General features: G+C 74.4%; 47 protein-coding genes and 2 pseudogenes (1 of these 49 cut by a window edge). 24 read left to right on the top strand and 25 right to left on the bottom strand.

The features are described 5' to 3' along the window. A protein-coding gene (locus tag AVW11_RS06965; protein ID WP_076043523.1) for an alpha/beta fold hydrolase crosses the window boundary here: on the bottom strand, positions 1–2,623 show its 5' portion. Its footprint begins 203 nt before the window's first position; the window shows 2,623 of its 2,826 coding nt (coding positions 1–2,623); its start codon is at positions 2,621–2,623; its stop codon lies beyond the left edge, outside the window. Positions 2,624–2,797: 174 nt separating this feature from the next. Here AVW11_RS06965 and AVW11_RS06960 point away from each other — a divergent pair, with 174 nt between their 5' ends. The 6 genes from AVW11_RS06960 to AVW11_RS06940 all read left to right on the top strand — a co-directional run bounded on the left by AVW11_RS06960 (position 2,798) and on the right by AVW11_RS06940 (position 7,792). Further along, the gene (locus AVW11_RS06960; protein WP_060178392.1) at positions 2,798–4,333 is read left to right on the top strand and encodes an ATP-dependent DNA ligase; all 1,536 of its coding nucleotides are present in this window, start codon (positions 2,798–2,800) and stop codon (positions 4,331–4,333) included. A gap of 383 nt (positions 4,334–4,716) precedes the next feature. Further along, positions 4,717–5,280, top strand: a complete 564-nt coding sequence (locus tag AVW11_RS06955; RefSeq protein WP_234362233.1) for an HPP family protein — start codon at positions 4,717–4,719, stop codon at positions 5,278–5,280. Between the two features lie 67 nt (positions 5,281–5,347). Further along, entirely contained in the window at positions 5,348–5,983 is a 636-nt protein-coding gene (locus AVW11_RS06950) for a helix-turn-helix domain-containing protein (RefSeq protein ID WP_076043522.1), read from the top strand. A gap of 15 nt (positions 5,984–5,998) precedes the next feature. Continuing rightward, positions 5,999–6,163: a DUF6126 family protein gene (locus AVW11_RS37660; protein ID WP_167389213.1), complete on the top strand. Its 165-nt coding sequence runs from the start codon at positions 5,999–6,001 to the stop codon at positions 6,161–6,163. Positions 6,164–6,233: 70 nt separating this feature from the next. After that, the gene (locus AVW11_RS06945) at positions 6,234–7,316 is read left to right on the top strand and encodes an NAD(P)H-dependent amine dehydrogenase family protein (RefSeq protein WP_076043521.1); all 1,083 of its coding nucleotides are present in this window, start codon (positions 6,234–6,236) and stop codon (positions 7,314–7,316) included. Beyond that, positions 7,313–7,792 (top strand): carboxymuconolactone decarboxylase family protein, encoded by a 480-nt coding sequence (locus AVW11_RS06940; RefSeq protein WP_030664537.1) that lies wholly within the window; start codon positions 7,313–7,315, stop codon positions 7,790–7,792. Before AVW11_RS06945 ends, AVW11_RS06940 begins: the two co-directional genes overlap by 4 nt. A gap of 84 nt (positions 7,793–7,876) precedes the next feature. Here AVW11_RS06940 and AVW11_RS06935 read toward each other — a convergent pair whose 3' ends face one another. The 3 genes from AVW11_RS06935 to AVW11_RS06925 all read right to left on the bottom strand — a co-directional run bounded on the left by AVW11_RS06935 (position 7,877) and on the right by AVW11_RS06925 (position 11,761). Beyond that, positions 7,877–9,529 (bottom strand): GMC oxidoreductase, encoded by a 1,653-nt coding sequence (locus tag AVW11_RS06935; protein ID WP_060178389.1) that lies wholly within the window; start codon positions 9,527–9,529, stop codon positions 7,877–7,879. A 91-nt stretch (positions 9,530–9,620) separates the two neighbouring features. After that, complete coding sequence (locus AVW11_RS06930) at positions 9,621–10,247, bottom strand: DUF6629 family protein (protein ID WP_060178388.1); 627 nt, start codon at positions 10,245–10,247, stop codon at positions 9,621–9,623. Positions 10,248–10,252: 5 nt separating this feature from the next. After that, positions 10,253–11,761, bottom strand: coding sequence for an MFS transporter (locus AVW11_RS06925; protein WP_030843154.1), 1,509 nt, complete (start codon positions 11,759–11,761; stop codon positions 10,253–10,255). Between the two features lie 199 nt (positions 11,762–11,960). Between AVW11_RS06925 and AVW11_RS06920 the strand changes: the two genes are divergently transcribed. The 4 genes from AVW11_RS06920 to AVW11_RS06905 all read left to right on the top strand — a co-directional run bounded on the left by AVW11_RS06920 (position 11,961) and on the right by AVW11_RS06905 (position 19,311). Continuing rightward, positions 11,961–15,566 carry a S8 family serine peptidase gene (locus AVW11_RS06920; RefSeq protein WP_240528138.1) on the top strand — a complete coding sequence of 1,202 codons (3,606 nt, stop codon included), beginning with the start codon at positions 11,961–11,963 and terminating at the stop codon, positions 15,564–15,566. Positions 15,567–15,721: 155 nt separating this feature from the next. Then, positions 15,722–16,534: a serine hydrolase domain-containing protein gene (locus tag AVW11_RS06915; protein ID WP_060178387.1), complete on the top strand. Its 813-nt coding sequence runs from the start codon at positions 15,722–15,724 to the stop codon at positions 16,532–16,534. 88 nt (positions 16,535–16,622) lie between these two features. Then, positions 16,623–18,233, top strand: coding sequence for a cytochrome P450 (locus tag AVW11_RS06910; RefSeq protein ID WP_076043520.1), 1,611 nt, complete (start codon positions 16,623–16,625; stop codon positions 18,231–18,233). An 82-nt stretch (positions 18,234–18,315) separates the two neighbouring features. Beyond that, on the top strand, positions 18,316–19,311 hold the full coding sequence (locus AVW11_RS06905) for a hypothetical protein (RefSeq protein WP_051699764.1): 996 nt from the start codon (positions 18,316–18,318) through the stop codon (positions 19,309–19,311). A 33-nt stretch (positions 19,312–19,344) separates the two neighbouring features. Here the strand turns inward: AVW11_RS06905 and AVW11_RS06900 are convergent, their stop codons facing one another. Then, positions 19,345–19,836, bottom strand: coding sequence for a gluconokinase (locus AVW11_RS06900; protein WP_381783858.1), 492 nt, complete (start codon positions 19,834–19,836; stop codon positions 19,345–19,347). Between the two features lie 187 nt (positions 19,837–20,023). Between AVW11_RS06900 and AVW11_RS06895 the strand changes: the two genes are divergently transcribed. After that, on the top strand, positions 20,024–20,371 hold the full coding sequence (locus tag AVW11_RS06895; protein ID WP_076043519.1) for a hypothetical protein: 348 nt from the start codon (positions 20,024–20,026) through the stop codon (positions 20,369–20,371). Positions 20,372–20,451: 80 nt separating this feature from the next. On the opposite strand, the gene AVW11_RS06890 is transcribed toward AVW11_RS06895, so the two are convergent. Further along, the gene (locus AVW11_RS06890) at positions 20,452–20,838 is read right to left on the bottom strand and encodes a VOC family protein (RefSeq protein ID WP_030843135.1); all 387 of its coding nucleotides are present in this window, start codon (positions 20,836–20,838) and stop codon (positions 20,452–20,454) included. A 7-nt stretch (positions 20,839–20,845) separates the two neighbouring features. Continuing rightward, positions 20,846–22,759, bottom strand: coding sequence for an ABC transporter ATP-binding protein (locus AVW11_RS06885; protein WP_030843132.1), 1,914 nt, complete (start codon positions 22,757–22,759; stop codon positions 20,846–20,848). A gap of 135 nt (positions 22,760–22,894) precedes the next feature. Between AVW11_RS06885 and AVW11_RS06880 the strand changes: the two genes are divergently transcribed. Then, positions 22,895–24,964, top strand: a complete 2,070-nt coding sequence (locus AVW11_RS06880) for an AMP-binding protein (RefSeq protein ID WP_076043518.1) — start codon at positions 22,895–22,897, stop codon at positions 24,962–24,964. Positions 24,965–24,986: 22 nt separating this feature from the next. Here the strand turns inward: AVW11_RS06880 and AVW11_RS38000 are convergent, their stop codons facing one another. Next, positions 24,987–26,837, bottom strand: a complete 1,851-nt coding sequence (locus AVW11_RS38000) for a GNAT family N-acetyltransferase (RefSeq protein WP_076043517.1) — start codon at positions 26,835–26,837, stop codon at positions 24,987–24,989. A gap of 94 nt (positions 26,838–26,931) precedes the next feature. Here AVW11_RS38000 and AVW11_RS06870 point away from each other — a divergent pair, with 94 nt between their 5' ends. After that, entirely contained in the window at positions 26,932–27,354 is a 423-nt protein-coding gene (locus AVW11_RS06870) for a DUF350 domain-containing protein (RefSeq protein WP_030843124.1), read from the top strand. Between the two features lie 118 nt (positions 27,355–27,472). On the opposite strand, the gene AVW11_RS06865 is transcribed toward AVW11_RS06870, so the two are convergent. The 4 genes from AVW11_RS06865 to AVW11_RS06850 all read right to left on the bottom strand — a co-directional run bounded on the left by AVW11_RS06865 (position 27,473) and on the right by AVW11_RS06850 (position 32,197). Continuing rightward, positions 27,473–28,690, bottom strand: coding sequence for an acyltransferase family protein (locus AVW11_RS06865; RefSeq protein WP_060178461.1), 1,218 nt, complete (start codon positions 28,688–28,690; stop codon positions 27,473–27,475). Between the two features lie 8 nt (positions 28,691–28,698). Next, a complete protein-coding gene (locus AVW11_RS06860; RefSeq protein WP_076043516.1) occupies positions 28,699–29,793 on the bottom strand; it encodes an alpha/beta hydrolase in 1,095 nt (364 codons plus the stop codon). Positions 29,794–29,999: 206 nt separating this feature from the next. After that, positions 30,000–30,680 (bottom strand): response regulator, encoded by a 681-nt coding sequence (locus tag AVW11_RS06855; protein WP_076043515.1) that lies wholly within the window; start codon positions 30,678–30,680, stop codon positions 30,000–30,002. Next, positions 30,677–32,197, bottom strand: a complete 1,521-nt coding sequence (locus AVW11_RS06850) for a sensor histidine kinase (RefSeq protein WP_079250534.1) — start codon at positions 32,195–32,197, stop codon at positions 30,677–30,679. Before AVW11_RS06850 ends, AVW11_RS06855 begins: the two co-directional genes overlap by 4 nt. An 87-nt stretch (positions 32,198–32,284) precedes the next feature. Here AVW11_RS06850 and AVW11_RS06845 point away from each other — a divergent pair, with 87 nt between their 5' ends. Both AVW11_RS06845 and AVW11_RS06840 read left to right on the top strand, forming a co-directional pair. Further along, the gene (locus AVW11_RS06845; RefSeq protein WP_076043514.1) at positions 32,285–33,232 is read left to right on the top strand and encodes an AEC family transporter; all 948 of its coding nucleotides are present in this window, start codon (positions 32,285–32,287) and stop codon (positions 33,230–33,232) included. Positions 33,233–33,299: 67 nt separating this feature from the next. Next, positions 33,300–33,692 carry a hypothetical protein gene (locus AVW11_RS06840; RefSeq protein WP_060178381.1) on the top strand — a complete coding sequence of 131 codons (393 nt, stop codon included), beginning with the start codon at positions 33,300–33,302 and terminating at the stop codon, positions 33,690–33,692. On the opposite strand, the gene AVW11_RS06835 is transcribed toward AVW11_RS06840, so the two are convergent. Next, complete coding sequence (locus AVW11_RS06835; protein ID WP_143568816.1) at positions 33,646–34,809, bottom strand: trypsin-like peptidase domain-containing protein; 1,164 nt, start codon at positions 34,807–34,809, stop codon at positions 33,646–33,648. The genes AVW11_RS06840 and AVW11_RS06835 overlap by 47 nt on opposite strands. A gap of 12 nt (positions 34,810–34,821) precedes the next feature. After that, the gene (locus AVW11_RS06830; RefSeq protein WP_079250533.1) at positions 34,822–36,414 is read right to left on the bottom strand and encodes an FAD-binding oxidoreductase; all 1,593 of its coding nucleotides are present in this window, start codon (positions 36,412–36,414) and stop codon (positions 34,822–34,824) included. A gap of 182 nt (positions 36,415–36,596) precedes the next feature. Here AVW11_RS06830 and AVW11_RS06825 point away from each other — a divergent pair, with 182 nt between their 5' ends. Then, positions 36,597–37,796 (top strand): cytochrome P450 family protein, encoded by a 1,200-nt coding sequence (locus AVW11_RS06825; RefSeq protein WP_076043553.1) that lies wholly within the window; start codon positions 36,597–36,599, stop codon positions 37,794–37,796. 169 nt (positions 37,797–37,965) lie between these two features. Here AVW11_RS06825 and AVW11_RS06820 read toward each other — a convergent pair whose 3' ends face one another. Further along, entirely contained in the window at positions 37,966–38,364 is a 399-nt protein-coding gene (locus AVW11_RS06820) for a VOC family protein (RefSeq protein WP_076043512.1), read from the bottom strand. 38 nt (positions 38,365–38,402) lie between these two features. Between AVW11_RS06820 and AVW11_RS38245 the strand changes: the two are divergent. Then, positions 38,403–38,811: pseudogene (locus AVW11_RS38245) on the top strand (transposase); the annotation flags it as partial. A 9-nt stretch (positions 38,812–38,820) separates the two neighbouring features. Here the strand turns inward: AVW11_RS38245 and AVW11_RS39205 are convergent. The 6 genes and pseudogenes from AVW11_RS39205 to AVW11_RS06790 form a co-directional block, all read right to left on the bottom strand. Further along, complete coding sequence (locus AVW11_RS39205; RefSeq protein WP_076043511.1) at positions 38,821–39,342, bottom strand: hypothetical protein; 522 nt, start codon at positions 39,340–39,342, stop codon at positions 38,821–38,823. Between the two features lie 9 nt (positions 39,343–39,351). After that, positions 39,352–40,029, bottom strand: a pseudogene (locus AVW11_RS39200) (IS630 family transposase); the annotation flags it as partial. Positions 40,030–40,101: 72 nt separating this feature from the next. Then, entirely contained in the window at positions 40,102–40,527 is a 426-nt protein-coding gene (locus AVW11_RS06800; protein WP_076043509.1) for a hypothetical protein, read from the bottom strand. Positions 40,528–40,852: 325 nt separating this feature from the next. Further along, positions 40,853–40,978: a hypothetical protein gene (locus tag AVW11_RS38915; protein WP_276209052.1), complete on the bottom strand. Its 126-nt coding sequence runs from the start codon at positions 40,976–40,978 to the stop codon at positions 40,853–40,855. Positions 40,979–41,132: 154 nt separating this feature from the next. Next, entirely contained in the window at positions 41,133–41,786 is a 654-nt protein-coding gene (locus AVW11_RS06795; protein ID WP_060178374.1) for a class I SAM-dependent DNA methyltransferase, read from the bottom strand. Positions 41,787–41,819: 33 nt separating this feature from the next. Next, positions 41,820–43,334: an IucA/IucC family protein gene (locus tag AVW11_RS06790; protein ID WP_076043508.1), complete on the bottom strand. Its 1,515-nt coding sequence runs from the start codon at positions 43,332–43,334 to the stop codon at positions 41,820–41,822. Between the two features lie 130 nt (positions 43,335–43,464). Between AVW11_RS06790 and AVW11_RS06785 the strand changes: the two genes are divergently transcribed. Then, entirely contained in the window at positions 43,465–45,060 is a 1,596-nt protein-coding gene (locus AVW11_RS06785; protein ID WP_076043507.1) for an IucA/IucC family protein, read from the top strand. Positions 45,061–45,322: 262 nt separating this feature from the next. Further along, positions 45,323–46,108 (top strand): GntR family transcriptional regulator, encoded by a 786-nt coding sequence (locus AVW11_RS06780; RefSeq protein ID WP_051699757.1) that lies wholly within the window; start codon positions 45,323–45,325, stop codon positions 46,106–46,108. A 188-nt stretch (positions 46,109–46,296) separates the two neighbouring features. Here AVW11_RS06780 and AVW11_RS06775 read toward each other — a convergent pair whose 3' ends face one another. Continuing rightward, positions 46,297–48,498 (bottom strand): MMPL family transporter, encoded by a 2,202-nt coding sequence (locus AVW11_RS06775; RefSeq protein WP_060178371.1) that lies wholly within the window; start codon positions 48,496–48,498, stop codon positions 46,297–46,299. A gap of 272 nt (positions 48,499–48,770) precedes the next feature. Here AVW11_RS06775 and AVW11_RS06770 point away from each other — a divergent pair, with 272 nt between their 5' ends. From AVW11_RS06770 to AVW11_RS06760, 3 genes are all read left to right on the top strand, one after another. Further along, positions 48,771–49,940, top strand: coding sequence for a sensor histidine kinase (locus AVW11_RS06770; RefSeq protein WP_060178370.1), 1,170 nt, complete (start codon positions 48,771–48,773; stop codon positions 49,938–49,940). Then, positions 49,937–50,614, top strand: a complete 678-nt coding sequence (locus AVW11_RS06765) for a response regulator transcription factor (RefSeq protein ID WP_076043506.1) — start codon at positions 49,937–49,939, stop codon at positions 50,612–50,614. Before AVW11_RS06770 ends, AVW11_RS06765 begins: the two co-directional genes overlap by 4 nt. Before the next feature lie 143 nt (positions 50,615–50,757). Next, positions 50,758–50,994, top strand: coding sequence for a hypothetical protein (locus tag AVW11_RS06760; RefSeq protein WP_030843066.1), 237 nt, complete (start codon positions 50,758–50,760; stop codon positions 50,992–50,994). Positions 50,995–51,014: 20 nt separating this feature from the next. On the opposite strand, the gene AVW11_RS06755 is transcribed toward AVW11_RS06760, so the two are convergent. Beyond that, the gene (locus tag AVW11_RS06755) at positions 51,015–51,512 is read right to left on the bottom strand and encodes a CAP domain-containing protein (protein ID WP_076043505.1); all 498 of its coding nucleotides are present in this window, start codon (positions 51,510–51,512) and stop codon (positions 51,015–51,017) included. Between the two features lie 386 nt (positions 51,513–51,898). Between AVW11_RS06755 and AVW11_RS06750 the strand changes: the two genes are divergently transcribed. After that, positions 51,899–52,594, top strand: a complete 696-nt coding sequence (locus tag AVW11_RS06750) for an SAM-dependent methyltransferase (protein WP_225885044.1) — start codon at positions 51,899–51,901, stop codon at positions 52,592–52,594. 53 nt (positions 52,595–52,647) lie between these two features. Here AVW11_RS06750 and AVW11_RS06745 read toward each other — a convergent pair whose 3' ends face one another. After that, complete coding sequence (locus AVW11_RS06745; RefSeq protein WP_030843060.1) at positions 52,648–52,962, bottom strand: hypothetical protein; 315 nt, start codon at positions 52,960–52,962, stop codon at positions 52,648–52,650. A 71-nt stretch (positions 52,963–53,033) separates the two neighbouring features. On the opposite strand from AVW11_RS06745, the gene AVW11_RS06740 reads away from it, so the two are divergent. Then, a complete protein-coding gene (locus tag AVW11_RS06740) occupies positions 53,034–55,325 on the top strand; it encodes an NACHT domain-containing protein (RefSeq protein ID WP_078857516.1) in 2,292 nt (763 codons plus the stop codon). Positions 55,326–55,463: 138 nt separating this feature from the next. Here the strand turns inward: AVW11_RS06740 and helR are convergent. Then, the coding region (helR, locus tag AVW11_RS06735; protein ID WP_076043504.1) for an RNA polymerase recycling motor ATPase HelR at positions 55,464–57,223 on the bottom strand (1,760 nt) is incomplete at its 5' end.

The following is a 57,223-nucleotide window of genomic DNA, read 5'->3' as shown; positions in this document are numbered from 1 at the left end:
CGTCCACCGGCTCGGCCAGGGTCACCAGCAGGGTGTCCCCGCCGCCGGTGATCTCGGCGACCTCGCCCGCCGCCACCCGCTGCCCGCGGTCCATGACCACCAGGTGCGTGCAGGACTGCTCGACCTCCGACAGAAGGTGGCTGGAGACGATGACCGTCCGCCCGCCGGCCGCGTAGCGGATCATCACGTCCCGCATCTCGCGGATCTGCGGCGGGTCCAGACCGTTCGTCGGCTCGTCCAGGATCAGCAGGTCCGGCATCCCGAGCATCGCCTGAGCGATCGCGAGGCGCTGCCGCATGCCCTGCGAGTACGTGCGCACCGCCCGCTCCAGCGCGTCGCCGAGCCCCGCGATCTCCAGGGCCTCCGCCATGTGCGAGTCCTCTGCCGGGCGGCCGGTGGCCTGCCAGTACAGCTCCAGATTGGCGCGGCCGGTCAGGTGCGGCAGGAAGCCCGCGCCCTCCACGAAGGCCCCGACCCGCGACAGGACCGGCGCCCCGGCCCGCACCGCGTGCCCGAACACCCGGATCTCCCCGGCGTCCGGCGAGATCAGCCCCATCAGCATGCGCAGCGTGGTGGTCTTCCCGGCCCCGTTGGGCCCGAGCAGCCCCAGCACCTGCCCCTTCTCCACCCGGAACGACAGGTCCCGTACCGCGTACCGGTCCTGCGCCTTCGCGTACCGCTTCGCCAGGCCCGTGATCTGCAGCGGTACGTCGGCCAGCGCCGGGTCCGGCTGCGGTACGCCCGCCCGTGCCCCGCCCGCGCCGCCGCCGCCGGTCCGGCGGAATCCGAGCAGTGCCGCGGCCAGCGCCAGCGCACCCAGCGGCAGCCCCCAGGTCCACGCGGGCATTCCCGCGGCGGCGGTCCGCACCCCGGGGGCCGCCGGCACGGCCAGGGGGCCCTCCACCGAGACCGTGTAGGCGGCCGTCGCGGCGGGGGTCGCGTAGCCGAGGTCCGTGGCGGCGACCACCAGCCGCAGCCGGTGTCCGGCCGCGACGGAGTGGTCGATCGCGGGCAGCCTCAGCCGTACGGTCGCACCCTGCTGCGCGTTCTCCACCCGCAGCGGGGCGACCAGCTGGGAGGGCAGCACCTGCTGCCGTCCGTCGGGCCCCACGTCGTACACCTTGCCGAACAGCACGGCCGAACCGTCCGCGGCCGTCGACCTCACCTTCAGGGTGACGGTCGGGGTTCCGGTGATCTGCAGGTCCGCGTCCATCGGCGCCGACTCGAAGCGGGCGTTCTGCCCGGGGAAGTCCAGCGACAGACCGGCCCCGAAGGAGGCGAGCTGTCCGCCGATGCCGGGCAGGGAGGACAGCGCGGGGGGCGCGCCGCCCGCCGGGTTGGTGAAGGTCTGCTCCCGTCCGGTCAGGGCGAAGTCCCGCGGGCCGGAAGCCAGCCCCGGGTAGCGGTCGCCGCTCGCGCCGCGCAGTATCACCTCGCCGTCGGTGGAGTCGATACCGCCGGAGCGCGAGACCCGGAACGCCGGGCCGGTGTCCGCGCTCCCGTCGCCCTTGAGGTGGCGGTCGAACCAGGCGGCCACGCGGGCCTGCACCCGGTCCGCCTCGCGCATTCCGCCGTCGTGTCCGCCGGCCGCCCAGTCCACCGCCACGGGTGCGCCGTTCGCCGCGATGGCCGCGGCCATGGCGTCGGCCTGGTCCAGCGGGAAGAGGGAGTCGTCCTGGCCCTGCACGATCAGGGCCGGCACCTTGATCCGGTCGGCGACCGCCGACGGACTGCGCCGTTCCAGCAGGGCGCGGGCCTCGGCGTCGGGCTTCCCGGCCACGGCGACGCGTTCGTACATCGCGCACAGCTCGGGGGTGAACCTCCCGCAGCCGGGACCGGCCGGGGCGCCGTCCTGCGGACCGGAACCGGGCGCGGACCCGGTCGCGGTCCCGGTCCCGTTCGCGCCCGCACCGGTACCCGCACCCGCACCCGCGTCCTGGGGCCGTCCGGCCCCGGCGTCCTGCGGCGCCGTCCCCGCCTGCTGCATCCCGTCGGCCGAGCCGGTCGTGAAGAAGATGCCGGACCACAGCTTCTTGAAGACGCCGCCCGGGAAGAGGGAGTCCGCCAGGTTCCAGTAGGTGATCTCCGGGGCGATCGCGTCCACGCGCCGGTCGTGACCGGCGGCCAGCAGCGAGACGGCCCCGCCGTAGGAGGCGCCGGACACTCCGACGCGCGGGTCGCCGTCCGCGTCGAGCCGTACCTCGGGCCGGGCCGCGAGCCAGTCGACGAGCCGGGAGACGTCCTTGACCTCGTGCTCGGGGTCGTTCAGCCCGATCCGGCCGCCGGAGCGGCCGAAGCCGCGCGCCGACCAGGTCATGACGGCGTAGCCGTCGCGGGCCAGCCGCTCGGCCTGTTCGCGGACGTCGTCCTTGCTGCCGCCGAAACCGTGCCCGAGGAGGACCGCCGGGCGTTTCGCCCCGCCGTCCTCCCCGCCGCCGGCGAGGAAGTAGGAGGTGTCGATATCGGCACCCGGCATCTTCAGGACCTGGTCCTGGCGGTGCACGGCGGGCGCGTCGCCGGACGCGGACGCGGCCGTCCACGTACCGGCACCCGCCACGACGGCCAGTGCGGCGGCGCCCGCGAGCAGGCGGTCTCGGCGGCGCCGGGGCATTCGGAGCTTCATACGCGCACCCTAAACGGCCGGTACCCGGCCTCCGAGCACCCACAGGCGGAACCGGCGACCTTCTCAGGGAGTAGTCCGCCGGCGGCGCGTACCGCACCTGCGGTACGCAGCTCCCAGCCGCCGCACCCGCCCGTCCGACCTGCACACCGCACCACCGGGCGGGAGGATGGCCGCATGCTGCTGGCCGAGGTCGCTCGCGTGTCCAGGGAAGTCGCCGCCACTTCCGCCCGATCCCGCAAGACCGCGCTGCTCGCGGAGCTCTTCGCCGCCGCCCCGCCGGAGGAGGCCGGGCTGGTCATCGCCTACCTCTCCGGACGCCTCCCGCAGGGCCGGCCCGGCATCGGCTGGCGCACCCTGGCCCAGGAGGCCCCACCGGCAGCGGAACCCACCCTCACCGTCCGCGACGTCGACGCGGCCGTGAGCGCCCTCGCCCAGGAGGCCGGCGCCGGGTCCGCCGCCCGGCGCAGCGCCCTCGTCGCAGGCCTCCTCGGCGCCGCCACCGAGGAGGAGCAGGCCTTCCTGCGCAGCCTGCTGTCGGGCGAGGTGCGCCAGGGCGCGCTCGACGCGGTCGCCCTGGAGGGCGTGGCCGCGGCCGCCGCCGTGCCCGCCGCCGAGCTGCGGCGGGCGGTGATGCTGGACGGCTCCCTGGCCAGGGTCGCCGGGGCGGTGCTCGCCGACGGCGCCGAGGCGCTGCGCGCCGTGACCCTGCGGGTGGGGCGGCCCGTACAGCCGATGCTGGCGGGCACCGCCGGATCGGTCGCCGCGGCGCTGGCAGCGCTCGGCCCGTGTGCGGTGGAGGAGAAGCTCGACGGGATCCGCGTGCAGGTCCACCGCGACGGGGACGACGTGGGGGTCTACACGCGCTCCCTCGACGAGATCACCGGGCGGCTGCCCGAGGTCGCCGAACTGGCCAGGTCGCTGCCGGGGGAGCGGTTCATCCTCGACGGGGAGGTCATCGGCCGGGCCGCGGACGGCCGCCCCGTGCCCTTCCAGGAGATCGCGAGCCGGGTCGGCTCCCGGGTGGACGTGGCCGCCGCCCGGCGGACGCTGCCGGTCGTCCCCTACTTCTTCGACGTCCTGGCCGTCGGCGGCGACGTCCTTCTGGACCTCCCGGTCCGCGAGCGGTACGAGGCCCTCGCCACCCTCGTGCCCGAGGACGCGCGGGTCCGCCGCCTGGAGGTGCGCGACCCGGCGGCCCAGGAGGCCGAGGCCGTCGACTTCTGGGCCGAGACCCTGCGCCGCGGCCACGAGGGCGTGGTCGTCAAGGCCCTGGACTCGGCGTACGCGGCCGGCCGACGCGGCAGGAACTGGCTCAAGGTGAAACCGGTGCACACCCTGGACCTGGTCGTGCTCGCCGCCGAATGGGGCCACGGGCGGCGCACCGGACTCCTGTCGAACCTGCACCTGGGGGCGCGGGCCGCAGACGGCACGTACGCCATGCTCGGCAAGACGTTCAAGGGCCTCACGGACGAGATGCTGCGCTGGCAGACCGGGGCACTGCGGGCGCTCGCCACCTCGGACGACGGTTTCACCGTGCGGGTGCGCCCCGAACTGGTGGTGGAGATCGCCTACGACGGACTGCAGCGCTCACCGCGCTACCCGGCCGGAGTGGCCCTGCGCTTCGCGCGGGTGCTGCGCTACCGCCCGGACAAGGCGGCGGAGCAGGCCGACACGGTCGAGACCGTACTGGGTCGCCGCCACGCCCCCTAAGGGCGCAGCCCGCCCCACCCAACCCAGGCCCCCCGCCCGGGCTCCGGCACCCCGCACCCCCGCCCGGGCTCCGGCACCCCGCCCCCCGGCGGGTTCCGGCTCTCCGGCGTCCCCGGGCGGGTTCCGGCAACCCCGCGCCTTCGGGCGGGTTTCGGCACCTGCGCCCACCGGGCGGGCGGGGTGGGAGGCGGGCATCTGCGGTGCGGGCCGGATCCCGGTCGGACGCGTCATCGAGGCGTCATAGGGCGGCCGTAGACGAGCGGGCCAAGGTGGCTGCTCACGTGCCGGGGCCCTGACGGACGGCACGTCCACGACGGGCCCGCCCCGTCACCCGCTCGACCGTGCCGCCGTGTCCGTGCCCCGCCGTGCCAGGAGCCGCCATCGTGGACCTTGACTCCGTGCTGACCCGCCGGCCGTCACCCGGCCCGGCGGCGCCCTGCGGCGCAGCGCCACCGAAGGGGCCCGGACGCCTGCGACGGGCCCGGGCCGCCGCTGCCGCGGTCGTGCCCGGCTGCGGTGCCGTCGTCGCCGCCCTCCTCGCCATCGCCGCCATCGGCGCGCTCATCGGCGAACCGGTCCTCATACCGTCCCTGGCCGCGAGCGCCGCCGTCCTCCACCACACCCCGACCCTGCCGACGGCCCAGCCGCGGACCGTCGTCGTCGCCCATCTCCTCGGCGCCGCGGCCGGCTACGCGGTCCTCGCGGCGGCGCCGAGCAGCCCTTGGAGCGCGGCCCTGGCCGCGGGGCTGACCTTCGCCGCCACGAGCCTCACCCGGACCCCGCACTCGCCCGCCTGCGCCACCGCCGTCGTCGTCGTGTTCCAGGGCCCGGCCCCCGCGCGGTTCGTCCCGCTGCTGTTCTGTGCCACGGTGGTCCTCGTCCTGGGCGGCCTCGTCGCCTCCCGCCTGCACCGGTCGGCGCCCCGGTACCCCGTCCGGTGGTGGTAGCCGGCCGCGGTTTGCCTCAGAGGCAAGTAGGTTTGCCAGGAAGGCAAGGGTCTGGCTCAATCGGGGCATGAACCCCGGTCCCGCCCCCGACCGCTCCGCCGGCCCGGCCGACGAGCTGCCCGCCGTGGCGCCGCAGCTGCGCGAGCTGCGCCGCCGGGCCGGCCTGACCCTGGAGGCCGCCGCCGCGCGGGCCCGGCTCTCGCCCGCCCACCTGTCCCGCCTGGAGACCGGTCGGCGCCAGCCCTCGCTGCCGCTCCTGCTGGGGCTCGCCCGCACCTACGGTACGACGGTCTCCGAGCTGCTCGGGGAGACCTCCGCCGTGGCCGATCCCATCGTACGGGCAGGCGGTCCCGGCGCCCGCGAGGCCGACGGCTGGACGTACTGGCAGGCGGGCGGCGCGGGCCGCGGGATGCAGGCGCTGCGCGTCCACGTGCCGCACGGCCGCGGCCCGGACGAACTGGTCCGCGTCCACCCCGGCGAGGAATGGCTGTACGTCCTCCAGGGGCGGCTGCGCCTGCACCTGGGCGAGGCCGAGTACCTGCTGGAGCCGGGGGACAGCGCCCACTTCGACTCCCTCACCCCGCACCGGATCGGCGCCGCCTCCACCGGCGGCGCCGACCTGCTGTTCGTCCACACGCTGCTCCAGAGCAGCCTCGCCGGGCTGTGCCTCGGCGGGGCCGCGACCACCACGCACCACCGATAGGCGAGGAGCCCACCCATGACCCCCGTGTCCCCCGCGGACAAGCCCGCCGGCGTCCGCGCCCGCTTCGAGGCCAAGTTCCCGCGCGGCCTGATCATCCGGCTGATCGCCTACCTCTTCGTGGGCCACCTCTTCGCCTTCTTCGTCTACCTCCTCTTCGTCCTGGGCGGCCAGAACCAGTAACCGCCCGCAACGCGCGAGTTCGGGCCGCGCGGCTATGGAAAGGTGCGGGGGCGGTGGCTACCCTCCGCGCATGATTCCCACGGTTGTCTGGGGTACCGGCAACGTCGGCCGTCTGGCCATCCGCGCCGTCGCGGCCCATCCAGCGCTCGAACTGCGCGCAGTCATCGTCCACAATCCAGCCAAGGTCGGCCGTGACGCGGGCGAACTCGGCGGACTCGACCACCTGTTGGGCGTCGAGGCCACCGACGACACCGAAGCCGTGCTCGCCGGCCGTCCGCGGGCGGTGGTGTACGCCGCGTCCGGGGACGTCCGCCCCGACGAGGCGCTCGCCGACATCACCCGCGCGATCCGGGCGGGAGCGGTCGTCGTCAGCCCGGCCCTCTACCCGCTCTACGACCACCGCAGCGCCCCGCCCGAGTTCCGCGACCCGGTACTGGCGGCGATCGCGGAGGGCGGCGGCTCGCTCTTCGCCTCCGGCGTCGACCCCGGCTGGGGCAACGACGTACTCCCGCTCCTGCTCAGCGGCCTCGGCACCACCATCGACGCCATCCGCTGCCAGGAGATCTTCGACTACTCCACCTACGACCAGCCGGACTCCGTCCGCAACCTCGTCGGCATGGGCCAGCCCATGGACTTCCAGCCGATGATGCTCATGCCCTCGATCCCGACGATGGTCTGGGGCGGCCAGATACGGATGGTGGCCCGGGCGCTCGGCGTCGAGCTCGACGAGATCCGCGAGACGTCCGAGCGCCGCGCCCTCGCCACCACCGTGACCACCCGCAGTATGGGCACCTTCGCGGCGGGCACCCAGGGCGCGATCCGCTTCGAGGTGCAGGGCGTCGTCGGCGGCGAACCCCGCATCGTCATCGAGCACGTCACCCGCATCCACCCCTCGTGCGCCCCGGACTGGCCGGTCCCGCCGGACGGCGGCGACGGCGCGCACCGCGTCGTCATCGAGGGCCGCCCCCGCATCGAGGTCACCGTCGAGGCCACCGACGAGGGCGAGAACCGCTCCGCGGGCGGCAACGCCACCGCCGTCGGCCGCCTCGTCGGCGCCATCGACTGGCTCACCGCGGCGGAGCCGGGACTCTACGACGCCCTCGACGTCCCCCTGCGCCCCGCCATCGGCAGACTCGGAAGGAAACCGTCATGAGGATCGACATCCCCGAAGGCCAGCACCCGATCGAGTACGTGTGGGGCGACATGGTGCCCGGGATCGGTATGGCCGCCGCGAACTTCTCGCTGTCGGTGTACGCCCACACCACCCTGGGGCTGCGCGAGTTCGAGGCCGCCCGGCTGCGCGTCGCGCAGATCAACGGGTGCGTCTTCTGCCTCGACTGGCGCACCGAGCGGGACGGCCAGAAGGTCGAGGAGGAGTTCGCGGACGCGGTCACCGAGTGGCGCACGACCGACGCGTTCGACGAACGCACCCGGCTGGCGGCGGAGTACGCCGAGCGGTACACCCTCGACCACCACGGTCTCGACGAGGAGTTCTGGGACCGGATGACAGCGCACTACAGCCAGCTGGAGATCGTGGAGCTCACCATGAGCATCGGGTCCTGGCTGGCGTTCGGGCGGCTCAACCACGTGCTGGGCCTCGACAGCGTGTGCGTGCTGCCAGGCCACTGAGCGGGGCCCGGGCGCGCCGGGCAGGGAGAAGGGGCCGTTCGGCGACATCCGAACGGCCCCGGCCGCTGGGGGGAGGACGCGGCCCTACGGGAGGTCTGTCGCGATGATCTTCTCGATGTTGCGCTCGGCGAGCGCGGTGATGGTGACGAACGGGTTCACGCTGGCGTTTCCGGGGATCAGCGCGCCGTCGATCACGTACAGGCCGGTGTAGCCGTGCAGACGGCCGTAGTTGTCGGTCGCCCGGTCGAGGACGGCGCCGCCGAGCGGGTGGTAGGTGAGGGTGTCGTGCCAGATCTTGTTGCCGCCGAACAGGTCGGTCCGGTAGATGGTCCCCTCCCTGGAGTTGATCTTGTCGAAGATGGTCTTCGCCATGCTGATGGAGGGCTGCTTCCAGGCCGTCTGCCAGCTCAGGTCCGCCCTGCCCGTCGCGGCGTTCCAGGTGAACTCGGCGCGGTGGGGGTTCTTCGTGATCGACAGGTAGAAGGAGGCGTAGGTCTCGATCCCGGTGGGCAGCGGGGCGACCTCGGCGAAGGCGCCGCCGGCGTCCCAGTTGTCGATGCCGGAGCAGGGGATCGTCGACTGGAGCTTGCCGGTCGGGTCCCACATGTGGTTGGCGCGGCCGCACATGACGTTGCCGTTCTCGCCCCAGCCCCTGCCCACCTCGCCGTTGAGGTTCGCCAGCGCCCCGGTCGCCTTCAGCTTGACCAGAAGCTTGGCTGTGCCGACACTGCCGGCCGCGAAGAACACCCGGTCGGCGGTGACGGTCTTGGTGGCCACGGTGTCCCCGGTGGTGTCGATCTGGTCGATGGCGACCGTGTAGCCGCCGCCCGCGGCGGGGGAGACCGAGGTGACCTTGTGCAGCGGCGAGATGGTGACCCGGCCCGTGGCCCTGGCCTGGGCGAGGTAGGTCTGCACCAGCGACTTCTTGCCGTGGTTGTTGCCGTAGAGGATCTCCCCGGCCAGGGCGGACCTGGTGGCGGTGCCTGCGGCCTCCCGCTTCATGTAGTCCCAGTCGTACACGTCGGGTACGAAGGTCCAGGCGAAGCCGGACCGCTGGGCGTGCTTGCGGCCGACGCGGGAGAACTGGTAGCAGTCGGCGGTGTCGAACCAGGCCGGGTCGACCATCCCGACCCCGAGTCCGGCGTTGGCCCGAGGGTAGTAGGTGTCGTACATCTCGTCGGCGTCCACCGACGGGAGGACGGAGGCGAAGTTCGCCCGCTTGGGCGTGACCGCCATACCGCCGTTGACCAGGGAGCCTCCGCCGACGCCGCGGCCCTGGTAGACGGTGATGCCGGCGAAGTCCTCGGCGTCCAGGATCCCGGTGTACTTGGGGACGTCCTTGTCGATGGGGAAGCCGAGGAAGTTGCTGAGCGGGGCCTTGGTCCGGGTGCGGAGCCAGAACGAGCGGTAGTCCGGGCTGGTCACCTTCGGGAAGACCTTGCCGTCCGGGCCCGGGGTGTCCCAGTTCATGCCCATCTCGATCATCTGCACGTCCACACCGGCCTGCGCCAGTCGCAGCGCCGCGACCGACCCGCCGTAGCCGGTGCCGATGACGAGGACCGGGACGCGGGCGCCGTCCGCGATCGGTGCGGGTGCGGCGGCCGTGGCCGCGGCGGCCTGGGCGGGGGTGAGGTGACCGGCCAGGGCCAGTGCCCCAATTATGGAACCTGTTCCACCCAGAAATCCGCGGCGTGAAATTCCATTGGAGCCTCTTTCGGGCAGGGTGTTGTCACCCATGTGACGTTCCTCACTCTCGATGGAATGGGAACGAGTTCTACTGCCGCCCGCGTGTGAAGTCACTACATACGTCTAGGTAACTTTCGGTCGATCAGGAGCCCCCGGCGGCCGGTTCCCGGCCCCGGACCCAGCCCACGACGAGCAGTGACGCGACCGCGGCGAAGGCGCACCAGGTGGAGGCGAATTCCAGCCGCCACAGCGCTGAGCAGGCCAGCGCCCCCGCCGCCAGGACCACGCCGAGGATCCGCAGCCGCCGGTCCCCGGCCAGCAGCAGCGAGCCCAGCGTGGCGAACAGATAGCCCGTCAGGACCAGCGGCATCCACGGAACATTCACGCCGTAGCCGATGGTGCGGCCCCGGATCTCCGCCGTCACCGGCCGCGTCGCGAGGGTGTACGCGAGGACCGCGGCGGTCGCGAGACCGACGGCCACCGGCCCCCAGAGGCGGCGCCGCACCCCGGGCGCGGCCGCGAGGAGCACCCCGGCCGGGACCCACACCGCCAGCAGGGGCAGGGCGATCACGGCCCAGGCGGTGGCGGCCGGGGAGCAGCCGCCGCCCGAGTCCCAGACCGCGGCCTCCACCAACTGGTGCACCCCCAGCAGCAGCGGCAGCGCCGCGACCGGCAGGTCGCGCGCCCGCCGTACGCGCGCCACGCAGACGAGTCCGACGGCGGCGACGGCCGTGCCGGCCGCCAGATCGGCCGTCGCGCTCCAGCACACGGGGATCAGTCCGGCGCCGCGCGGTCGCCCCGCTCGCGGGGTTCGAGCGGTGGTGCCGACACCGCGCAGTAGGTGTGGCACTGGGGATGGCACGCCGGGGACACGGGGGAGCGCACGGTCGCCCAGGCCACGGCGGCGCCGGCCAGGAAGGCCCCGGTGCACCAGAGCATGGCCCGCCCGAACGCGGCGTCGAACTGCGCGGCCGAGCGGTACGCGTCGGGCCCCATCCCGGACAGCAGCGGCAGCGCCGCCACCGCGAGCAGCCCGGCGGCGCGCGCCGCCGCGTTGTTGATGCCGCTGGCCAGTCCCGCCCGGCCGGGATCCACCGAGGCCAGCACGGTCGACGTCAGCGGCGCGACCAGGGCCACCAGGCCCATGCCCATCACGACCATCGCGGGCAGCACGTCCCGCACGTACGAGGCCGCGGGCCCCACCCGCAGCATCAGCAGCGTCCCCACCGCGCACAGCACCGGCCCCACCGTGAGCGGGACGCGCGGTCCGATCCGCTCCCCGAGCTCACCCGAGCGCGCCGACAGCAGGAGCATCAGCAGGGTCGTCGGCAGCATCGCGGCCCCCGCGGCCAGCGCCGAATACCCGGACACCACCTGGAGCTGGAGCACGACGAGGAAGAAGAACCCCCCGATGGCCGCGTACACGCACAGGGTGACGAGGTTGACGGAGGTGAACAGCCGGGACGCGAAGATGTCCGGCGGCACCATCGGGTCGGCCCGGCGCCGCTCCACATACACGAAGGCGGCGCCCAGCAGCACCCCGAGCAGCGCCGCGACGATCACGGCCGCCGATCCGGACCGGGCTTCGATCAGGGCGTAGGTGACGAGCCCCAGGGCGCCCGCACCGAGTGCCGCGCCGACCACGTCGAACCGCCCGCGCGCCTGCGGATCCCTGGATTCCGGTACGTATCGCAGGGCGACCGGCACGCACACCGCGGCCAGCGGAACGTTCAGCAGGAAGACCCACCGCCAGCCGGGCCCGTCCACCAGCCAGCCGCCGAGGAACGGCCCCACCGCCGCGCCCACCCCGCCGAAACCCGACCACAGGCCGATCGCCCGCCCCCGGTCCTCGGCGCGGATCGACGCCTGGATCAGGGCCAGGGAGCCCGGCGCCAGCAGTGCCCCGCCGATGCCCTGCAGGGCCCGGGCGGCGATCAGCACCCCGGCGTTCGGCGCGATCCCGCACAGCAGCGAGCCGACGGCGAACCACACCACGCCGAGTGTGAAGATCCGGCGCCGCCCGAAGCGGTCGCTCAGCGAGCCGCCCACCAGGATCAGTCCGGCCAGCGTCAGCAGGTAGGCGTTCACCGTCCACTGGAGCACGGCCATGTCGGCGTCGAGATCCTCCCCGATGCGCGGCAGTGCCACGTTCACCACGGTCCCGTCCAGCATGGCCATGGTCGATCCGAGCACCGTGGTCAGCAGGATCCACCGGCCGCGCGCCGAGGCGAGCGGGACGGCGGGTCCGGGCGGCGTGTCAGGCGACTCGGCGGGCACGGTCATGCCTTCAGGCTGGCCCGCCGGGCACGGAAGGGCCACCGGGGCGCGGCGGCGCGCTGCGCGGATCGACGGCGTGTCCTGGGGCGGGGAACGGCTCATAAGGCCCTCTTGTAATGAGCATGACGCCTCCTTCACCATGACCCGCGCACGTCACGCGCACCCTTCCCGCACATCCCGCACACGGCGTACGAGGAGACAACACGTGGCCCAACGCGACCAGCGGTCCTCAGGAGCCTGGAGGCCCACAAGGCCGGGCAGCTCCGCACGGTCCTTACGCACGGCGCTCGCCGCCCTCACCTCGGTCCTGCTGCTCCCGCTCGGCGCGGGCGCCGCCGCGGCCGCACCGGATCCCGGGCCCAGCACCCCGAGCGCGGCCGAGCGCAAGATCGAACCCAAGCTCCGCGCCCAGCTCGACGGCTCCGCCAAGGCCGTCTTCTGGGTCTACCTCGACAGCGCCGCCGACCTCACCGCCGCGGGGAAGCAGCAGACCCGCGCCGCCAAGGCCGAGACCGTGCTGAGGACGAAGAAGGACCACGCCGCGCGCAGCCAGGCCGACGTCATCAAGGCCCTGGAAGGCGCCGGGGCCGAGTACACCTCGTACTGGATCGTCAACGCCGTGCGCGTCGTCGGCAGCGAGAAGCTCGCCGGGACGCTCGCGCAGCGCCCCGAGGTGGCCAGGATCGACGCCGACGACAAGGTCGACCTCCCCAAGCCCGCCGAGGGCAAGCGCGAGCAGGCCGTCGCCGACGCCGTCGAGTGGAACATCGACCGGGTCAAGGCCCCGCAGGTGTGGGACCGGATCGGGGTGCGCGGCGAGGGCATCGTCGTCGCCAACATCGACAGCGGCGTCGACTTCACGCACCCGGCCGTCGCCAACCAGTACCGCGGCAGGAACGCCGACGGCAGCCACTCCCACGCCTACAACTGGTTCGACCCCGCGGGCGTCTGCGCCGGCGCCGCACCGTGCGACAACAACGACCACGGCACCCACACCATGGGCACGATGGTCGGCGACGACGGCGGCGCCAACAAGATCGGCGTCGCCCCCGGCGCCAAGTGGATCGCCGCCAAGGGCTGCGAGTCCAACTCCTGCTCCGAGGCCTCGCTGCTCGCCTCCGGCCAGTGGATCGTCGCCCCGACCGACCTGAACGGGCAGAACCCGCGGCCCGACCTCGCCCCGCACATCGTCAACAACTCCTGGGGCGGCACGGGCGGCGACAGCTGGTACCAGCAGATCGTCGACACCTGGCGGGCCGCCGGCATCTTCCCGGCCTTCTCCAACGGCAACGCCGGACCCGGCTGCTCCACCAGCGGCTCGCCCGGTGACTACGCCAGCTCCTACAGCTCCGGCGCCTTCGACATCAACAACACGATCGCGTCCTTCTCCTCGCGCGGCGCGGGCCCCGGCGGCATCGTCAAGCCGAACATCTCCGCCCCGGGCGTGAACGTCCGCTCCTCCGTCCCCGGCGGCGCGTACGAGGCCTTCTCCGGCACCTCCATGGCCTCACCGCACACCGCGGCCGCCGTGGCCCTGCTGTGGTCCGCCGCCCCGGCCCTGGAAGGCGACATCGCGCAGACCGAGTCGCTCCTGGACGGCACCGCCCTGGACACCGACAGCAGCCAGTGCGGGGGCAACGCCGCCGACAACAACGTCTTCGGCGAGGGCCGGCTCGACGTCCTCGCCGCCGTCGACGCCGCCCCGCGCGGCGCGCTCGGCGCCCTCGGCGGCACCGTCCGCTCCGGCGGCCAGCCCCTCGCGGGCGTGAAGGTCACCGCCGACGGCCCGATCGACCGTACGGCCACCACGGCGGCCGACGGCAGCTACTCCTTCCCGGCCCTCTCGGTGGGCGAGTACACCCTGACCGCCGCCAAGTTCGGCTACGGGCAGCAGACCGCGACCGCCACCGTGACCGAGAACGGCACCGCCACCGGCGACTTCACCCTCACCCAGGCCGCCTCCGGCAAGGTCACCGGCACCGTCGCCTCGGCCTCCGGTCCGGCCGCCGGAGCCTCCGTCACCGTCGCCGACACCCCGGTGACCGCGACCGCCGACGCACAGGGCCGCTTCGAGGTCACCCTGCCGCACGGCACCTACCGGGTGAACGCCACCCACGCCTCCCGCTGCCTCAGCGGCGGCACCGCCGAGCTCACCGTCGGCGGCGACACCACCGTCACCGTGAACCTGCCCGAGCGCACCGACGGCTACGGCTACGCCTGCGCCACCGCCGACCGGCCGTACGCCGCGGGGAGCCGGCAGCTCGCGCTGACCGGCGACAACACCACCGAACGGGTCGACCTGCCCTTCCCGCTGCCGCTGTACGGCAAGACCTACGCCCAGGCCTGGATCGGCACCAACGGCACGGTCAGCTTCGGCGGCAACCACACCGGCGACATCAACGGCGACCTGCCGAGCACGGCAACGCCCAACGCGGCGCTGTACCCCTTCTGGGACGACCTGGTCGTCGGCGCGGCGGGCAGCGGCTCGGGCGTCTTCACCGCGGTCACCGGCACCGCCCCGCACCGCGCCTACGTGATCGAGTGGCGCGAGGTGTCCCACTGGTCGGCGCAGGCCGACAAGTTCTCCTTCTCCGCGGCCATCGGCGAGGACGGCACCGTCGCCTACACCTACAAGGGCACCGGCGGCACCGGTATCAAGGGCGGCTCCACGGCCACCGTCGGCGTGGAGAACGCCACCGGAACCGACGCCTTCAAGTACTCCTTCAACACCCCCGTCATCACGAACGGCCTCTCCATCGCCTTCCGCACCACCAAGAGCGGTGTCGTCGCCGGCCGGGTGCTCGACGCCAACGACGGGGGCGGCGTCGCGGGCGCCACGGTGACCGTCGGCACGGGCGACACCGCCGTGTCGGCGACCACGGCCGCCGACGGCGGGTACGTCGTCCAGAGCCCCTCCGGCTCGCGCACCGTCTCCCTCGCGGCGCCGCAGTACCAGTCCGCCACGGCGACCGTGGACGTCAGGGCCGCCGACGTCACGACGGTGACGCAGTCCCTGCGCACCGGCAGGGTGACGGCGTCCAAGCCGGCCCTGGAGGTCGTGCTCCCGGCCGACCAGCAGCGGACCCGGACCCTGGACCTCACCAACCCTGGCCTGGGCACGGCGTTCACGGTGTCCGAGGACGCGGGCTGGCTGACGGCCACGCCGGCCGCCGGCGACCTGCCGACGGGCGGGAAGGTCCCCGTCACCCTCACGGTCGACACGACCGGACTGGCCGCCGGCACCGTCCTGACGGCCGACCTGAAGATCGCCTCGGCGAGCGGCCGCACCCCGGTCCTCACCGTCCCGGTCAAGGTCGTCGTCCCGCGCTACCAGGTCGCCCTGGACGCGGGCTCCGGCTACGGCACCACCGACGCCCTCGGCGACGCCTGGTCCCCGGACCGCATGTACACGGCGGGCTCCTACGGCTACCAGGGCAACAGCACCGCACGGTCCACCGGCCGCACCATCGCCGGCACGGACGAACAGCGGCTCTTCCGCAACGCCCGCGAGGGCATGTACGAGTACCGCTTCGACAACGTCCCCAACGGCACCTACACGGTGGAACTCGGCTTCGCGGAACTCTCCTCCACCAAGCCGAACAAGCGCGTCTTCGACGTCCTCGCCGAGGGCACGCAGGTCCTGCCCTCCCTCGACATCGCCCTGGAGGCGGGCACCTACACGGCCCTGACCCGCACCTACACGGTCACGGTCACCGACGGGGTGCTCAACGTCCGCTTCGTGACGCACTCCGGCTTCGGCAAGCCCCTGCTCAACACCCTCCGGGTGACCGACCGCCCCGACAAGAGCTAGTCCGGCGCGTCGCGTGAGGGGGCGGGGCGCCCGCCGGCCCCGCCCCCTCCTTCCGGCCCGGGCGCCGCCGCCTTCCGGCCCATTCGGGTGGCGGGCGCGGCGGATCCGCGCGACCTGCCGCGGGCCCGCGGCCCGGGTCGTTAGCGTGAGCGACCATGACGCTCCTGAGCGACCAGGCAGACGCCGTCCGGGCCCTCGTCGAGTCGGCCGATCCCGCGGCGGTGTGGGCCGTCGGCGGACCCGACGGCCCACACGCCGGTTCGGGCACGGCGGACGAGGCCCACGACGTCGCAGGCCTCACCGCCGTCCTCGCACTGTGGCCGGCCGTCGGCACGCTCGTCGACGAGGGCGCCCTGCGGCTCCACACCCCGCTCACCGCGTACGGGGACGAGGCCGCCGCGGGCACCCCCGCCGGGACCACCGCCCACCATCTGCTCACCCGCCCCGGGGGCACGGCCGCCCTCACCCGCCTCGTCGAGCACCTCTCCGGCAGCACCCTCGCCGAGCTGGCGGCCGTACGGGTCTGGAAGCCGCTCGGCATGACCCGCACCCGCCTCGCCGACGGCACCCTGCGCGCACCCGTCGCCGACCTCGCCCTCTTCCTGGGGCACCTCCTTCACCCGAGTGAGCCGAGTGACCCGAGCGGCCCGAGTGGTGGGGGCGACGGGGGTGACCCGGTCGGACCGGGCCCCCTCACCCGCGCCTGGACGGCCGAGTCCCTCCGCATCCGCACGGGCGAACTCACCCCCGCCCGCGGACTCCTCTGGCACCCCGCCCCGCACGGCGTCTGGACCCACCACGCCCCCACCGACCCCGGCCCCGCCGTCTGGATCTCCCCCCGCCACGGCCGCTGGGCGGTCCTCCTCCCGGCCGCCCGCGGCCCCCTGCGCACCACCTTCCGCGAGGCCGTCTTCACCCCGGACGCGCCCGTGCGCAGCAGCGGGCCGGGACGGATCCCCCGGGCGTAGCGCTCGGAGCGCGCGCCGCGCAGGCGGGACGTACGGTGATGCCGAAGTCGCCGACCGTTGTCGTCGTTCCCGCCGCGGAGGTACACGGATGCGTACGGTCCAAGGGGCCGCCCTCGACGGCATCAGGGCCCGGGTACGGGCCCTCGCGGAACGGACCGGGCTGCCGGTGCGGTCCGCGCGGGGCGAACCCCCCGAGCACGGCGGCGCGGCCGTCGGGCTGCGCCCCGAGGAGTACGCCGGCCCGCCGCGCCGGGGCGGAACACCGCCCGCGGACCTCGGACCGGCCGGGCCACCGCTCGGCGCGGAGGCCCCCGGCCGCCGGACATCCGCCAGGGCAGCCCTGCGCAGGACGCCCGCAGGGCCCGCCGGCACCCCCGCACTGCCCGCGCCCGCCGTGTCCCCCGCGGCCGCGACCACCGTCTTCGCCGCCCTCGGCGCCCTGCTCTCCGGCACCGGCCGGCCCCGCCCGCGCCGGCGGCGGCCGGACGGGGCGCACGCCTCCGCCGCCGCCCTCCGCGCCCTGCGCGCCCGCCACGGGGACGCGCCCGCGCTCGTCCGCACCCGGTCCGGCAAGACCCTCCTCGTCCTCCTCGACCCGCGGGACCTGCGCCGCTTCTACGCCGAACCCGTCAGCGTCCTCGCGGCGGACCCGCCGCAGAAATGCCGGGGCCTGAGCACGCACGAGCCCGACCCCGACGGGGACGGCGCCGGATGCGTCCGCGGTGAACAGCGCACCGGGCGGCGGCGGATGAACGAGGACGTGCTGGCCGCCGGAGTCCCCGTGCACCCCTCGGCCGGCCCGATCCTGGCGGCCGTCGCCGAAGAGGCCCGGCACCTCACCGCCGCCGGCAGCCTCGAACTCTCCCGCGCCCGCAACGCCGTGAACCGGGCCGCACGGCGGATCGTGCTCGGCGACCCGGCCGCCGAGGACGACGAACTCGCCGGATGGCTCACCCAGTTGCGCGCCCAGGACAAGCGCCCGCGCGGCGGCCCGAGGCGCGCCGCGCGGTCCGTGCACGACAAGGCCCGCGCCCGCATCGGCGAGTACGTCCGGCACGCCGGCGACGACACCCTCGCCGGCCGCGCCGCGCGCCACGGCGACCCCGAAGGCGCCGTCGACTGCGAAGACGAGGCCCGGCTCTGGCTCCTGGCCATGGACGCCGTGCCCGACACCCTGCTGCGCACGCTGCTCCTGCTCGGCGCGCACCCCTGCGAACAGGACACGGCCGCCGCCGAAGCGGCCGCCGAGGTCGCCGCCGGACCGGCCCGGGGCGAACTGCCCAGGCTGCGGGCCTGCGTCCGCGAGTCGCTGCGCCTGTACCCGGTGGTACCCGACCTGATCCGCGTCACCCGCGGCGAGACCGAATGGCGCGGCGTGCGCCACCCGGCCGGCACCTCGGTGCTCCTGCCCGCCGCGTTCCACCAGCGCGACCCCGAGCGGGTACCGGCGGCGCATGTCTTCGTACCGGGCCGGTGGAAGAACCCGGGCGCCGACCAGGACATCCGGCTGGCGCCCTTCAGCCACGGCGAGGGGCGCTGCCCCGGCGACCAGCTCGGACTGATGATCACTGCGGCGTTCTGCGCCGAGGTGCTGCGCGGCCACCGCGTCACCGGCACCCGGCCGGTCCTCGACCCGGTCGGACCGCTGCCCGTGACGCTGGACCCCCACGGCATCCGGCTCGCCCTCACCCGGCGCTGACGCGCACCCCCCGTCCGCGCCGCCCCACCCGTACCGCTCCGCCCCGCACTCCTCCCACCCTGCCGAAACCCACGAGGATCCCATGTCCGACGCCGCGACCTCCGCGTCCACCGCCCCGGACGCCGACCAGCTCGACGCCCCGTGCCGCACACTCGCCGAGGCCGCCGACGCGGTCGGCGAGGCCGCCCGCTACGCCTCCGGCCTTGCCTTCGGCGCCCGCCTGCCCGCGGCGGCACTCGCCAGGGGCGGCCGCAGCAGGCGGGGCTGGCGCACCCTGCTGCGCACCCTCACCGATCCGGCGGGCCTCGGCTGGGCCGCGCGCGGCCGGGGCGCCGCCCGCGCCGGCCGGCTCGCGGGGGTCCTGGCCGGCCGGGAGAGCCTCGCCATCAGCATCGCCGTCTGCGGACTCAAAGCCCGGATCCGGGCGGTGAGCGCGGGCCGCCCCGAACTCCTGGAGGACCCCGGCACCGCGGCGGTCCTGCGGGCCGTCGAGGCCGGCCGACAGGCCGAGGCCGTCCGACTGTTCCGCGGCATCATGCGCGAGCGGGGCGCCGAGCACGCGTTCTCCCTGCTGGCGCCGTCCTTCGCCGACATCCTCGCCTGGAACGCCCTGACCGACGCCAACCCCTTCAACGACCACGCCGGGTGGCAGGTCGCCACCGGCCGGGCCGAGCCCGCCCGGCCGCTGCTCGGACTCGGCGCCGCCCTGTGGGCCTTCTGCGACAGCGGCCCGGGCCTGCCCGCGCGGCCCCCCTCGGGGCCCGCCCCCGAACGCGGTCCCGTCCGGCGCCGCGTCACGGACCGGCCGCCCCAGCGGCCGCGGCCGCTCCGTCCGGCACCGCGGCCCCAGGGCGCCGGCCTGCAGGGCCACGCGGCCGCGCTGCGCACGCACGCGGTCCGGCTGCGCAGGGCCGCGGCCTGGACGCCGGGATGGCACGGCGAGACCGAGGCCCTGCGGGCCGAGGTCGAGAACCTCGCGGACCGCTGCGCGACCGCGGCCGGCGGCCTCGCCCTCGCCGCAGCCCAACTGCAAGGCCCCGGACGGGACCGGGTCCGGCCGGACCTACGGCACGAGTGACAGCGGCAGGACACAGCCCGGCCGGCCACCGGATCACCGCAGCCTGCCCAGGGCGGCCAGGGCCCGCTCGGCGACCTCCTCCGGGGAGCCGGCCACGTCGACCGATACGCCGAGCTCGTCCTCCTGGAGCGGCTCCAGCGTGGCGAACTGCGACTCCAGCAGGGTGGCGGGCATGAAGTGGCCCTTGCGCGCCGCCATCCGCTCCTCGATCAGCTGCCGCTCACCGGTGAGGTGCACGAAGACGACCCCGGGGGCCGCGGCACGCAGCCGGTCGCGGTAGGCGCGCTTGAGCGAGGACGCGGCGATCACGCCGCCGCCCGTCCCGGCGCGGTTGCGGATCCACTCGCCCACGGCGTCCAGCCACGGCCACCGGTCCGCGTCGTCCAGCGGGTGGCCGGCCGCCATCTTGGCGACGTTGCCCGCCGGGTGGAAGGCGTCGCCCTCCGCGTAGGGAAGGCCGAGCCGTGCCGCGAGCAGCCGGCCCACGGTCGTCTTGCCCGTGCCGGCCACGCCCATCACCACCATGACGCGCTGGGTGCCCACGTCCACCTCGCTGTCCTCGTCGACATCCACCCCCCGTACCACGTCCCCTCCGCGCAGGGGATCTTCACAACAGATCACCGGGGAGGCGCTTCGGCCATAATGGCCGCGAACGGCACAAGCAGTGGAGACGCCGGGCCACGCGGTGGTCCGGCAGGAGAGGGAGCCCCCGATGGACGTGCAGCACTTCGAGCGGATCACCGCATTCATCGAGGCGCGGCTGACCCCGCTGTTCGACGAGGCGACGGGCAGCGAGCACGGCTTCGCGATGGACGACACCTCCCGCGCACTGCGCGCGCTGCGCAACTCCGTGCTGGAGGCTTCGGCCGTCAAGGGCCTCATCGACCGGCGGGAGTTTGCCGAGCCGGCCACGCGCCGCGTCATCGACCAGTCCGTCGAGCACAACTGGGACGTGCTGCGCGGCATCGCGCGCCAGTGGGAGGACCACGCCGACTTCCGCCACGAGTTCAAGCACCACGCCTGGGAGTTGGACCACCACCACGCCGCCGCGCAGGCCTGACCCGGCCGGTCGGCGGACCGCCGCCGCACGGTGCTCCCGCACCGTGCGGCCCGCCGACCGCCGGCCGCCGGTCGCGGACGTCACGGGCCGGGTTCCGCCGACTTGCGCGGCGTGGTCTGCTGGACCGCCCAGCCGTTGCCGTCCGGGTCGGAGAAGTAGACGAAGGAGCCCCACGGCAGGTCCTGGATCTCCGTCACCTCGACGCCCCGGCCGCGCAGGTCCTCGTACGCCTCCTCGATGTCGGTGACGACGACCTGCATGTTGTCGAGGGAGCCCGGGGTCATCCGGGTGAGGCCCCTGCCGATCGCGATCGAGCAGGCCGACCCCGGCGGGGTCAGCTGCACGAACCGGATGTCCTCGCTGACGGTGACGTCGTGGTCGGCGTTGAAGCCGAGCTTCTCGTAGAACGCCTTGGCCCGGTCGACATCGGTGACGGGCACGGCGACGAGTTCGAGTTTGATGTCCATCACAGCATCATGCTCCCCGCACCGGTGCCGCGCCGTCGGATACCGCGGCGGCGGGCGTGTCCGCCGCCGCGAACTGCGTGCGGTACAGCTCCTCGTACCGGCCTCCCGCCGCCAGCAGCGCGGTGTGCGTGCCCCGTTCCACGATCCGGCCCTCCTCCACCACGAGGATCAGGTCGGCCGCCTGCACCGTCGACAGCCGGTGCGCGATCACCACGGCGGTGCGGCCCGCGAGGGCCTCGGCCAGGGCCTCCTGCACCGCCGCCTCGGAGGTCGAGTCCAGGTGCGCGGTGGCCTCGTCGAGGACCACGACCCGCTGCCGGGCCAGCAGCAGCCGGGCGATGGTCAGCCGCTGCCGCTCGCCGCCGGACAGCCGGTAGCCGCGCTCCCCGACCACCGTGTCCAGCCCGTCCGGCAGCGAGGCGACCAACCCGTCCAGCCGGGACCGGCGCAGAGCCTCCCAGATCTCCTCCTCGGCGGCGTCCGGCCGGGCCAGCAGCAGGTTGGACCGTACCGACTCGTGGAAGAGGTGCCCGTCCTGGGTGACCATGCCGAGCGTCTCGCGGATCGAGTCGGCCGTCAGGTCCCGTACGTCGACCCCGCCGAGCCGGACCGCGCCCGCGTCGGCGTCGTACAACCGCGGCAGCAGCTGCGCGATGGTGGACTTGCCGGCGCCCGAAGAGCCCACCAGGGCGACCATCTGGCCGGGCTCGGCTCGGAAGGACACCTCGTGCAGGACCTGCGTGCCGCCGCGGGCGTCGAGGGCGGCGACCTCCTCCAGCGAGGCGAGCGAGACCTTGTCCGCGGCGGGGTAGCCGAAGGACACCCGGTCGAACTCCACCGCCACCGGACCCTCCGGCACCCGGCGGGCGTCCGGCTTCTGCGCGATGAGGGGCTCGAGGTCGAGGATCTCGAAGACCCGCTCGAAGCTCACCAGCGCGCTCATCACCTCGACGCGGGCCCCTGCGAGGGAGGTCAGCGGGGCGTACAGGCGGGTCAGGAGCAGGGCGAGGGCGACGACGGAACCGGCGTCCAGGGTCCCGCGCAGGGCGTAGTAGCCGCCGAGTCCGTAGACCAGCGCCAGGGCGAGGGCCGAGACCAGGGTGAGGGCCGTGATGAAGGCCGACTGGGCCATCGCCGTACGGATCCCGATGTCCCGCACCCGGGCCGCCCGGACCGCGAACTCCGCGGACTCCTCGGCGGGCCGCCCGAACAGCTTGACCAGCGTCGCGCCGGGCGCCGAGAACCGCTCGGTCATCTGGGTGCCCATCGCGGCGTTCAGCGCCGAGGCCTCCCGCTGCATCGCCGCCATCCGGGCCCCCATCCGGCGGGCCGGCAGGACGAACACGGGCAGCAGTACCAGCGCCAGGAGGGTGATCTGCCAGGAGATGCTCAGCATCACGGTGAGGGTCAGCAGCAGGGTCACGGTGTTCCCGACCACTCCCGACAGGGTGTTGGCGAAGGCCCGCTGGGCGCCGATGACATCGTTGTTGAGGCGGCTGACGAGGGCTCCGGTCCGCGTGCGGGTGAAGAAGGCGACCGGCATCCGCTGCACGTGGTCGAAGACCGCCGTCCGCAGATCCAGGATCAGCCCCTCGCCGAGGGTGGCGGAGAGCCGGCGGGCCAGCAGCCCGAGCCCTGCCTCCGCGACCGCGATCACCGCGATGAGCAGGGCGAGCCGGGTCACCGCGGCGCTGTCGCGGCCGTCCACGATGGCCGTGACCACCCGGCTGGCGAGCACCGGGGTGGCCACCGCCAGCAGGGCGGTCACCACACTCAGCAGGAGGAAGAGAACGAGCCCGCGGCGGTGCGGGCGGGCGAAGGCGGCCACGCGGCGCAGACCGTCCCGGGAGAGGGGGCGACGGTCCTGCTGTGCGTTGATCGCGCTGTGCAGCGATGTCCAAGCGGTGACTTCCATGTCCATGACCCGAACGCTAGGACCTCGACCAAACTTGAGGTCAAGGTTTCGGCTCGGGACCCCCCGACCGGAGCAAATGCGGCCCCACGCATACGACTTCGGGACTCCTCCGCTGTCGGTGCCCGGTGGCATCATCGGGTCATGACGCAGGGATCCGAGTCCGTCCGTTTCGCCGAGGGCACCACCGGCACCGTCCTGCACCACTTCGAACGCTGGGCGCGGGACACACCCGAGGCACCCGCCCTCATCGCCGCCCCGCAGCACCCGGTCACCTACGCGGTACTGGACGCCCGGGCCAACCGGCTCGCACACCATCTGCTCGCCCGCGGCCTGCCGCCCGGCGGACTCGTCGCCGTCGGCACCACCCGGCACGACGAGATCGTCGTCTGCATCCTCGCCGTACTGAAAGCCGGCGGGTCCTACGCCGTCGTCGACGCCGAGACGCCCCGCACCGGACGCCGACAACTCGCCGCACTCGAGGCCTTCGCGCCCTTCGCCCTGCTCACCCACTCGCCCCACCGGGCCGCCCTCGACACGGCCACGGGCCTGCGCGCGATCCGGACCGACGACGACGCCACCGAGATCGCCGCCCGGCCCGGCTACGCACCGGACCTCGCGGAGACGCCCGACGGCCGCGCCCTCCGGGCCGCGGGCCGCGCGGCCGTCCTGTTCACGGCGAGCACCGAACCACGACCCGTGCCCGTCGGCCACTCCGTGCTGCTCGCCGCCCACTCGGGCTGGACCGAGCTGGCCCGGCCGACCCCGCAGGACCGGCACCTCATCACCGCCCGCCCGGACGTCACCGCCTTCGCCGCCGGCTGGACCCGGGCCCTGTGCACGGGCGGCGCGCTCGTCGTGCCCCCGGTCGCCTCCTGGCGTACCGAGCACTCCCACCAGATCCGCACGGCGGTCGAGGGCCAGCAGGTCACCGTCCTGCACACCGACCCCGCCGGGATCGCCGCACTGGTGATCGACGGCCCCAGGCCCACCGCCGCGGACCGCAGGTCCGGCCCCCGGCCGCTGCGCTCGCTGCGGCTGGCCACCGTCACCGGCGACCGCCTCCACCTCGACGAACTGGACGCCCTGCACACCCGGTTGCGGCCCGGTGTACGAATCCTCGACATCTACGGCCTCACCGAAACCGCCGGAGCGGGCACCTGCTTCGAACTGCCCCGGCTGCCCGCCCCCGTCGCCGAACCGGAGCGGCTCTCCCTGCTGGGCACCCCCTTCGCGGGATGCCAGGTCCACGTGCGGGGCGGCGAGATACACCTCACCCCGCCCGGCGGCGGCGACCCGATACCCACCGGCGACCTCGGCGTGCTCCGCCCCGACGGCCTGCTGGAGTACGCCGGCCGGATCCGGGACCGGATCCCCCTCCACGGAGGCTCCTTCGACCCCCACCCGGTCGAGGCGGCGATCCGCACCCATCCGGGCGTCGGCGCCGCCCTCGTCGGCCTCGTCGACGGTGTCGGCAAGGACGGGAAGCCCCGGCTCGTCGCCTACGTGTCCCCGCCGCCGGGCGACCCGGCCTGGGACGCCTCCGCACCGCTGCCCGAGGTCTACGGTCTGCGCAACCACCTGGCAGGCGTCGTCCTCAAGGAACAGACGCCCACGATCCTCGTCCGGCTGCGGGCCCTGCCGCGCAAGCGGGGCGGACAGGAGGACCGCTCCGCCCTGCCGCTGCCCACCCAGCCCGCCTCCGAGCAGCCCGCGCCGCACGGCAGCAAGTTCGCCCGGACGGCCGCCCACGCGGGTGACCCGGACGGCGGCCGCGTCGTTGCCGCCGGATGCCTGACGATCGTCCTGGCCTTCATCACCCTGGCGCTCACCAATGTCGTGTGGCCCGGATCCACGGACCTCTCCGCCGTGCCGTACCCGTGGGCGGCCCTGTTCTTCCTGCTCTACGTGGCCGAAAGCCTGGCCTTCGGTGCGGGCCTCGCCTTCCTGTTCACCGGCTACCGCCTGATCGAACGCCGGGAACGCGGCCGGCGCCCGGGCCGCATCAGGGCCGTCCACCTCGCCGCGAGCTACCTGTTGCTGGCCTGGTGGCCGCAGGACAACGCCTACCGCCTGGCGGCGAAACAGGACTGGCCCCTCCAGGCCCTCCTCGTCTACACCTTCAACATCCCCCTGATGATCGCGGGCCTCGTCGTGGCCGTCCACCTGGCCCGCAAGCCGTACTCGCCCTTCGACTTCGAAGACAGGACCTGACCGCCGACCGCCCGCGACACCCTCAAGGGGCGGCGGACGCCGGTGCGTCGAACATCGCGCCGACGGCCGCCGCCCCGGCGCGGACCAGGGACTCGGCCGCGTCCAGGGCCTCCGGACTGTGCGCGGCCACCAACACCCCCATCCAGGGCGCCGGATCGAAGGCTCCCGTCGGGATCGCGGGGACGAACACCGCCCCGAGGTCCGCGCACGACCGGGCCAGGTCCGCGCACAACTCCTCCAGCTGCGCCTCCGGCAGCCGCGCCCCGAGCTCCACCCGGTCGGCGATCCGCACGAGGTGCCCCGCGCCCCGCAGCGCGTCGAGCCGGGCCGCCACCATGAAGGCGATCGCCGGCCCGGTCAGCCGCAGGTTCGTCTCGGTCGGCGCCAGCCGACCCGCGGCGTCCGCGACGAAGTCCACGTCGAACCAGCCCCGGTAGCCGGAGGCCGCCAGCTCCCGGCCCACCGCCGCACCGAAGGCGAGGACCGGCTTCTCCGCCCAATCCGGCACCACCCCGGGACCCACCGTGGCTCCGCGGTAGGCGCCCGCCGTCACGTCCATCAGGGCCGCCCCGACCTCGTGCAGCCCGCCGTCCGCGTCCACGAAGCCGTCGTACGTCAGGTCGCGGGCGGCGCCGGGATCCGGTGGGCCCTCGACGAACTCCTCCACCAGCAGAGGTCCGCGCGGCAGCCGCCGCAGGACGGCGCGGGCGCCGCCCGCCGCCCGGACCTGCCCGGCCGTGACCACGGTCGTGCCCGAACCCCCGACGCCGTGCTCCGATTTCACCACGGTGCTCTTCCCCGCCCGCGCCCGCGCGGCCAGCAGCCGCGCCGCCGACCACCGCGTGGCGGCCCGCACCTGCGCGGGCAGCACGATCCCGGGATGGCCGCCCTCCGCCAGGATCCGCTCGAACAGTCCGTGCGCCGCGGCCTTCGACTCGTAGCGCAGCTCACCGGACCGCCACGGCCGCCCCGTCAGCAGTCCGAACGGCCGGGTGAGCCCCCACGGTACGAGCGGCTCCCCGGCCCCCGTCAGCCGTGCGGCCAGCGCCGGCCGGGCCCGCACCGCGTCGGCGAGCCCCGGCCCCCGCTCCACCAGCCCGTCGTACACCTCGACCCCGGTCCAGCCCAGCTGCCGGCAGACCAGGTCGGTCCAGCCGGCGGGCACCGCCCGGGGCAGCACGAGAGCGGACGGACAGGGGCTGTAGAAGGCGGCCAGGCAGGAGTAGTGGTGCGCGGCCGCCTGCTCGCGGTCCAGGGAGGAGTCGCCGAACTGCGCGTTGAACTCGGCCACGTTGCCCACGTGCACCGCCCGCCCGCCGCCGGTCCAGGCCCGGGCCCAGTCGGCGAGCGGGGCCGGGGCGGCCTCGAACCGCACCAGACGCCCGCTCCGGTCGGCCGAATGCACGGCACCGGCCGTATCGGCCGCATCCGCGGTATCGGCCGCACCCGCCGTGGCGGCCGCCACGGCCGGACCGGTCGGCTCCGCGACCGCGCCCATCGCGCGGTAGAAGCCGGCGGCGTGCGGGTCCGAGTCGATGACCAGCCGGCGCACCCCCTGCTGAACGGCCCGCCGCAGCACGTCCCGGTACAGGATCCGCCCCACGCCCTGCCCGATGGCCGACGGTTCGACGAACAGCAGACCCAGCGTCGCCAGCGGCCCGGCACCCTCCAGGGAGGCGAGCCCGAGGACGGTCCCCTGCGGGTCCTCGGCGACCACGATCCGGCGCGCGGTCACCTCGTCCGGCCGGATCCGCAGTTCCGGGGCGCAGGCCGCCAGGAACGCGGCGTCGTACCCCCAGTGCGCCTTGGACCGCATCACCAGCCCGGTCAGGGCCTCCGCCTCGGCCGCCCGCGCGGCCCTGACCTTTACCATTCGCTGACCTCCCCATGGTCTGCCGGAAGGCCGTGCGATAGATTCGGCCTCCCCACGGCTCGTATTTTCCCACCTATCGGAGACAGGCTTCTCAATGAGCGACATCATCAACGGACTTGGCCGCACCAGCGCCTACGGTGCCCTTGGCCTGGTCCTGCTGATCCTCGGCATCGTCCTCGTGGACGTGCTGACGCCCGGGAAGCTCCCGAAGCAGATCTGGGAGGAGCGCAACCGCAACGCGGCCCTCTTCCTCAGCTCGGCGCTCCTCGGCATCGGCGGCATCGTCTTCACGTCGATCTGGACCACGTACGACGACTTCGGCAAGGGCCTGGCGTCGACGGCCGCCTTCGGCCTCCTCGGCCTGATCCTGATGGCGGTGGCGTTCCTGGTGCTCGACCTGGTGACCCCGGGCAAGCTCGGCGCGATCGTCGTCGACCCGCAGCCCCACCCGGCGGTCTGGGTCTCCTCGGCCTGCAATCTCGCAGTCGCCGCGATCGTCGCCGCCTCGATCGCCTGACGCGGGACCACCCGAACGCCTCGAGAGCGCCGCTCCGTCAGGGGAGCGGCGCTCCGTGCGTATCCGGCCCGGGCGCCGGACGACCCGGCCTGTGCGACGCCGGTCCGCCGGACAGCCCCTACGCCAGGCCCAGCGCGAACAGTCCGAAACCCACCGCCAGCAGCCCCGCCACCGTGCGCCGCAGCGCGCTCGCCGGCCGGCCCGCCGCCGGCGGTGCCTCGAACCGCCGCGCGTACCGGGCGATCCCCACCAGCAGCGCCGCGAACACCGGCATCCACGCCAGCCGCGCCGCGATCCAGCCCAGGCTGTCGGGCGCCGTCGTCAGTCCGGCCACCGCACCCGCGAACGAGGCGGGCACGACCGCGGCCAGCATCGCCGTCTGGTGCCAGCACAGGATCGTCATCGCGCTCAGGTTGACCACGACCACCGGGGCCCACAGGGCCGGCCGCTCCAGCAGCCGCGCCAGCCGGTCCCGCAGCAGGACCGCCGCCCCCGACTGGGCCGCAGCCAGGGCGAGCACGAGCAGCGACGGCGGGTGCGAGTTGGTCCGCACCGCCCCCGGCACCCCCACCATCGACGCCGGATAGTGGAAGACCGCCAACAGCGCCGCGAACAGCAGCGTCCCGCCCGCCAGCAGCAGCCAGGCCCCGCGGCGCCCGATCCGACGCTCGCCCCAGGACACGCCCAGCTGGTACGCGAACAGCCAGCCCGGGAGGATGTTCAGCACCGGCAGCCAGGACGGCACGGACTGCGCGAGCGGCCCGTAGCGCAGCACGTCCACCACCGCCACCGAGGCGATCAGCGGGGCAGCCGCCCAGCCCCCGAGCCGGCGCGCGGCCCGTACGCAGTACGGGGTCAGAGCGGTGACCACCACATACACCCCGACGAACCACAGGGGTTGGACGACCAGCGTGGCCGCGGTCCGCAGCGACGCCTCCGGCACGCCGGCCGCGTACAGCAGCGGCGCGGCCAGCGCCCACACGGCCGTCACCGCGAGCACGGGCCGGCCCAGGCGCACGATCCGGCCCTTCAGCCAGGCGCCCGCCGACCCCGGGCGCCGCCGGTAGGAAAGCGCCGAGGCATACCCGCCCACGAGGAAGAAGATGCCCAGCATCTGAAGCACCCAGCTCGCCGGCGCCAGGGCGCCGAAGGCCGACAGCGGACTGGCGTTGTGCAGAGCGCCGCCGGAGTCGAGCGTGAAGCCGCCGAGCAGCCAGTGGCCGGTCGGCACGGCCAGCAGCGCCAGGGCGCGCAGCCCGTCGACGGCACGGTCGCGGTGGGCGGGGGTCTGCCGGTCGATGCGCTCGGAGGTCCTGCGCAGCGCCGCCGACAGCATGGAGGCGCTCACCGGGCCTCTCCCTTCGCGATCGCGGCGAACACCGCGAGGGACTGCGTGCCGGGCGTGAAGTAGCCCGTGTGACCTTGTACGTCTGCGGCGGGCACCCGGCGCGCGCCGAACGCCGCGGAGGTCGGGTCGGCGCCGTGGCCGATCCCGGCGAGGCTGACGTTCGGTACGTCCGCGATCCAGTCCGAAGGACCCCGGGCCGCCCATACGCGCGCGCCGGTGTGCAGGGCGTCCGCGGTGTCCGCCCGCATGCCGGGGGACCCGAGGGCCACGACGTCGCTCGCGTCGGTGTGCCGCGCCGCCAGCCCGCAGACCACCGAGCCGTAGCTGTGGCAGAACAGCACCGGGTCGGGTGCGCCGACGGCGTCGAGGCCCGCGGTGAAGCGGGCCAGGCGGGTCGCCCCGGCCGCGGCCAGCCGCCCGTCGGCCGCGTCGAGGCCGACGCCGACCGGGGTGGTGTACCCCGTCCACGCGACGACGGCCACCGGCCCGTCGGCCGCTGCCGCTGCCGCGCCGGGGGTCCGGTCGGCGGCCGTGGGTGCCGACGTTGCCGTGCGCAGGGCTCGGGCCATGCCGGCGGGGCCGGTGTGCGGCGCGCGCCTGGCGTCGTAGGAGGCGGCGTCGTTGTCGGAGCCGGGCACGATCACCGACACGTGCGCGGCGTGCTCCAGATCCCCGAAGACCTCGGCGACCTGGCCCCGGCCGCGCGGGTCGAAGGCCAGGATCCGCCGGTCGGGCGCCGCCAGGGACGCGTACCGCGCGTCACCCGTGGCGGCGACGGCGAGCCGGTTGGCCTCGTACCGCAGGGGCAGCGGCGCCCCGTCGAGGTTGCCCACCACCAGCGGGTGGGACCGTACGAGCGCCGCGCGCCCCGCATCGTCCAGCCCGGCGAAGAACCGGGCCACCTCCCGCGGTGTCGCCGTCGCGGGATCGGGCAGCGCCCGGCCGTACGCCGTGTCGGCCCGCCAGGCGGTGCTGCCCGGCGGCGGGCCGGTGACCGCCGACTGGCTGTCGCCCGAAGCCCAACCGGCGGTCCCCCCGACGACGGCCACCGCCAGCGCGGCCGTGACCAGCGTCCTTCCGAAGCGGCGCATGCCCCTTCTCCTCTCCTCGTGACGAGGAGGAAGGTAGGAAGACGGCCCCGTCAGGCACGTCGGACCGTGGAGCCAAGTCGGATGTCATACCCCGGTAGGGGGTGGAGGAGACGGGGTGCGGGGAGCCCGCGGGCGCGCACGACCGGACCCGGTCGGCAGGGAGCTGCTCCGGGCGGCGATCACCGCTCGGGCCGTTGCCGGGCGGATCAGGCCGAGTCGCCCGGGCGCACCAGGCCCGCCTCGTAGGCGAAGATCACGGCCTGGGCCCGGTCCCGCAGGTCGAGCTTGGCCAGTACCCGCCCGATGTGCGTCTTCACGGTCTGCTCCGCCAGCACCAGGTGACCGGCGATCTCCTGGTTCGACAGCCCGCGCGCGATCAGCTCCAGCACCTCCGTCTCACGCGGCGTCAGACCGTTCAGCCGCAACGCCGGGTCCTTGCGCGGGGCCGGCCGCTGCTGGACGAAGTCGGCGATCAGCCGCCGCGTCACCGAGGGCGCCAGCAGCGCCTCACCCGACGCGACGACCCGTACCGCCGCGATCAGGTCGGCCGGCGGGGCGTCCTTCAGCAGGAAGCCGGACGCCCCGGCGCGCAGCGCCTCGTACACGTAGTCGTCGATGTCGAAGGTGGTCAGCATCAGCACCTTCGGCCGGTGTACCACCCCGGGCGGCGGGCCGAGGATCTCCCGGGTCGCCGCCAACCCGTCCATCTCCGGCATCCGCACGTCCATCAACACCACGTCGGGGTGTGTGGAGCGGGACACCTGTACCCCCCGGCGCCCGTCCGGGGCCTCGCCCACCACGTCGATGTCGGCCTGCGCGGACAGCAGCGCGGCGAACCCCGCCCGCACCATGGCCTGGTCGTCGACGATGACCACGCGGATGGTCAACTACGCTCCCCGTTCGTGTCGTTCGCTTCGTTCGTGTCGTTCGTCGCGTGCGCCTCGTGCGCGGCGGCGGCCCCGTCACCGGCGTGCAGCGGCAGCCGCGCGGCGACCCGGAAGCCCCCGTCGGGCAGCGGTCCGGTGTCCAGCGTTCCGCCGGTCAACCGTACGCGTTCCCGCATGCCCACGAGGCCGTGCCCCGTGCCCGGGCCGTCCGGCTCCACCACCGCGTCCCGGGCCGCCGGACCGTTCACGACGAGCACGAGCACGTCGTCGTCGACGACCGTGACCGAGACGCGGGTCGGTGCGCCCGGCGCGTGCCGCACCACGTTGGCGAGGGCCTCCTGCACGATCCGGTACGCCGACAGGTCGACCGCCGGCGGCGCGGCCCCCGCCGCGCCGGCCGCCAGCGACAGCTCCACCGGCTGGCCCGCCCGCACCGTGGCCTCCACCAACTGCTGGAGCCGGCCGATCCCCGGCTGCGGAGCCCGCTCCCCGTGCGCACCGCCTTCGCCGGGCCCGCGCGCGCCCTGCGCCCCGTCCGGGTCGGGGGCCCGCAGGACGGTCAGCAGCCGCCGCATCTCGCCGAGGGACTCCCGCGCACTGGCCGCGATCGCCGCGAACTCCTGCTGCACCGGCTCCGGCATGCCCGGCAGCCGGTAGGGCGCCGAATCGGCCTGCACGGTGATCACCGACATGTGGTGGGCCACGACATCGTGCAACTCGCGGGCGATCCGGGCGCGTTCCTCCAGCAGGGTGCGCCGGGACCGTTCGGCCTCGCTGATGCTCTCCTGCTCGGCGATCCGCTGGCGCGCGTCGCCCAGACCGCGCAGCGCGCCCGTCAGCGCCAGCACTATGCCACCGAGCACGAAGAGCAGAGCGGCGGTGGTCGTGGTGTCCTCGGGTGGGAAGAAGCCCAGCACGGCACCGAGCGCGCCGGTCACCAGCCACACCCCGACGAGGTTCCGGATGGACTCGCGCAGCCCCAGGCAGGCCATCAGCACCAGGTAGCCGACGACGGCCATCGGCGTCCACGGCCAGGGGTGTCCGGCCACCGTCTCGGCCTGGGTCAGCAGGACCGCGCCGGCGGTGTCCGCGGCCAGGACCAGCAGCCACGCGGGCAGCGGCCGGGTCACCGCGAGGAGCAGCGGCACGGTCTGCGCGACTCCGAGCGCCCCCGCCCAACCGCCGTCCATCCCGTAGTCGTTGGCGAGGACCGCGATCGTCGTCGGCAGCAGCGAGACCACGAAGACGCCGACCACGAGGTACGGGAGTGCCCGCTGCCACGCCTTGGGAGCCTGTGCGAACAGCGGCTGGGCCGCCGCCGCGGGCGTGCGCAGGGCCGCGGCGAGCTGGGCCAGGGCGGCGCGGTCCTTGCGGTCCTCGCGGTCCTTGCGGGCCTTGGGGGTCTTACGGGCATCGCCGGTGCGGGCCGCGGCCCCGTCGCGGGTCCCTCGGCGGGGCTTGCCGCCCGGTCGTCCGCCGGGTCGCTCTCCGGTCCGGTCGCCGGCTTCGTCGCTCATGATCGCACCAGCCTAGGCTGCGCCGGGCCCGCGGAGGAGCAGGGATGGGTACGCTGCACACCATTCGATCATGGGGGAGATGTTCGCATGGGCGGGGCGGCCGCGCTGGAGAAACTGGTGCCGGTGCTGCTGGCCTTCGGCGGCGGGGTCCTCCTGGCACGCCGCAAGATCGTTCCGGCCGAGGCCTCCAAGGCCTTCTCCGACTACGCCTTCCTCTTCGCCGTGCCGTGCTACCTCTTCGGCAACATCTACGCGAGCGACCTCGCCGCCCTGTTCGACCGGCGGGCGATCGGCGGGTACGCCGCGACCGCGGCGCTCGCCTCGGCGGTCGTGGCCGCGGCGGCGGTCGCCCGCGGCCGGCGCGACCCCCGCGAGGTGGCCCTGCGCGTGATGGCCGGAGTGCAGGTGAACACCGCCTACTTCGCCGTCCCCGTGTTCATCACCGTCTTCGGGACGGCCGCGCCGATCTTCCCGATCCTGCTCTTCCAGGTCTGCGTGCTGTCCCTGGTCGTCATCGCCCTCATGGAGCTGGGCCGCGCCGGTCCCGCCGAGGGCGGGCCGGGCCGGCGCCTGTCCCGGGCCGCCGGCGCCTCGCTCGCCACTCCGCTGGTCCTCGCCTGCAACGCGGGCATCCTGCTCAACCTGCTCTCGGTGCGGGTCCCGGCCGTGGTCCTGGACGGAGCCGCGTTCGTCGGCGACAGCGCCTCGCCGGTGGCCCTGTTCGCCCTGGGCCTCCACCTCGGCGGCGCCGGTCTGCACCTGCGGGGCACCACGCGTGAGGAACTGGCCCTGATCGCCTTCAAATGCCTGGTGTTCCCCCTGTCGGCGTGGGCGGTGTGCGGGCTGCTCTTCGGGGTGCGGGGCGACTGGCTGGCGTACCTCGTGCTGATCGCCGCGATGCCGACCCCGCAGAACCTGTTCATCTTCGCCCAGCGCTACGACGTGGGCGTCGGCCTCGCCGCCTCGGTCGTGATCAAGACCTCGCTCGTGTCGCTGGTGCTGCTGCCCTTCTGGCTGCAGACGGTCGCCTCCTGAGCGGGGCGGGCTGCGAACGGCACCGATGTCCACGCACCCCCGGGCGGGACCGGCTCGTTGAACCGGCATGGAACTGCCGACCATCGCGGCGCCCGGCGTCGGGGAACGGGCCGACGCCGCGGCCGATGCCGCCTGCCACCTCTACGACACCGTCGCGCCCTGGGGGCCCGGAGCCCCCGGCGGGTGGAGCCGGACCGCGGCCGAGGACGCCGCCGAGGCGATCGAGACCACCGCGTACGCCCTCGCGTCCGCCGCACCGGGAGCCGAGGTGGTCCTGGCACCCGTCCACGCGGCCCTGGCCGACCTGCGCCGCAGGCTCGGCCTCGGGTCCGCCGAGCTGCTGACGGGCGACGGGCTGCCGGCGACCCCGCGTACGGTCGGCAACCCGCGCCGGACGCGGTGGGTGCGGGCCCTTACGGCGCCTTCGCCCCGGCAACCGCCTTCTCGTACAACCTCCTGATGTCCGCCCCGAAGTACGAGCTGTACGACACGTCGGGCTTGTCCCCGCCCGTCTTCCAGCCGCCGATGACGCCCACGAGGTCGCCGGTCCCGGTGCGGTTGTCCAGGCGCAGCAGGAACGGGCCGCCGCTGGTGCCGCCCGGGTAGCCGGTGCAGGCGATGCGCAGGAAGGAGCCCGGGATGCGGGCGTCGGTGCTGGTGTACTTCGTCGTCCGGTTGACGCACAGGCGCGGCCGGGCGGCGGTGGACGGGTGCCCGATCAGCGTGGCCCGCGCGTGCGCGTAGCCGGCGCCGGTGACCAGCCGGTTGCCGCCGACCACGTCCTGCACCCGCCGCCCCTTCGGGCCGGGCCCGACCTGTGCGAAGGCCACGTCGAGGGCGGCCGCGCGGTTGACGCCCTGGGTGCGGTAGCGCTGGTCGATCCAGATCTTGGAGCGTCCGGCCGACGTGCGCACGACCGGGAACATGCCGAACGGCCGCGGCTTGGCCCGCGTGTACTGCGGTACGAAGGCCACCTGCCGGGTGTCGGCACCCAGCAGGCAGTGTGCGGCGCTGACCACCAGGTTGCGGCCGGGGGAGGCGACCACGCTCGCGGTGCAGAAGTAGGAGCCGCCGCCCTTGACGAGGTACATCCGGCCGACGACCGGGAGGCCGCCGAAGTCCTGCCCGACGCCGGGTCCGGCGGCCGGGATCCTGGGCAGGGCCGGACGCGCGGGCGCGGGCGCGGGTGCGGGTGCCGGGAGGGTGCCCGGCGTCGGCGTCGGCGCGGGCTCGGGCGTGGTCGCGTCGGGGGTGGGGGACGGCGTCACCGCGGGCACGGCTGCCGGCGGCCGGACCGGAGTGACCGGCGCCGTCAGGTCGGGCGTCACCGTCGGCCCCGGTGACACGGGAGCGTCGGGCATCGCGGGCGGCTGTGGCGCGACGGGCGACTGCAGGGGGACGGGCGGCAGCGGGCGGGCCGCCGCCATCCGCTCGGGCGTCCAGAAGGACTCCGCCTCGTGCGCGCCCCAGCGGCCCGCGGCCACCGGAACGGCGCCCCCCGCCTCGGCCGCGGGCAGCGGACCCGCGGACACCAGCAGGGCGGCCGCCGCCGCGGCCACCGTCAACGTACCTCGCATGCCGGACACTCCCTAAACGGCCTGGGGGAAACGGAAGAGCCGGTCCGGATCGTGGGTGCGCCGGACCTCCTCCAGCCGGGCGAGGTTCGGGCCGTAGTAGGCCTCGCGCCAGCCGCTGAGCTTCGGGTCGATGTAGTTCTGGTAGGCGCGGCCGCTCGCCCACGGCCGCAGGTCCCGCCACAGCCCGTCGAGCCACGCCTCGTACCGGGCGACGTCGGCGGCCGGCGCCGATTGGGGCCAGTAGACGAGGTACTGGGCGAGGAAGGCGCTGTCGCGGTGCGCGAAGGCGGTGTCGCCGACCGCGACCCGGTTCACGGCGCCGCCGCAGACCCCGTCGAACTGGACGACGCCCAGCCCGCCCCGGGGTGCGTCGGCCCCGTACCGCCGGACGGCGTCCAGAACCGCGCCGATCGCCGCGTCCGTCAGCCCCGCCCCGGCCCAGAAGTCCGAGCGGGCGGCGTACGAGTCCCTGCCGAGCCGTCCCCGCGGGTCCCGGCCGGGCAGGGTGCCGGGCAGCCTGCACTCCGCGGCACTCAGGTCCAGGCAGCCGGACATGGCCCGCAAGGTGTCCCCGTGGCTGCGTACGACGGTCCAGCTGTCCCGCGGCGCTGCGCCGACCAGATCGGCCAGCCGGTTCAACTGCCGTTCCAGTTCCGTGCGGCCGTCGAGGCACACCACCCGCACCGACGGCACCGCGGCCGCCGCGTCGCCCGGCCCGGGTCCCCGTCCGGGGCCCGGTCCCGGTCCGGATCCGAGTCCCGGTCCCGGGCCCGGTCCGGATCCCGACTCGACCGTGAACTCCACCTGGCTCCAGAACGGGTCCGGCAGTCCGGCCAGCCAGCGCTGCCAGCCGCGCAGGACGTCCGCGGAACGGGCGGCCGGCCAGTGCAGCTCCGCGAAGGCGCAGTCGCCGGCCGGGTGCGTGCGGAAGCGGAACTCGGTCACCACCCCGAAGTTGCCGCCACCACCGCCGCGCAGGGCCCAGAACAGGTCCGGATCCCGGTCCCGCTCCGCCGAGACCTCGCGGACGGCCCCGCCGGCGGTCACCACCCGCGCCCCGGTCAGCCGGTCCGCGGTGGTGCCGTACGCCCGCGAGGCCAGGCCGAACCCGCCGCCGAGCGCGAGACCGGCGATGCCGACGGAGGGGCACAGCCCGGCCGGCACGGACAGGCCCCGCGCGGCGAGGGCCGCGTGCACGTCGCCGAGCCGGGCGCCCGCGCCGACGCGTACGCCGTCCCCTTCGACGGCCACCGCGGCCATGGCTCCGGTGTCCACGACCAGCGCGCCGGTCCGGGTGGACCAGCCGGCGTAGCTGTGCCCGCCCCCGCGCGGCACCACGGGCACGGCCGCGCGACGGGCGAAGTCCAGGCACACGGCGACGTCCCCCGCGTGCGCGGGATAGGCGACCGCGGCCGGTGCGACCGCGTCGTAGCGGGGCTGGAACAGCCGCCGGGCCTCCGGGTAGTCGCCGTCCCCCGGAACCACCAGCCGCCCGTCGATGCCGCGTGCCAGGGCGCCGTAGTCCGGGCCCCGGGCCGCCGCGCCGACGGTGGCGAGGACGGCTGCGGCCGCACCGCCGAGTACCTGGCGCCGAGGGAGGCTCATACCTCCTTCCTGCCACCGTCCGTGCGGATCACGGTGCAGGCGGGTCCCACGCGCACCGCGTTGACCCCCGAACGGCGCATCGCGGAAACGGTTCGACTCGTCCTATGTGCAGACCGGGTGGCCCTCGTTCGAACCCTGTGATCATCCCCCGCGCGGCGAACCCGCCGCCGTACGCTGCCCCCATGAGCCTTGTGGACCTCACCGCGCACGCCGAAGAGTTCAACGCCGACCCGTACCCCTTCTACGAGGCCCTGCGCGCCACCGGCCCCGTCCACCGGCTGGTGCTGGGCGGTGAACGCGCATGGCTGGTCGTCGGCCACCAGGAGGCCAGAGAGGCCCTGAGCCACCCCGCCCTGTCGAAGAACTGGCTCGGATCGGAGCTGTTCGAAATCGCGCAGGTCCACGCCGTCGCCACCAACATGCTGGACACGGACCCGCCCCACCACACCCGGCTGCGGCGCCTGGTGGCCCGCGAGTTCACCACCCGCCGGGTCGAGTCACTGCGGCCCCGGGTCCAGCAGATCACCGACGGACTGCTGGACGCGATGGAGGCCCTGCCCGAACGTCGGGCCGACCTGATCCGGGCCTTCGCCGTGCCACTGCCGATGACCGTCATCTGCGAGCTGCTGGGCGTTCCCGACCTGGACCGGGCCCGGTTCCGCTACTGGTCGGGCGAGATCGTCGCCCCGCTCGACGGTGCCGGCGCGGACCCCCGCGTCCTGGAGGAGATGACCGCGTACCTCGTCGAACTCATCGCGGCCAAGGCCCAGAACCCGGGCGACGACCTGCTCAGCGCCCTGATCCGGACCCGCGACGAGGGCGGCGACCGGCTCTCCCCGGACGAGCTGATCGGAATGGCCTTCCTGCTGCTGGTCGCGGGCCACGAGACCACCGTCAACCTGATCGGCAACGGCGTGCGGGCCCTGCTCGACCACCCCGACCAGCTGACCGCGCTGCGCGCCGACCCGGGCGGGCTGATCGACGGCGCGGTGGAGGAGATGCTGCGCTACGACGGCCCCGTACAGCACGCCACGTACCGGTTCGCCGACACCGACCTCGAGTTGGGCGGCGTCCCGATCGCGACCGGGTCCTCCGTCATGGTCGCCCTCGCCGCGGCCGACCGTGATCCGGCACGCTTCTCGGGGCCGGGGCCCGGCCCCGAGATGTTCGACATCCGCCGCACCGGTCCGGGCCACCTGGCGTTCGGCCACGGCATCCACCACTGCCTCGGCGCGCCGCTCGCCCGTCTGGAGGGCCGCATCGCGATCCGCTCGCTGCTGGAACGTTTCCCCGACCTGGCCGAGGATCCGGACGCAGGCCCGCGCGACTGGCTCCCGGGCACCCTGATGCGCGGCGTGACACGGCTCCCCCTGCGCTGGTGACCCGGTCCGTCACCGCCGCGGTGGGCGGATCCGACACCGCCGCGGTGGGCAGACCGGCGACGTCCGCAGCCCCTCCGGGCCCGGCCACTGCGCCGACCGTCAGCGACCGTTCCCGGCCTGGGACGTGGGGGTGCGCATCGGGTGTGAGCCACCGTGGACCCGCAACGCGTCAGGGTGCCGACGGGCCGAGGGGCGGGAGGCGGCGGTGCAGGAGGCAGAACTCATTGCCCTCCGGGTCGGCCAGGACGTGCCAGTTCTCCGTGCCGTCCTGCCCGATGTCGACGGGGTGGGCACCGAGGGCGAGCAGCCGCTCCAGCTCGGAGTCCTGGTCGCGGTCGGTGGCGTTGACGTCGATGTGCAGCCGGAGCTTGCCGGTCCGCGGGGCGTCGCTCGGACTGAGGACGAGCGTGGGCTGCGGGCCGCCGAAGCCGGCGTCGGGCGGCCCGATCTCGATGCTCCCGTCGTCCTCGCGGGCGAGTTCGATGTAGCCGAGGACCTTGCTCCAGAACTCGGCGAGCCGTTCGGGCTCTGCACAGTCCAGGACCAACTCACTGATGCGGCATGCCATGCCGGTCAGTCTACGGAGCCGGCCCGCTGCCGTCCGGCAAGCCCATGTCGATCGTGGTGACGGCAGGCCAACGTGGGGACTCGCCGCAGTTCGAAACCGTGTTGGCGCAGGTTCGCGTGCCCCGCCCCGGGCCGGGCCGGCCACGCGTCCGCCCGGATCGCGTGCGGGCGGACAAGGCGTACGCCTCTCGCAAGAACCGCGCCTACCTGCGCCGCCGCAGGATCCGATGCACCGTCCCGGACAAGGTCGACCAGGCACGCAACCGCCAGAAGCTCGGCTCCCGCGGCTGCCGACCTCCGCGCTTCGACCCGGCCGACTACCGCCAGCGTCATGCGGTCGAGTACGGGGTCAACCGCCTCAAGAGGCGCTGTCGCCACGCGCTACGACCAGCTCGCCGTCCGCTACGAGGCGACCGTCCTCGTCGCTGCCATCAACGAGTGGCTGTGACCCTTGCCATCAGGCGGTGGGATCCACATTCCACGCCGCAGGCAGATCGCTGCTGCAGAAGACGCAGACGAAGTCGTCCTCGCGCACGATGTTGTGCTCCTGGCAGTCGGGGCACCGCCGGAATACAACTGCGTGGGTGAAGCCGGACGGCCGCCGGAGCTCCACGGCGTCGAGAGCACGGGCGACCTCCGCCCAAGAGCTGACGTCTGGGCAGTACCCGGTGGACTGGTTGCTGACCTCGCCTCCGATCCACCGGTCTGCCTCGCGCATGAAGCTGATCTCGCCGGCACCCAAAACCATGGCTCCGCCGGCACAGGCCACGTGCTCGCTTCGCCGCGGCGCCAGCCGAAGCACACCGTCCATACCGACCACGAAGGTGAACGGTTCGGCCAGCTCCGCCGCCGATTGCTCCACGATCCAGCCACCGAAGTCAGCCGCCGAGGTGATCCGACGTCCACCGTCACCAGGCCGGACCGTGGCTTTCAGCTCGACCGGTCCGACATATCGATAACTCCGCCCCCGCCCACTCACGTCAGTAACCTAGAGCACTTCCGACCCACGCCCTAGAAAGCCGTCGAGGGTGTCGGGCCGGTGTTGAAGCCGTTTGAGACGGTTGCGGACGAGGGCCATGACGGCGAGGTCCCGCATCTTGCGTGAGACGTGGGTGTTCAGTGTGAAGTCCCGTTCGTCCATGCTGCGGCGTGGCACAGCCGGGTCCGGGGCCGGGCCGCGGGGCGATCAGGCCGGCCGCCGACAGCCGTCCCGAGCGGTGCCCGCTCACCGTCACGTGGGGCCTCGCCTGTCCCGGGTCCGGTCCGTTCCCGGGGCGGCCGGGGGGTGAAGCCCGCTTCGTCCTCGAAGCAGACGTGGCCCCCGCAGGCCGCCCGGGCGCCCTTTCACCTCCACCCAGGTCGCCTACGGCCTGCTCGTCACGGCTGGAGCCGAGCCGGTGCAGAGGCGCGAGAGGTGGAACTTGCGGCCGATCAGCGTGGTCACCATCAACGCGGTCCGCACCTGGTCCTCCACCCACCGTGCGCCGCCGGACCTTCCGCCCAGGAACCGTGTCAGCTTCTCGCGGCAGTACGGCGACAGCCGGCACCGCGAACCACTCGGTCCGCCCGAGACCGATGCCGCAGCCGCGCCGTCGCGCCTGGGCTGGTGCCGTTGCAGGCTGACCCGCAGGCGCCGGGCGGCCTCCGACGGCCTGGCGTAACGGTCACGGCGCTGACGTTCTGCAGGGCTCCGAGCCCAGCGGGCACTTAACCCACGACTCACCCTGACGAGCCGACGTCAGTATTCCGAGGCGCCGGCGGTCGTGCGGTGAAGAACGTGCTCGTCCAAGACGATGGTGTTGCTGCTTCGGAGGGCGCCGTGCAGGTCCGAGAGGTTGCCGTCGAGGTGGATGGACCTTCCCTCCGTGCGGTACGTGCCCGTATTGACGCCGATCCTGAATGCGGGGCAGTCGTCCAGGTTGCAGATCACGTTGTTGATCTGCTCGAAACGCCCGTCCGCGGTGAAGGTCAGCTTCTGGATGTAGAAGGTGATTCCGGGGCGGTTCTTGTCGACCGGCTCGGTCCACTGCCCTGTCAGCCGTGCCGGGTGGGGGGTCGGGACGTCCGCCCCCGGCGCCTGGGCGACAGCGGAGCCACTGGTGGCCGTCATGCCGGCCAGGAGCAGCAGTGCGGTGCCCAATGCGGACTGGATCGTCGTCTTCATCTGCGCACTCATTTCTTGTTCGTCAGTCCGTGGTCCGTGGTTCGTGGTCCGGAGAGGATGCAGCTGCCGCGGCTCGGTGACCGGGGGCAACACGGTTACTTCGGGGCATGCCGCCGAACAGCCTCCGTGATGAGTGTTGTCGCCGCTGGCTGGCCCGACCGTATCCGTTCACATGCCGCCGCGTTCCACCTCGACTTGACCGCGTCTCGTTTCGTTTGCTCCCCGAATGCGGTGAAAAACCCTGCGCCCCCCGAGGCGACAGAGGGACCGGCACCCCTCCGCCATCCGGCGTGGGTCACACCGGCGGCCACCGAATGGCCGAGAGTCACCACGCCGGTGCGAGACCCTCGTGGACGTGGGCTTCAGGGCGCTGGGGGGCGTCGAAGCCCGCGGCCTCGCCTCGGTACAGGGCGATGAGCGAGTCCTTGCCCCGCCACCAGGTATCGGTCACGCCCTGATTCCGATCCGCGCGGGGGGCGTACGCGGGTCTCCTCATCGGCGGGCGGCCGGCGGCGGCCCGGCCTGCGATCGGCGGGGGCTTCGCGGAAGGCCGACCGGCGGTGGCCGGCTCGCGGGGGAGGGGGAAGGGGAGCGGGAAGGGCGGGCTAACCCCTGCGGGCCAGCAGGAAGCCCTGCGGGGAGGTTTCGTGAGGGGTCGGTTCGCGGAGGAGGCGGGCGATCTCCCTCAGGCCGGCACCGGCCAGCAGGGCGGCGATCCGGTCGGGCGGGAGCCGGTACACGTCGAGGTCGACGGGATGCCCGTACGCGTTCTCCAGCCGGACCCGTTCGTCGCCCGCCTCGAAGGCGATCAGGGCGTGGCCGCCCGGTGCCAGCACCCGGGCGAACTCGGCGAACACCCCGGGCAGTTCCGAGGGCGGCGTGTGCACGGTGGAGTACCAGGCGAGGACCCCGCCCAGCACCCCGTCGGCCACGTCCAGCGCGGCCATCGAGCCCACCTCGAACCGCAGCCCCCGATAGCTCCGGCGGGCCACCGCCACCATCGCCGGGGACAGGTCCACCCCGAAGGTCCGGACGCCGAGGCCGTCCAGGTGCGCCGTCACCCGGCCCGGCCCGCAGCCGAGGTCGGCGACCGCCCGGCCGGCGCCGCCGTCCTCCCCGCGCACACACTCGGCGAACGCGGCCAGCATGGCTCTGTCCAGCGGCTTCCCGGCCAGTTCCGTGCCCGGCAGCCGCGCGTAGTCGACGGCGACGGCGTCGTAGGACGCCCGTACGGAGTGCAGGTACGAGGAGGCTGTCATGCCCCTGAACAGTAGCCCGCCCGGGGCCCCGGATCATCCTCCGGCCAGCGGATTGGGAAGTTCCGCCCATTGGTCGCCCAGGACCCCCGGGCTCAGCCGCATGAGGGTCAGCGCCTTCGTGGGTAGCAGGCCCGTCCGCAGGGCCTCGGTGTCGGCGGTGGCCGGCAGGGCGGTCGCCTCCGCGAGCGCCTCGGCGAAGGCTCCCGCCGAACCCGCCGTGGCACCGAGCGCGCCCGTCAGCAGGGACCCGAACAGCTTGCGGCGCAGGACGGCCACGTCGTCCGTGACCAGCCTGCCCGACAGCGGCGGCACCGGCAGCCCGTGCGCCCGCAGCCGGTCCGGGCTGATCCGGATGTCGGCGAGGTCGCGGTAGACCAGCCGCAGGGGCTCGCCGGCGGGGGAGAGGACGACCAGGAGGTTCTGCCCGTGGGCCTCCAGCGCCACCCCCATCTCCAGCACCCGCAGGCACACCGACAGCGCGAGGCGGGCGAACCGCGCCCGCCAGGCCGCCGATCGGGCCGGCGGGTAGGAGGCGAGGGCCGCCACCGGCAGCACCCGCTCGCCGGCTCCGGCGTCCGCGTACGCCTCGGGCGGCTCGCGGAGCACGGCCGCGAGGTCCGGGCTGTGCGCGGTCGCCGCGCCGAGGGTGCGGGTGATGTGCAGCCGGCCGTCGAGCCGTTCCGCCAGGCTCTGGGCGAAGGCGGACACGGCCGCCGCCGTCTCGATGGAGTAGACCGAGATGTCCCGGACGGAGGAGGTCAGCCGGGTGCTCAGGGCCGTCTTCACGTGCGCGCCGCCGTCGGCGGGCGCCAGCGTCCGCAAGGCCATCAGCGGATGCGCGGCGATCGCGGAGGGCATCCGGTCGTGCTTCAGCACGTGCGCCGCCTGCCACGGGTGCACCGGGACCAGGATCCGCCCGGCGTCGCGCAACGCCTCCGGCCAGTCGCCGGTGACCAGGCACTCCTCGGCCCGTACGGAGACCAGGCCCAGCTGCACCACCGGCCGGTGCTCCGGCGCGTACGCCAGCTGCTCGGCGACCGAGAAGCCCGGCCTGGAGCGGCAGTTGGGGTGGTACGGATGGCCGTCGACCACCCGCTGCTCCCACTCCCATGTGGCCCGGGCCGCACGGTCCTCCCCGGCGGGCGGCTGCCCGGCGCGGGAGAGCGCGAGGGAGGCCGTACCGGCGTCCAGCTCGGCGGCGAAATCCTCACCGTGCGGGACCCCGAGGGCCCTGACGAGCTGTCCGGCACGGCGGTGGGCCCGGCCGTCGAGCAGCAGCTCGTCCACGTACGGCCGTGTCGCGTACGGGTCCGGCGGCGGGCCCTCCAGCCGGCCGCCGCCCGCCAGCAGCAGGGCAAGGCCGCCCGGCGCCGCCTCCCGGCCCACGACCCACGGCAGGGGCTCGAAGGCCAGGGCCCGCCACAGCCGGGTCAGCACGGCCGCCCGGGCGCCGTCCAGCGAGGCGGCGTACGACGCCCCGAGCGCGGGCCGTACGGCGGCCAGTTCGGCGGCGACGGCTTCTTCGGCCGCGGAGGAGGGAATGGGCATGCTGGGCTCCGCCTTCGGAATGTCGCTTCGAGTGTCACGTCGAATGTCGCTTCACGGGATGATCAAGTAAACATGGCGGATACCGACGATCACGGCCGGTGGTTCCGCTTCGCGGACCTCCGGCCACCGGATGGACCGAATGGAACCAGTGGACCTCAACGCCGCCGCAGACGCCTACGCCGCCGCCCCGCTCCTGAACTGCCTGCTCCGCGAGGCGGCCGAGCCCGCGGGGCCGACCGGGCCGGACGAGGCCGCCGGGCCGACGGGGCCGGACGAGGCCGCCGCGGCGGCCGTGCACCGGCTGCGCGGCAGCGGGCGGCTCCTGCGCGTACACGGCGGCCGCCGGCCCGTGGGCCCGGAACTGCGGACCGCGAACGGCTGGCACCCGCTCGGCCACACCGAACTGGTCAAACTCGTCTCCGACGAACTCGGCCGGTTCACGGGGGTCGCCAACGACGAACTCCCCGTCGAGATCACCGACAGCCGCGACGCGCTCGTCGCCCTGCTGGCCGCCCGCGCCGCCGCCGAACCCCCCGCGGACCCGTACCTGCTCTCCGAGCAGTCCCTCGTGATGGGCCACCCGCACCACCCCGCCCCCAAGGCGCGCGGCGGGGCACCGGCCGGGAGCTGGCTGCCGTACGCGCCCGAGGCGCACGCCCGCTTCCCGCTGGTCTTCCTGGGGCTGCGCGAGGACCAGAGCGCGGGGGAGGGCGGGCCGGCCGTCACCGAGGCCATCGAATCCCTCGCCGACCTTCTCGACGCGCCGCGCGCCCCCGCCGGCTACGCGCTGCTGCCCGCCCACCCCTGGCAGCTCGACCTGGTCGGAGACCGGCCCGCGGTGCGCGAGGCGTTCGCCGACGGGCGGCTGCTGCGGCTCGGCGAGAGCCGGCGGCCGGCCTGGCCCACCGCTTCGATCCGGACCCTGCACATTCCGGATCCGGCGGCCGACCTGTTCGTGAAGTTCAGCCTCGACGTGCGGATCACCAACGACGTGCGCCGGCTGTGGCGGCACGACCTGCTCAAGGTGCGCCGCACCGACGCGGCCGTCGAGGCCGGGTTCGCCGCACTGCGCGCCACCGGCTCGGACGCCGCCTGGCTCGCCGACCGCGGCTACCGGACGGCCGCCTTCGCCTTCGAGGAGCTCGCCGTCCTGGTCCGCGACGGCCTGCGCGCCCACACCGTGCCCGGGGCCACCCCGCTGCTGGCCGCCGCGCTCGCCGAGGGCTATCCCGGGAGCCCGCCGGCCGGTGCCGCCGACCCCCTCGCGTGGTGGCGGGCGTACCTGCGCCAGGTCGTGCCGCCGGTACTCGAACTCTTCGCCCGGCACGGCGTCGTGCTGGAGGCCCACCTCCAGAACACCGTGATCGCGGTCGACGCGTCCGGCATGCCGGTGCAGGCCCTCTTCCGGGACGCGGAAGGGGTCAAACTCCTGCCGGACCTGTCGCGTACGCAGGCCTGGGAGCGGCTGGTGTACTGCCTGGTGGTCAACAACCTGGCGGAGATCGCGGGCGCCCTGGCCGACCGGTATCCGGCGCTCTCACCGCTCCTGTGGCCCGCCGTGCGGGAGGAGTTGCTGCGCTACGAGTCCCTGCGCGGGCTCCCCGAGATCGCGGCGCTCCTCACCGCCCCCGCCCTGCCCGCCAAGACCAACCTGCTGCTGCGCTGGACCCGCGCCGACGGCGCGGACGCCCGCTACCGCCCCCTGCCGAACCCCCTGCGAACGTAGGGCGTGGCTCCCGTCAGGAAAAGGGGACCCGGTGCGCGGCGCAGACCTGCCGGGCGGCGGGAGCGTGGCGGTACCCGGCGTTCGTGCGCAGGCGCCCTGCGCCGCCCACGCCCGGCAGCGCCCCGCGGGGGCGGCGGCCCGGGGTAGGGAATCGGCCAAGGTGGGGCGTGCGCCCCGATCCCCCCTCACCCAAAGGTATAGACCAATGCTAGGTTGGTCGGGCAGACCGCGCAGTCCTTGACCACCCGTCAGAGGAGAAGCCATGCCCTCCCCTTCGCGGGGCGGCGGCCCGGCCGCCATGCCCAAGTACCAGCGGATCGCCGCAGCCCTGCGCCGCGATCTCGACCGCGCCGCGCACACCCCCGGCGGAAGGCTGCCCTCCGAGCGCAGCCTGGCCGCCCGCTACCAGGTCAACCGGCAGACCATCAGGGCCGCCCTGCAGTACCTGCGCGAGGACGGCCTGGTCGTCACCGGGCGCCGCGGCTCCCGCCCCGCCGTCACGGCCGAGGTCGTTCCCACCGCGGCCGATCCGGTGGCCTTCGGACCGGCGTCTCCCGCGCCCGGACCCGCCCGGAGCTGGGTCACCGTGGTCACCGTCCCGCCCTCGCTCGCCGTGCCGCTCGGCATGTCGGGCGGGGACCGCACCCTGGTCCACCACCACCGGCAGGAGGGCCGGGCCGGGGAGACACTCCGGCACGCCGTCACCTACTTCAGCCCGGGCGTCGTCGCACGCACCCCCGAACTCGCCGTCTGCCGCAGCCGGGCGGGGCAGTCCCGCGGCGAGGACCTGGCCGCCCTCCAGTGCTGGCTGGAGCGCGCCGCGGCGGCCGGCCGGGTCGCCGAGACCATCACCATGACCCGCACCATCCACCCGCCGGCCGGCGTCCCGGCCTCCGCTCCCGCCTGCGGCCTGACCGTACGCCGCACGGTGCACGCCCCGTCCGGCCTGCTCGTCGCCGTGACCGACCTGGCCTTCCCCACCTGGGACCACCTGACGTTCCACCGGGACCGCCGCCATCCCGCCATCGCCGGCTTCCGCGTCCTGTAAGCCCCCGCGCGAGGTGGATGCGTCCACGCTCGGCCGACGCAAGACCGTCCTCCTCACCCCGCACGGCCTCCGTCGGACCCGCCGTGCCCGGACACCCAGGACGGCCGTACGCCCGCAGGCGCCGGTGCACGCGGAACCCGTACGGGACCCCGCGTGCCCGGCGCCTGCGCGCGTACGGGCCGCAGCGCTCAGGGCACCAGGACGCGTTCCGGCGTTCCGGCATCCGGCGCGGGACGCGGCGCCGACGGCCGCGGCTTCGCGGGCCACCACAGGGACCGGCCCAGGAGCACCGCGCACGCCGGTACCAGGACGACCGACAGGACGAAGGCGGAGAGCATGATCCCGAGCGCCGTCGCGAAGCCGATCTGCTGCGTGGCCGCGACCGGGTTGACCGCGAGGCTGCCGAAGGAGGCGGCCAGCACCACCCCGGCTGTCGCCACGGCCGGCGCGGTGTGCCGCACCGCCCGCGCCACCGCCTCCCGGGCCGGACCGGGCCGTTCCATCTCCTCCCGGATCCGGTCGGTCACCAGGATGTTGTAATCGGTGCCCAGCGCGACCACGAACAGGAACAGCACCAGCGGCAGGGTGAAGGCCACACCCGGCTGGTCCAGCCCGTGCTGGAAGACGGCCGCCGCGGCACCCAGCGTGGCGGCGAACCCCAGACCCACCGCGAGCATCAGGATCAGCGGGGCGAGCAGGCTGCGCAGCAGCAGGAAGAGGATGAGCGCGATCAGGGCCGCCGCGACCGGGAACACCAGCCGCAGGTCCTCGTCCACGGCCTTCGAGACGTCGGCGAACACCGCCGCCGTGCCGCCCACATGGGCCTCGGTACCGTCCGGCCGGTGCGCGGAGACCGCGTCGCGGACCGCGCCCGACGCCAGGTCGCGCGCCTCCTGCCCGTGCGGATCGGCGTTCGGGAACAGGTCGATGCGCGCCGCCAGGCGGTCCCCGCTCAGCACGGTCGGGGCGACCTGCCCCACCCCCTCCAGCCGGGAGAGCGCCCCCGACAGGCCGTCGACCCGGCCGGTGGTGAGCGGTGCGCCGTCCGACACCGCGACGTAGACGCTGATCGGGTCCGACACACCGGCCGGCATCGCCCGGGAGATCTCGGCCGCCGTGGCCGCGGCGGCCGTCCGCTCACCGCCCGCGCCGCCCGACCCGTAGTCCATCCGCATCCCGGCCATGCCCGCGGCGAGCGCACCGAGCAGGGCCACGCAGGCGAGGGCCGCCGTGAGGGGCCGCCGCACCAGCCACGCGCCGAGCCGGGCCGCCGAACCGCCGCGGGGCTCGCGCCGGTGGGCCCGCGAGGGCCAGAACATCCTGCGGCCGGTGACCGCGAGCAGCGCCGGCATGAAGGTCAGACTGCCCAGCAGCATCACCAGCACGGACACGGCGATGGCCGGACCGAGTACCCGGAACTGCCCGAAGGAGGCCACCCCGAGCGTGGCGAACGCCGCGACGATGGTGAGCGCCGCCGAGGTCACGGCCGTACCCACGCGCCCGGACACCTCGGCCGCCGCGGCCCGCCCCGGCTGGTCGGGACGCCGGCGCAACTGCTCGCGGAAGCGGAACAGCAGGAAGAGGAAGTAGTCGATGCCGATGCCCACCAGAACGACGTTGATGAGCTGCGGGGTGGACGGGTCCAGCGTGATGCCGGTCAGCATCGCGATGCCGACCACCGTGCCGGTCGCGGCGCCGCCGATGACGGTCACGACGATCAGCGGCAGCAGCGCGGCGAGCACGCTGCGGAACACCAGCACGTGCAGCAGCACGATCACGCCGAGCATCACGGCGGCTATCACCTGGGACCGGGTCTCCTCGGCGTCGACACTGTCGACGGTGGAGGCGAGCCCGCCCGTGTACCCGGTCCGGAACCCGGCCTCGGCGAACCCGGTCCGGGACTCCTCGCGCACGGCCCGATAGGTGTCCTGGACCCCGGGGTCCTGGGGGTTGCCCTTCAGCTCGACGGACAGCAGCCGGAAGCTGCGGTCGGGGGCCGTCATGACCGGGGCGACCTTCGGAACCTGCGAATGGTCCTGGGCGAACGGCACCTCCTCCTCGGGCTTGGGCATGACCACCCGGCGGCTGCCCAGCCTCGCGGCCTCCTCGTCGATGCGCCGTTCGTCGGCACCGCTCAGCTGCGCGCCGTCCTGCCTGGCCACCAGCACGGTCAGCGTGTTGGCGTCCGGCCTCACACCGAACCGCTCCTCGGCGACCTTCAGGGCGGCCGCCGAGTCGTAGGACGGGGGCAGGAAATCACCGGTGCTGCTCTGGGTGGCGCGGAAGACGAGCGCCTGGCCGGCGATCGTCAGGGCGATGCCGAGCACGGCCCAGACGGCGATCACCTTCCACGGATTCCTCGTCGAGAACCCGGTCAGGGCGCGGATCACGTGACTCCTCAGGTTGCGCGGCGGACCGGGGGTTCCCGGCCGGACTCCAGACCATCAGGGGCAGGCCGCAGAAACGTCGCCGCACGGGAGGAACCGCACCCCGGGAGCAGGGTCCCCGACCGGGCCCCGACCAGGACTGCGGTCCTGGTCCGCGATCGGCCCACGGGACGGCGGCACCGGCCGGCCGGGCTGCCAGAATGGGAGCAGAGGAACCGGCACGAACCGCCTCCGCACCGGCGGGAAGGCACGCCGGCGGGGGAGGACCGGCAAGGATGGACAAGGGCGCCGACCGGCTGCGCTGGACGCGCAACGACGCACTGGTGGCCATCGGGGCCGCCGCGGTGGACCTGCTCGGCTTCTCGGTCGGCACCCGCACCGAGGGCCTGGCCCCCACCCTTTCCGCCGTCTGCGCACTCATGGCGGCCGCCGCGTGTCTGCTGGCACGCCGCAGCCGGCCCGTCCCCGTGCTCGCCGCGGTGCTGCTCCTGGGGATCGTGCCCAACGTCGTGATCCCGGACGTCACACCGCACTTCCCGGCCGGCCTCGCCGTCGCCCTCTACTCCGTGGTCCGCTTCCGCCGGTCCGCCGTCGCCGCGGCGGCCGCCGCGCTGACCGTCCCGCTGGCCTCGGCGGGCCAGGGCGGCACGCCGCTCCCCTCCGGCCAGTCCCTCGTCGCCAACGCCGCGGCCACGGCCCTGGTCGCCGGCGCGGCCCTGGTCGTCAACCGCTGGCAGCGGGAGGCCGCGGCCAACCACGCCCGCCAGGCCGAACGAGCGGTCGCCGAGGAACGCCGCAGGATCGCCCGGGAGCTCCACGACATCGTCGCCCACCACATCACCGCCATGCAGCTGATGGCCGGCGGCGCCCGGGCCAACCTGGCGCACGACACCGAGGCGGCCCGCGAGGCCCTCGTCATCCTGGAGGACTCCGGCCGCATCGCCCTGCGCGAGATGCGCCAACTCCTCGACGTCCTACGCGCCGGAGAAGAACCGGACGAAACGCCTCCGGCGCCTCAGCCGGGCGCCGCGGACCTGGAGCGGATCGTCACCGAGTCACGGCTGGCCGGAACGGAGACCGAGTTCACCGTCGACGGCCCGGTCCGCCCGCTGCCGCCCAGCGTCGGCCTCACCCTCTTCCGCATCGTCCAGGAGGCGCTGACCAACACCCGCAAGCACGCCGGGCAGGCGCGCGCCCGGGTGCGGGTGACGTACCGCCCGGACGACGTCCTCGTGGAGGTGTGCGACGACGGCGCCGGTGCACCGGCGCCGACCGCCCGGCCCGCCGCCGGCACCGGGTACGGTCTGATCGGAATGCACGAACGCGTTGCCCTCCAGGGCGGGACCCTGGAGGCGGCCGCACGCGACGGCGGGGGATTCCGGGTGGCGGCCCGCCTCCCGGTACCGGCCGGGCGGGGCGGCGAGGGAGGGGAACGACACCGATGATCCGTGTGCTCATAGCCGACGACCAGCCGCTGGTCCGGAGGGGTCTCGCCCTGATCCTCGGCCCCGACCCCGAGTTCGAGGTGGTCGGGGAGGCCGAGGACGGCGCCCGCGCCGTCGCGCTCGCCCGGGAACTGCGGCCCGACGTGGTCGTCATGGACATCCGGATGCCCGTCCTCGACGGCGTCGCGGCCACCGCGGAGCTGGCAAAGACCCTCCCCGACGTCCGCGTCCTGGCCCTCAGCACCTTCGACATGGACGAGTACGTGGTCGCCGCCCTGCGCGCCGGAGCGTACGGCTTCCTCCCGAAGGACGTCTCCCCCGAGGAACTCGGCGCCGCGGTCCGCACGGTGCACGGGGGCGAGGCGGTCGTCGCACCCCGGCTCCTCACCCGGCTGCTCACCGCCTACGTGCGGACCCCCGCGCCCGCCCGCCCGTCCGCGGCCGCCGCGGCGGCGGCCCCGCCCGACATGACGCGCCGCGAGCGGGAGATCTGGCAGCTCCTTGCCACCGGACTCGACAACGCGGAGATCGCCGCGGAACTGGACATCAGCGTCTCCACGGTCAAGAACCACATCACCGGCATCTTCGGCAAGCTGGGCGTCCGCGACCGCGCCCAGGCGGTGATCGCCGCGTACGAATCGGGCCTGGTGGAGGCCGGCTGCGGGAGCGGTTGATCACCAAGTGCCCGCAAGAGGACCGGAATCCTCCTGCTGACCGCACCTCTGACCAGCCAGAACACTGGATGATTCGCCCGTGCGCAGCAGGCCCCGGGCATGGCACAGTGCGATCAGCCCAACCGCACGACCAGGGAGCCTCCATGCGCGACCCGCACCTCACGCCGCTCGCGGCCGCCCCCGGGTGCCCGCCGGAGTCCGGCCCGTTGCCGAGCTGTCCGGTGTGCGACGGCGTGCCGGAACGCATCTCCTGGCGCCAGCGGCCGGGACAGCCGGTGCTGCTGCTCTTCGAGCCCTGTGGCCACCGCTGGAGCACCCCCGCCCCGCCCGTCCTCGCGGTCACCCCGCCCCGGGCACACGGTCACGCCGACGCCGGCTGAGCCGGCGCCGGCGCGTCCGGTCAGCTGGTGAACACCTGGACGATCCGGTCGCCGTTGACCGCGACGCCCGTCTTGGTGAAGCTGCAGTTCTTGATGTTGCCCGCGTGTCCGGCGCTGTTCAGCCACCCGTCGACGTGGACCTTCTCGTCGCCCGAACCCCAGGCGATGTTCTCGGCGTACCCGTTGAACGTCGCCCCGGCCTTCTTCAGCCGGTCCGGGATGGACGAGCCGTCCGTGCCCGTGTGACTGGTGGTCGTGTCGTTGGCGTACTCCTGGGCGGCGGCCTGGACCTTGGGGTCGACCGTGAGCGGCTGGCACCCCGCCGCGACACGGGCCTCGTTGACGAGTTGAAGGACCTTGTCGGGGTCTGCCTGGAGCGGAACGACGGCGCGCACGCCCGCGGTCGCGGGCTCCGCGGCGGCAGCCGCTCCGGCGCCGATGGCGCCCCCGAGCACCAGCAACGAGGACGCACACACGGCGGTGCACCTACGCCGTACCCGGCCGGATCCGAAAGCCATGGGATTACCTTCCTTCTCCACGAGAAGCGGCAGACGCGGCGAACGCCGCCGCCGGTCACCCCCATCCCTGCCGATTCTCCGCCGACCCCCACCCACCCGCATCTCCCGACGGCGAAACCCCAGGTGAGAGCCCTGAAAGACCCCCCGTCGGCAGCCGGTCCGACCAGCCGGTCCGCCGCCGGACCAGGCCGTGTCTCGGTCGCTCGCGCGGCGGGCTGACGACGAAGCTGCACCTGTGTCCCACGTGAGCCAAGAGCCGGCACGGGAAGGCCAAAACGGGTTGCGACCGTGCACATGATCGGCTTGGGTGCGTGCTCGTGACTGCCTTGAAAGATCTTGTACGTCCGGACCGCTATCCACGCTCCTCTCGGTATGACCCCGCCTGGTTGCTCGACCTCGACATGGGGCCGAACCCGCTGTGGCTGCTGGAAGACCTCGCCCACGATCTCGACCTGCGCCCGGGCATGCGGGTTCTCGACCTCGGCTCCGGCAAGGGTGCCACGTCGGTGTTCCTGGCCCGCGAGTACGGAGTCGACGTCGTCGCGGCCGACCTGTGGATCGCCCCCGAACAGGCGGCAGAGGTCTTCGCCGAGGCGGGTGTCGGCGACCAGGTGGAGGCTGTGCGGGCGGAGGCGCACGCCCTGCCGTTCGAGGAGCAGAGCTTCGACGCGATCGTCAGCGTGGACGCCTTCGAGTACTTCGGTACGGCGGACAACTTCCTGCCCTACCTGCTGCGCTTCCTCCGGCCCGGGGGACAGCTGGGCATGGCGACACCCGCCATGACACGGGAGATACGTGAACTCGGGATGATCCCGCCCCACATCAAGGAAGTGGTCGGCTGGGAAGCGATCGCCTGGCACACGGCGGAATGGTGGCGCTTCCAGTGGGACATCACCGAGTTGGTGAAGGTCACATCCGCGCGGCTGCAGCAGGACGCCTGGCAGGACTGGCTGCTGTGGGCCCGAGCCGGCGCTGAGCACCATCCCGACGGCCGGAGCGCGAACCAGCCCGTTATCGACATGCTCACCACAGACCGTGGAGAATTCCTCTCCTTCGCTCTGGTAACCGCACATAAGAACTGAGCACACGCCACGTCGACGGTCTGTCTCTCCGGTCGTGATCGGAGAGACAGAACCTAGTCGTTCTGCTCCTGCGACAGGCCTCCCTCGATCCTGGCACGGCGGACGCTCTGTCCGCCCGGCCCGGACATCCGCTGGGTGACCGCGCCCGACCTGACGTCGACGTCCTCGATCTCCTGCCGTCGGGCGGGCGGCCGCTCCGAGACCGTCAGCCACGCCTGGAGGGCCCCGCCGAGCACCACCAGCACCGCCGTGCACAGCCACCAGGCCAGCGTCCACTTCTGCGTCAGCATGCCCGTCGCCACGTTCACGGCGGCCGCCACCGCGACCGTCCCGCCCGCGGCCAGAGTCCGCCTGCCCGCCGTCGCCATACGCAACTCCCCCTGCTTTACGTAGTATTGCGGCGCCCATCCTCTGATCACTTCTACCACGGGGGACGCGCATGCGCGGTAGACGGAGCCAGCAGATCAAGGGCGTGACGGCCGAAAGCGTGGTGCAGACCCAGATCCACATCAGCGGCGGCGAAGCCACCACCGAGACCGACCGGGCCGCGCGCGAACTCCACCAGACGGTCCTCGTCCGCCTGCGGGACGAGATCGCCCGCCTGAGGCTGGAGCACCCGGGCCGGATCCCGGTGCGCTGGTCGCCGACCGGGCGGCCGGTGCGTTCACCCGACGGCGCGCTGGGTCTCGAAGACAGCGCGGCCTCCACCGGCGTGGTGGACGAGGTGCCCGCGTACCTGCGGAGCCTGCCCCGCCGCCAACTGGTCGTGCTGGGCGGCCCGGGCGCCGGAAAGAGCGTGCTCGCGCTGTTGCTGGCCAAGGAACTGCTGCGCGGCCGGCGGCCCGACGACCCGGTGCCCGTGCTGCTGTCGCTGTCGTCCTGGAGACCGACGCTCGGGCTGCGGGAGTGGATGGCCCGCCGGATCCGGGAACTCGGGGCCGGCGGCGGGCGCCGCGACGGGCGGGACGCCGCTGCCGTACTGGTCGGCGAGAACAGGGTGATGCCCGTGCTCGACGGCCTGGACGAACTACCGCCGATGCTGCACGCCCGCGCGGTGGAGGCGATCGACGCCGCGGTCTGCGAGGGCATGCCGCTGCTCGTCACGTGCCGGGGTGACGACTACGAGCGGACGGTCCGCGAGAGCGGCCGCTACCTCACCCGGGCGGCCGTCGTCGAACTCGCCCCCGTGGAAATCCCGGACGCGATCGCCTACCTGGAAGAGTCGAAGGTGGTCGGTGACCGCCGGTGGGACGAGGTGTTCGCCGCGCTGCGCGGCCGTCCCGGCTCGGCGCTCGCCGACGCCCTGTCCTCCCCCCTCCTGCTGTACCTGGCCCGCACGGCGTACCAGGCGGGCCGGACCGATCCCGGAGAGCTGCTGGGGGAGCGCTTCGGGACACGGGAGGAGATCGAGTCGCACCTGCTGGAGCGCTACCTCCCGGCGGTGTACACCGCCGCCCCCGGAGCCTGCGCCCCCCGGTACGGCGCGGACCGGGCCAGACGCTACCTGACGACCGTCGCACACCAGATGCGGCGCGACGGGACCTTCGACTTCGCCTGGTGGCAGGTCCATTCACCGGTGACCGGGCTGGTCGTGGCGGCCGCCTTCGGCTGCACGTACGGCTGGTTCGTCCACCTGCTGTTCGGCGCGCGGCCGGGGCTGTACTCCGCAGTGGTGACGGGTGCGGTCGGCGGGGCGGTGCACCTGGTCGTCCGCGAGCGGCTCGCTCAGGTGTATGTGACCGAGGACGTTCTGCGCGGTCCGCGTGCCGTGCTCCGCCAGTACGCGGCCATCGGCCTCCTGTCGGCCCTGGCGGTGGCGTTGGCGATGGGCGCGGCCGTGAGCGGCTGGCTGAGCCGCGAGCTGGGCGCGCGACCGGGGGCCGTGCTCGGCTTCGGCGCGCTCGTCGGCGGGGCCGCCGGCATCGCCACACTCCTCGGGTCGGCCTGGGGCTCCTACCAGGTGTCGCGTACGTGGTTCTGTCTGACGGGCAGGCTTCCGTGGCGGTTCTGGGCGTTCCTCGACGAGGCCCACGAGCGCGGCGTGCTGCGCCAGACAGGGGCGGTCCACCAGTTCCGCCACCTCAAGGTGCAGGAACAACTGGCCGGCCGCGGCGAACCGTCGGCCCGGTCGGCTTACAGCGGCAGGGCCGTGGCATCCGTGCGGAAGATCCTCCTTCCGGTCCTCCCCAGCGCCGCCCAGGCCGTCGTGGCACTGGTGTGGCTCGGCGCGACGGGCTATGTCCACGCCACGGAGGGACCCATGGACCTTCTCAGGTTCCGTTCCGGCGACCGGCCCGCACTCGAAGCCGTGCCGTGCGAAGGCGTGTGTTCCACCGGCCGGATCTGGGAGTGGCGGCTGCCCCGGGGAGAGTCCCGGCAGACGGTGCTTCATGTGCCCGAACCGGACGGCCCCGCCGTCACGAGGTGGCACGGGCTGATGAGAGCCACAAGGTGCCCCGGCGCGACCGTCGAGATGACACTGCGCATGGGCAGCCATCCGCCGGTGTCCAGGACCGTGCCGGGCAACGCCCGCAAACCGGTCGACCTGTCGGCGGCGGAGCCGGCGCCCGACCCCGTTCGGCCGAACGGCGAACCGGTCGTCCTCACCATCCGCCGCACGGACCACAAACGGTGCGAGGTCTCCTTCACCTGGGAGGACGCCGGCGTGCACAGGGACGGCATGGAGTTGACCAGGAACCGCTTCGGGATTCCCCCACGCGTGCGGCCCTGACCCGGGGCGGGTGCGCACCGCCGGGGCCGTCGGTCCGCGCGAGGACCGGGTCCCGGGCCGGGTCGCCACCCGGCGCCCGCCACGGCGAGGAGGCGGCCCGCCGGCGTGGTGAGCGCGCCGCGCGGCGGCCGAGGGTGGTCATCGGCTCGTCAGGACGACGAGCTGCCGAGTCGCGCGGGTCATCGCGACGTAGCGGTCGACGGCCCCCGCCACGCCCTCGCCGAACCGGTCCGGGTCGACGAGGACGACCAGGTCGAACTCGAGCCCCTTCGACAGCGTCGGCGTCAGCGACCGCACGCGGGACGTCGGCCGGAACGCGGGATCGCCGATGACGCATGCGGTCCCGTCGGAGTGTGCGGCGAGCCAGCCGTCCAGTACCGACCGAAGGTCGGTGACGGACCCGTGGAGCACGGGGATGCCGCTGCTGCGGATGGACGTCGGCACGTTGGCGTCGGGGAGCGCGGCCCGGATGGCCGGTTCGGCGACCGCCATGACCTCCTGCGGGGTGCGGTAGTTGACGCCCAGAGCGGCGACCGTGATCCGGCCGAGGCCGACGCGCTCGAGCCGCTGCGTCCAGGACTCGGGGAACCCGTGGCGGGCCTGAGCGCGGTCGCCGACGATGGTGAAGCTCCGCGAGGGGCAGCGGGCCAGCAGCATCTGCCACTGCGCGTCGGTCAGTTCCTGGGCCTCGTCCACGATGACGTGCGCGAACGGGCCGGCCAGCAGGTCCGGTTCGGCGCCGGGCAGGACGCTCTCGTCGATCAGGCTGTCCTGGAGGTCCCGGCCGTGCAGCATGCCCATCGCGCCCTCGCTCTCGTCGATCACGACGTTCTGCAGCAGGCTGTCGATGGCGTCGGCCCTGCGGGCGCGCTCGGCGGCGACGGCGGCCTCGTGCCGGCGCCTGCGGACGGAGGCTTCCGCGTCGCCGAGCCGCTGCCGGGCGGCGTCCAGGAACGGCAGGTCGGACACCGTCCAGGCCCCGGGGTCCGCCCGCTGCAACCGGGTCACGTCGTCAGGTCCCAGCCAGGGCGCGCACTTGCGCAGGTAGGCGGGTACCGTCCACAGGTCCCCGACGAGGTCGGTCGCCTCGAGCATCGGCCACGCCCGGTTGAGGGTCCTGATCAGTTCCCGGTCCTGCAGCAGGGACCGCCGCAGCAGCTCGGGCGGGACGTCGTGGCCCTCGCCGCCGTCCTCGTGCTTGTCCATGAGGATGGCGAGGACTTCCTCCCGGATCTGGTCGCGGGCCTCGTTGTGCGGCGTCCCGGGTTCCACCGCCTCGAACGCGGCCGCCCAGTCGTCGGCGCTCAGCCAGACGTCGGACCAGTGGCTGGAGACCGTCATCCCCCGCGTGGGGGGCTCCTCGTAGACGCGGACGGCCGCGTCGACCGCCTTCAGCAGGTCCGCGGAGGACTTCAGCGCGGCCACGGCCGGGTCGCTCTCCTGCGCCGCCCCGGCACCCTCCGCCACGAGGTCGCGCAGCGTACAGGTCTGCACGCCCTCCTCGCCGAGGCTGGGCAGTACGTCGGCCACGTAGGCCAGATAGGGCTGGTGCGGGCCGACGAACAGGACACCGCCGCGGCGGTGTCCGAGCCGGGGGTCGGCGTAGAGGAGGTGCGCCGCGCGGTGCAGCGCGACGACGGTCTTGCCCGTGCCGGGGCCGCCGTCGACGACGAGGGCGCCGCGGGACCCCGCCCGGATGATCGCGTCCTGGTCGGCCTGGAGGGTGGAGAGGACGTCGCGCATCCGGGCGGAGCGGTGGCCGCCGAGGCTCGCGATGAACGCGGACTGGTCGTCGAGTGCCGCGTGCCCTTCGAGCGCGTCGGCGCTGAAGACCTCGTCCCAGTAGTCGCTGATCCGGCCGCCGGTCCAGCGGTACCGGCGGCGGCTCGCCACGTCCA

The sequence above is a fragment of the Streptomyces amritsarensis genome (assembly GCF_001953875.1).
GTDB classification, from domain to species: domain Bacteria; phylum Actinomycetota; class Actinomycetes; order Streptomycetales; family Streptomycetaceae; genus Streptomyces; species Streptomyces amritsarensis.
Note: the sequence above shows the minus strand (reverse complement) of the source record. Positions and strands in the feature narration are given on the sequence as shown.

Excerpts from the sequence above, each read along its gene's own strand:
- AVW11_RS06960 (WP_060178392.1), top strand. The coding sequence starts at position 2,798 with ATGCTGCTGGCCGAGGTCGCTCGCGTGTCCAGGGAAGTCGCCGCCACT.
- AVW11_RS06950 (WP_076043522.1), top strand. The coding sequence starts at position 5,348 with ATGAACCCCGGTCCCGCCCCCGACCGCTCCGCCGGCCCGGCCGACGAG.
- AVW11_RS37660 (WP_167389213.1), top strand. The coding sequence starts at position 5,999 with ATGACCCCCGTGTCCCCCGCGGACAAGCCCGCCGGCGTCCGCGCCCGC.
- AVW11_RS06945 (WP_076043521.1), top strand. The coding sequence starts at position 6,234 with ATGATTCCCACGGTTGTCTGGGGTACCGGCAACGTCGGCCGTCTGGCC.
- AVW11_RS06940 (WP_030664537.1), top strand. The coding sequence starts at position 7,313 with ATGAGGATCGACATCCCCGAAGGCCAGCACCCGATCGAGTACGTGTGG.
- AVW11_RS06935 (WP_060178389.1), bottom strand. The coding sequence starts at position 9,529 with ATGGGTGACAACACCCTGCCCGAAAGAGGCTCCAATGGAATTTCACGC.
- AVW11_RS06925 (WP_030843154.1), bottom strand. The coding sequence starts at position 11,761 with ATGACCGTGCCCGCCGAGTCGCCTGACACGCCGCCCGGACCCGCCGTC.
- AVW11_RS06915 (WP_060178387.1), top strand. The coding sequence starts at position 15,722 with ATGACGCTCCTGAGCGACCAGGCAGACGCCGTCCGGGCCCTCGTCGAG.
- AVW11_RS06910 (WP_076043520.1), top strand. The coding sequence starts at position 16,623 with ATGCGTACGGTCCAAGGGGCCGCCCTCGACGGCATCAGGGCCCGGGTA.
- AVW11_RS06905 (WP_051699764.1), top strand. The coding sequence starts at position 18,316 with ATGTCCGACGCCGCGACCTCCGCGTCCACCGCCCCGGACGCCGACCAG.
- AVW11_RS06900 (WP_381783858.1), bottom strand. The coding sequence starts at position 19,836 with ATGGTGGTGATGGGCGTGGCCGGCACGGGCAAGACGACCGTGGGCCGG.
- AVW11_RS06895 (WP_076043519.1), top strand. The coding sequence starts at position 20,024 with ATGGACGTGCAGCACTTCGAGCGGATCACCGCATTCATCGAGGCGCGG.
- AVW11_RS06890 (WP_030843135.1), bottom strand. The coding sequence starts at position 20,838 with ATGGACATCAAACTCGAACTCGTCGCCGTGCCCGTCACCGATGTCGAC.
- AVW11_RS06885 (WP_030843132.1), bottom strand. The coding sequence starts at position 22,759 with ATGGACATGGAAGTCACCGCTTGGACATCGCTGCACAGCGCGATCAAC.
- AVW11_RS06880 (WP_076043518.1), top strand. The coding sequence starts at position 22,895 with ATGACGCAGGGATCCGAGTCCGTCCGTTTCGCCGAGGGCACCACCGGC.
- AVW11_RS38000 (WP_076043517.1), bottom strand. The coding sequence starts at position 26,837 with ATGGTAAAGGTCAGGGCCGCGCGGGCGGCCGAGGCGGAGGCCCTGACC.
- AVW11_RS06870 (WP_030843124.1), top strand. The coding sequence starts at position 26,932 with ATGAGCGACATCATCAACGGACTTGGCCGCACCAGCGCCTACGGTGCC.
- AVW11_RS06865 (WP_060178461.1), bottom strand. The coding sequence starts at position 28,690 with ATGCTGTCGGCGGCGCTGCGCAGGACCTCCGAGCGCATCGACCGGCAG.
- AVW11_RS06860 (WP_076043516.1), bottom strand. The coding sequence starts at position 29,793 with ATGCGCCGCTTCGGAAGGACGCTGGTCACGGCCGCGCTGGCGGTGGCC.
- AVW11_RS06850 (WP_079250534.1), bottom strand. The coding sequence starts at position 32,197 with ATGAGCGACGAAGCCGGCGACCGGACCGGAGAGCGACCCGGCGGACGA.
- AVW11_RS06845 (WP_076043514.1), top strand. The coding sequence starts at position 32,285 with ATGGGCGGGGCGGCCGCGCTGGAGAAACTGGTGCCGGTGCTGCTGGCC.
- AVW11_RS06840 (WP_060178381.1), top strand. The coding sequence starts at position 33,300 with ATGGAACTGCCGACCATCGCGGCGCCCGGCGTCGGGGAACGGGCCGAC.
- AVW11_RS06835 (WP_143568816.1), bottom strand. The coding sequence starts at position 34,809 with ATGCGAGGTACGTTGACGGTGGCCGCGGCGGCGGCCGCCCTGCTGGTG.
- AVW11_RS06830 (WP_079250533.1), bottom strand. The coding sequence starts at position 36,414 with ATGAGCCTCCCTCGGCGCCAGGTACTCGGCGGTGCGGCCGCAGCCGTC.
- AVW11_RS06825 (WP_076043553.1), top strand. The coding sequence starts at position 36,597 with ATGAGCCTTGTGGACCTCACCGCGCACGCCGAAGAGTTCAACGCCGAC.
- AVW11_RS06820 (WP_076043512.1), bottom strand. The coding sequence starts at position 38,364 with ATGGCATGCCGCATCAGTGAGTTGGTCCTGGACTGTGCAGAGCCCGAA.
- AVW11_RS06800 (WP_076043509.1), bottom strand. The coding sequence starts at position 40,527 with ATGAAGACGACGATCCAGTCCGCATTGGGCACCGCACTGCTGCTCCTG.
- AVW11_RS06795 (WP_060178374.1), bottom strand. The coding sequence starts at position 41,786 with ATGACAGCCTCCTCGTACCTGCACTCCGTACGGGCGTCCTACGACGCC.
- AVW11_RS06790 (WP_076043508.1), bottom strand. The coding sequence starts at position 43,334 with ATGCCCATTCCCTCCTCCGCGGCCGAAGAAGCCGTCGCCGCCGAACTG.
- AVW11_RS06785 (WP_076043507.1), top strand. The coding sequence starts at position 43,465 with ATGGACCGAATGGAACCAGTGGACCTCAACGCCGCCGCAGACGCCTAC.
- AVW11_RS06780 (WP_051699757.1), top strand. The coding sequence starts at position 45,323 with ATGCCCTCCCCTTCGCGGGGCGGCGGCCCGGCCGCCATGCCCAAGTAC.
- AVW11_RS06770 (WP_060178370.1), top strand. The coding sequence starts at position 48,771 with ATGGACAAGGGCGCCGACCGGCTGCGCTGGACGCGCAACGACGCACTG.
- AVW11_RS06765 (WP_076043506.1), top strand. The coding sequence starts at position 49,937 with ATGATCCGTGTGCTCATAGCCGACGACCAGCCGCTGGTCCGGAGGGGT.
- AVW11_RS06760 (WP_030843066.1), top strand. The coding sequence starts at position 50,758 with ATGCGCGACCCGCACCTCACGCCGCTCGCGGCCGCCCCCGGGTGCCCG.
- AVW11_RS06755 (WP_076043505.1), bottom strand. The coding sequence starts at position 51,512 with ATGGCTTTCGGATCCGGCCGGGTACGGCGTAGGTGCACCGCCGTGTGT.
- AVW11_RS06745 (WP_030843060.1), bottom strand. The coding sequence starts at position 52,962 with ATGGCGACGGCGGGCAGGCGGACTCTGGCCGCGGGCGGGACGGTCGCG.
- AVW11_RS06740 (WP_078857516.1), top strand. The coding sequence starts at position 53,034 with ATGCGCGGTAGACGGAGCCAGCAGATCAAGGGCGTGACGGCCGAAAGC.